This is a genomic window from Pseudomonas sp. CK-NBRI-02 (genome assembly GCF_008124495.1).
Classification (GTDB): Bacteria; Pseudomonadota; Gammaproteobacteria; order Pseudomonadales; family Pseudomonadaceae; genus Aquipseudomonas; species Aquipseudomonas guariconensis.
Genome location: NZ_VSJH01000033.1, coordinates 56,342 through 114,012, shown reverse-complemented (window position 1 = coordinate 114,012; position 57,671 = coordinate 56,342). Strand labels below are relative to the sequence as shown.

Annotated in this window: 50 protein-coding genes (2 of these 50 running past the window's edge); 22 read left to right on the top strand and 28 right to left on the bottom strand. The window is 63.9% G+C overall.

The features are described from left to right. Positions 1–2,440, bottom strand: the 5' portion of a protein-coding gene (locus DQ397_RS19615) for a response regulator (protein ID WP_043215068.1). The gene continues 1,016 nt to the left of window position 1, outside the view; the window shows 2,440 of its 3,456 coding nt (coding positions 1–2,440); its start codon is at positions 2,438–2,440; its stop codon lies beyond the left edge, outside the window. A gap of 230 nt (positions 2,441–2,670) precedes the next feature. On the opposite strand from DQ397_RS19615, the gene DQ397_RS19610 reads away from it, so the two are divergent. Beyond that, on the top strand, positions 2,671–3,021 hold the full coding sequence (locus DQ397_RS19610) for a response regulator (protein ID WP_043215070.1): 351 nt from the start codon (positions 2,671–2,673) through the stop codon (positions 3,019–3,021). A 14-nt stretch (positions 3,022–3,035) separates the two neighbouring features. Here DQ397_RS19610 and dgt read toward each other — a convergent pair whose 3' ends face one another. From dgt to DQ397_RS19595, 3 genes are read right to left on the bottom strand one after another with little or no spacing between them, the layout of a single operon-like run. Then, complete coding sequence (gene dgt, locus DQ397_RS19605) at positions 3,036–4,256, bottom strand: dGTP triphosphohydrolase (RefSeq protein ID WP_043215073.1); 1,221 nt, start codon at positions 4,254–4,256, stop codon at positions 3,036–3,038. A gap of 42 nt (positions 4,257–4,298) precedes the next feature. Next, positions 4,299–5,669 (bottom strand): radical SAM protein, encoded by a 1,371-nt coding sequence (locus tag DQ397_RS19600; protein ID WP_043215075.1) that lies wholly within the window; start codon positions 5,667–5,669, stop codon positions 4,299–4,301. Continuing rightward, positions 5,663–5,854, bottom strand: coding sequence for a hypothetical protein (locus DQ397_RS19595; RefSeq protein ID WP_043215077.1), 192 nt, complete (start codon positions 5,852–5,854; stop codon positions 5,663–5,665). The genes DQ397_RS19600 and DQ397_RS19595 overlap by 7 nt, the downstream gene beginning before the upstream one ends. Positions 5,855–6,096: 242 nt before the next feature. Here DQ397_RS19595 and DQ397_RS19590 point away from each other — a divergent pair, with 242 nt between their 5' ends. The 8 genes from DQ397_RS19590 (at position 6,097) to DQ397_RS19555 (ending at position 14,654) form a co-directional block, all read left to right on the top strand. Beyond that, the gene (locus DQ397_RS19590) at positions 6,097–6,576 is read left to right on the top strand and encodes a hypothetical protein (protein WP_043215096.1); all 480 of its coding nucleotides are present in this window, start codon (positions 6,097–6,099) and stop codon (positions 6,574–6,576) included. Positions 6,577–6,641: 65 nt separating this feature from the next. Then, entirely contained in the window at positions 6,642–8,216 is a 1,575-nt protein-coding gene (locus DQ397_RS19585) for a sensor domain-containing diguanylate cyclase (RefSeq protein ID WP_043215078.1), read from the top strand. Between the two features lie 81 nt (positions 8,217–8,297). Next, complete coding sequence (locus tag DQ397_RS19580) at positions 8,298–8,648, top strand: hypothetical protein (RefSeq protein WP_043215081.1); 351 nt, start codon at positions 8,298–8,300, stop codon at positions 8,646–8,648. A gap of 119 nt (positions 8,649–8,767) precedes the next feature. Further along, positions 8,768–9,541, top strand: a complete 774-nt coding sequence (locus tag DQ397_RS19575; RefSeq protein WP_043215089.1) for a ParA family protein — start codon at positions 8,768–8,770, stop codon at positions 9,539–9,541. A 78-nt stretch (positions 9,542–9,619) separates the two neighbouring features. Further along, on the top strand, positions 9,620–10,027 hold the full coding sequence (locus DQ397_RS19570) for a DUF2946 domain-containing protein (protein WP_043215091.1): 408 nt from the start codon (positions 9,620–9,622) through the stop codon (positions 10,025–10,027). Positions 10,028–10,095: 68 nt separating this feature from the next. Next, on the top strand, positions 10,096–12,246 hold the full coding sequence (locus tag DQ397_RS19565) for a TonB-dependent siderophore receptor (RefSeq protein ID WP_043215093.1): 2,151 nt from the start codon (positions 10,096–10,098) through the stop codon (positions 12,244–12,246). Positions 12,247–12,438: 192 nt separating this feature from the next. Beyond that, positions 12,439–13,146, top strand: a complete 708-nt coding sequence (locus DQ397_RS19560) for a hypothetical protein (RefSeq protein ID WP_145997246.1) — start codon at positions 12,439–12,441, stop codon at positions 13,144–13,146. A 179-nt stretch (positions 13,147–13,325) separates the two neighbouring features. Next, entirely contained in the window at positions 13,326–14,654 is a 1,329-nt protein-coding gene (locus DQ397_RS19555; protein WP_148921600.1) for an MFS transporter, read from the top strand. A gap of 31 nt (positions 14,655–14,685) precedes the next feature. On the opposite strand, the gene DQ397_RS19550 is transcribed toward DQ397_RS19555, so the two are convergent. The 3 genes from DQ397_RS19550 to DQ397_RS19540 are packed head-to-tail and all read right to left on the bottom strand — an operon-like array spanning position 14,686 to position 20,355. Further along, complete coding sequence (locus tag DQ397_RS19550; protein WP_043213665.1) at positions 14,686–17,826, bottom strand: efflux RND transporter permease subunit; 3,141 nt, start codon at positions 17,824–17,826, stop codon at positions 14,686–14,688. Positions 17,827–17,840: 14 nt separating this feature from the next. Beyond that, on the bottom strand, positions 17,841–19,055 hold the full coding sequence (locus tag DQ397_RS19545; protein WP_043213667.1) for an efflux RND transporter periplasmic adaptor subunit: 1,215 nt from the start codon (positions 19,053–19,055) through the stop codon (positions 17,841–17,843). A gap of 58 nt (positions 19,056–19,113) precedes the next feature. Continuing rightward, positions 19,114–20,355 carry a TolC family protein gene (locus DQ397_RS19540; RefSeq protein WP_043213668.1) on the bottom strand — a complete coding sequence of 414 codons (1,242 nt, stop codon included), beginning with the start codon at positions 20,353–20,355 and terminating at the stop codon, positions 19,114–19,116. A gap of 226 nt (positions 20,356–20,581) precedes the next feature. On the opposite strand from DQ397_RS19540, the gene aroQ reads away from it, so the two are divergent. After that, positions 20,582–21,031 carry a type II 3-dehydroquinate dehydratase gene (gene aroQ / locus DQ397_RS19535; RefSeq protein WP_043213671.1) on the top strand — a complete coding sequence of 150 codons (450 nt, stop codon included), beginning with the start codon at positions 20,582–20,584 and terminating at the stop codon, positions 21,029–21,031. Beyond that, a complete protein-coding gene (locus DQ397_RS19530) occupies positions 21,028–21,876 on the top strand; it encodes a shikimate dehydrogenase (RefSeq protein WP_043213673.1) in 849 nt (282 codons plus the stop codon). Before aroQ ends, DQ397_RS19530 begins: the two co-directional genes overlap by 4 nt. 51 nt (positions 21,877–21,927) lie before the next feature. On the opposite strand, the gene DQ397_RS19525 is transcribed toward DQ397_RS19530, so the two are convergent. Then, complete coding sequence (locus DQ397_RS19525) at positions 21,928–22,551, bottom strand: TetR/AcrR family transcriptional regulator (protein WP_043213676.1); 624 nt, start codon at positions 22,549–22,551, stop codon at positions 21,928–21,930. Between the two features lie 232 nt (positions 22,552–22,783). On the opposite strand from DQ397_RS19525, the gene DQ397_RS19520 reads away from it, so the two are divergent. Both DQ397_RS19520 and DQ397_RS19515 read left to right on the top strand, forming a co-directional pair. Next, positions 22,784–24,466: an amidohydrolase gene (locus DQ397_RS19520; protein ID WP_043213679.1), complete on the top strand. Its 1,683-nt coding sequence runs from the start codon at positions 22,784–22,786 to the stop codon at positions 24,464–24,466. Between the two features lie 107 nt (positions 24,467–24,573). Then, the gene (locus DQ397_RS19515) at positions 24,574–25,719 is read left to right on the top strand and encodes a hypothetical protein (protein WP_043213681.1); all 1,146 of its coding nucleotides are present in this window, start codon (positions 24,574–24,576) and stop codon (positions 25,717–25,719) included. Between the two features lie 31 nt (positions 25,720–25,750). Here DQ397_RS19515 and DQ397_RS19510 read toward each other — a convergent pair whose 3' ends face one another. Both DQ397_RS19510 and DQ397_RS19505 read right to left on the bottom strand, forming a co-directional pair. Then, positions 25,751–26,281: a thioredoxin family protein gene (locus DQ397_RS19510; protein WP_052352489.1), complete on the bottom strand. Its 531-nt coding sequence runs from the start codon at positions 26,279–26,281 to the stop codon at positions 25,751–25,753. Continuing rightward, on the bottom strand, positions 26,271–26,543 hold the full coding sequence (locus DQ397_RS19505) for a DUF2790 domain-containing protein (RefSeq protein WP_043213683.1): 273 nt from the start codon (positions 26,541–26,543) through the stop codon (positions 26,271–26,273). Before DQ397_RS19505 ends, DQ397_RS19510 begins: the two co-directional genes overlap by 11 nt. Positions 26,544–26,759: 216 nt before the next feature. Here DQ397_RS19505 and DQ397_RS19500 point away from each other — a divergent pair, with 216 nt between their 5' ends. The 3 genes from DQ397_RS19500 (at position 26,760) to DQ397_RS19490 (ending at position 29,449) form a co-directional block, all read left to right on the top strand. Beyond that, positions 26,760–27,500 (top strand): response regulator, encoded by a 741-nt coding sequence (locus tag DQ397_RS19500; RefSeq protein WP_043213685.1) that lies wholly within the window; start codon positions 26,760–26,762, stop codon positions 27,498–27,500. Further along, positions 27,497–28,783 (top strand): ATP-binding protein, encoded by a 1,287-nt coding sequence (locus tag DQ397_RS19495; protein WP_043213686.1) that lies wholly within the window; start codon positions 27,497–27,499, stop codon positions 28,781–28,783. The genes DQ397_RS19500 and DQ397_RS19495 overlap by 4 nt, the downstream gene beginning before the upstream one ends. 156 nt (positions 28,784–28,939) lie before the next feature. Then, on the top strand, positions 28,940–29,449 hold the full coding sequence (locus DQ397_RS19490) for a DoxX family protein (RefSeq protein WP_043213689.1): 510 nt from the start codon (positions 28,940–28,942) through the stop codon (positions 29,447–29,449). Here the strand turns inward: DQ397_RS19490 and pssA are convergent. Next, positions 29,433–30,803 (bottom strand): CDP-diacylglycerol--serine O-phosphatidyltransferase, encoded by a 1,371-nt coding sequence (pssA, locus tag DQ397_RS19485; RefSeq protein WP_052352490.1) that lies wholly within the window; start codon positions 30,801–30,803, stop codon positions 29,433–29,435. The two genes, DQ397_RS19490 and pssA, sit on opposite strands and share 17 nt — an antisense overlap. A 128-nt stretch (positions 30,804–30,931) precedes the next feature. Here pssA and DQ397_RS19480 point away from each other — a divergent pair, with 128 nt between their 5' ends. Further along, positions 30,932–31,930, top strand: a complete 999-nt coding sequence (locus DQ397_RS19480) for a GlxA family transcriptional regulator (protein ID WP_148921599.1) — start codon at positions 30,932–30,934, stop codon at positions 31,928–31,930. Between the two features lie 159 nt (positions 31,931–32,089). Here the strand turns inward: DQ397_RS19480 and DQ397_RS19475 are convergent, their stop codons facing one another. The 8 genes from DQ397_RS19475 to DQ397_RS19440 all read right to left on the bottom strand — a co-directional run bounded on the left by DQ397_RS19475 (position 32,090) and on the right by DQ397_RS19440 (position 42,274). Beyond that, entirely contained in the window at positions 32,090–33,418 is a 1,329-nt protein-coding gene (locus DQ397_RS19475) for an MFS transporter (RefSeq protein ID WP_148921598.1), read from the bottom strand. 152 nt (positions 33,419–33,570) lie between these two features. Continuing rightward, the gene (locus DQ397_RS19470) at positions 33,571–34,782 is read right to left on the bottom strand and encodes a M24 family metallopeptidase (RefSeq protein WP_043213695.1); all 1,212 of its coding nucleotides are present in this window, start codon (positions 34,780–34,782) and stop codon (positions 33,571–33,573) included. A gap of 250 nt (positions 34,783–35,032) precedes the next feature. Continuing rightward, a complete protein-coding gene (gene katG / locus DQ397_RS19465; RefSeq protein ID WP_043213697.1) occupies positions 35,033–37,285 on the bottom strand; it encodes a catalase/peroxidase HPI in 2,253 nt (750 codons plus the stop codon). 278 nt (positions 37,286–37,563) lie between these two features. Continuing rightward, positions 37,564–38,442 (bottom strand): DMT family transporter, encoded by an 879-nt coding sequence (locus DQ397_RS19460; protein ID WP_043213699.1) that lies wholly within the window; start codon positions 38,440–38,442, stop codon positions 37,564–37,566. 237 nt (positions 38,443–38,679) lie between these two features. Beyond that, entirely contained in the window at positions 38,680–40,776 is a 2,097-nt protein-coding gene (locus tag DQ397_RS19455) for an EAL domain-containing protein (protein WP_043213702.1), read from the bottom strand. Between the two features lie 125 nt (positions 40,777–40,901). Further along, a complete protein-coding gene (locus tag DQ397_RS19450) occupies positions 40,902–41,399 on the bottom strand; it encodes a GNAT family N-acetyltransferase (protein ID WP_043213704.1) in 498 nt (165 codons plus the stop codon). Between the two features lie 118 nt (positions 41,400–41,517). Beyond that, positions 41,518–41,730 carry a PLDc N-terminal domain-containing protein gene (locus DQ397_RS19445; protein ID WP_043213707.1) on the bottom strand — a complete coding sequence of 71 codons (213 nt, stop codon included), beginning with the start codon at positions 41,728–41,730 and terminating at the stop codon, positions 41,518–41,520. Between the two features lie 76 nt (positions 41,731–41,806). Beyond that, positions 41,807–42,274 carry a hypothetical protein gene (locus tag DQ397_RS19440; protein ID WP_043213709.1) on the bottom strand — a complete coding sequence of 156 codons (468 nt, stop codon included), beginning with the start codon at positions 42,272–42,274 and terminating at the stop codon, positions 41,807–41,809. A 127-nt stretch (positions 42,275–42,401) separates the two neighbouring features. Here DQ397_RS19440 and DQ397_RS19435 point away from each other — a divergent pair, with 127 nt between their 5' ends. Continuing rightward, positions 42,402–43,409 carry a GlxA family transcriptional regulator gene (locus DQ397_RS19435; RefSeq protein ID WP_043213714.1) on the top strand — a complete coding sequence of 336 codons (1,008 nt, stop codon included), beginning with the start codon at positions 42,402–42,404 and terminating at the stop codon, positions 43,407–43,409. Positions 43,410–43,445: 36 nt separating this feature from the next. Here the strand turns inward: DQ397_RS19435 and DQ397_RS19430 are convergent, their stop codons facing one another. Together DQ397_RS19430 and quiC are read right to left on the bottom strand one after the other, a co-directional pair. Further along, positions 43,446–44,117, bottom strand: a complete 672-nt coding sequence (locus DQ397_RS19430) for a TetR/AcrR family transcriptional regulator (RefSeq protein WP_043213716.1) — start codon at positions 44,115–44,117, stop codon at positions 43,446–43,448. 147 nt (positions 44,118–44,264) lie between these two features. Next, positions 44,265–46,172, bottom strand: a complete 1,908-nt coding sequence (gene quiC, locus DQ397_RS19425; protein ID WP_043213722.1) for a 3-dehydroshikimate dehydratase QuiC — start codon at positions 46,170–46,172, stop codon at positions 44,265–44,267. A gap of 416 nt (positions 46,173–46,588) precedes the next feature. Between quiC and DQ397_RS19420 the strand changes: the two genes are divergently transcribed. Beyond that, positions 46,589–47,962 carry an MFS transporter gene (locus DQ397_RS19420; protein ID WP_043213724.1) on the top strand — a complete coding sequence of 458 codons (1,374 nt, stop codon included), beginning with the start codon at positions 46,589–46,591 and terminating at the stop codon, positions 47,960–47,962. Positions 47,963–48,056: 94 nt separating this feature from the next. Here the strand turns inward: DQ397_RS19420 and DQ397_RS19415 are convergent, their stop codons facing one another. From DQ397_RS19415 to DQ397_RS19395, 5 genes are all read right to left on the bottom strand, one after another. Next, a complete protein-coding gene (locus DQ397_RS19415) occupies positions 48,057–49,469 on the bottom strand; it encodes a DOPA decarboxylase (protein ID WP_148921597.1) in 1,413 nt (470 codons plus the stop codon). A gap of 87 nt (positions 49,470–49,556) precedes the next feature. Beyond that, positions 49,557–50,501, bottom strand: coding sequence for a LysR family transcriptional regulator (locus DQ397_RS19410; RefSeq protein ID WP_043212743.1), 945 nt, complete (start codon positions 50,499–50,501; stop codon positions 49,557–49,559). A gap of 85 nt (positions 50,502–50,586) precedes the next feature. Next, on the bottom strand, positions 50,587–51,297 hold the full coding sequence (locus tag DQ397_RS19405) for a YebC/PmpR family DNA-binding transcriptional regulator (protein ID WP_043212740.1): 711 nt from the start codon (positions 51,295–51,297) through the stop codon (positions 50,587–50,589). 126 nt (positions 51,298–51,423) lie between these two features. Then, positions 51,424–52,815: an FAD-dependent oxidoreductase gene (locus DQ397_RS19400; protein WP_043212739.1), complete on the bottom strand. Its 1,392-nt coding sequence runs from the start codon at positions 52,813–52,815 to the stop codon at positions 51,424–51,426. A gap of 13 nt (positions 52,816–52,828) precedes the next feature. Next, positions 52,829–54,145: an MFS transporter gene (locus tag DQ397_RS19395; RefSeq protein ID WP_043212738.1), complete on the bottom strand. Its 1,317-nt coding sequence runs from the start codon at positions 54,143–54,145 to the stop codon at positions 52,829–52,831. Between the two features lie 262 nt (positions 54,146–54,407). Here DQ397_RS19395 and DQ397_RS19390 point away from each other — a divergent pair, with 262 nt between their 5' ends. Beyond that, positions 54,408–55,277: a LysR substrate-binding domain-containing protein gene (locus DQ397_RS19390; protein WP_043212735.1), complete on the top strand. Its 870-nt coding sequence runs from the start codon at positions 54,408–54,410 to the stop codon at positions 55,275–55,277. A gap of 126 nt (positions 55,278–55,403) precedes the next feature. Continuing rightward, entirely contained in the window at positions 55,404–55,775 is a 372-nt protein-coding gene (locus DQ397_RS19385; RefSeq protein ID WP_043212733.1) for a DUF2784 domain-containing protein, read from the top strand. Here DQ397_RS19385 and tam read toward each other — a convergent pair. After that, positions 55,765–56,541 (bottom strand): trans-aconitate 2-methyltransferase, encoded by a 777-nt coding sequence (tam, locus tag DQ397_RS19380; protein WP_043212731.1) that lies wholly within the window; start codon positions 56,539–56,541, stop codon positions 55,765–55,767. The genes DQ397_RS19385 and tam overlap by 11 nt on opposite strands. Positions 56,542–56,576: 35 nt before the next feature. Continuing rightward, the gene (locus tag DQ397_RS19375) at positions 56,577–57,119 is read right to left on the bottom strand and encodes an Rrf2 family transcriptional regulator (RefSeq protein WP_043212729.1); all 543 of its coding nucleotides are present in this window, start codon (positions 57,117–57,119) and stop codon (positions 56,577–56,579) included. A 269-nt stretch (positions 57,120–57,388) separates the two neighbouring features. Here DQ397_RS19375 and DQ397_RS19370 point away from each other — a divergent pair, with 269 nt between their 5' ends. After that, positions 57,389–57,671, top strand: the beginning of a protein-coding gene (locus DQ397_RS19370) for an NAD(P)/FAD-dependent oxidoreductase (protein ID WP_043212727.1). It continues 920 nt past the right edge of the window; 283 of the gene's 1,203 nt are visible here — the first part of the coding sequence; the start codon lies at positions 57,389–57,391; its stop codon lies beyond the right edge, outside the window.

Here is a 57,671-nt window from a genome sequence, read left to right as displayed (position 1 = left end):
CGGGCAGGCGCATGTCCAGCAAAATGGCATCCGGCGTGTACTGGGCGGCCAACGCGTAACCCTCGTCGGCCCCTTGGGCCACCAGGCAGCTGTACCCCAGTTCATGGGCAAGGTCATAGAGGATACGGGCGAAACTTGGCTCGTCCTCCACCACCAGGATGCAGCGGTTGGCGAATGGCGCCTGCTCGCGGTCATCGGCAAAAGCCGGTGCCTTGGCAGGTGGCGGCGCGGCAGGCAGCGTTGCCGGTGGCGTCGGCGCCGGCGCGCTCACCCGCGGCGCAGAGGGTTCTACCTCATCGGCTTCGAGCTGCTCGGGCAGGACAAGACTGAACGCGCTGCCCTGCCCTGGCACGCTCTCGACCTTGATCTGCCCGCCCAGCAACCGCGCCAGGTCACGAGAGATCGACAGCCCCAGACCGGTGCCGCCGTAACGGCGGTTACTGGTGCCATCGACCTGATGGAAGGCGTCGAAGATCGCCTGGTGCTGGTCGGTCGCGATGCCGATGCCGGTGTCACGGACTGTGAAGACGACACTACGGTCCTGCTGCTGGTCGATGGTCAGGCTGACCTTTCCGTGCTCGGTGAACTTGATGGCGTTGGACAGCAGGTTCTTCAGGATCTGCTCCAGGCGCTGACGGTCGGTGAGCAGCGTTGCCGGTACCCCCGGCTCGAGTCGTACGTCGAACGCCAAGCCTTTGTCCTGGGCAAGCGGCTGGAACAAGCTGCGCAAGCCATCGGCCAGGCTATCGACCTGGGTGGCCTGTGGCCGCACTTCGAGCTTGCCCGCCTCGACCTTGGCAATGTCGAGAATATCGTTGATCAGATTGAGCAAGTCGTTGCCCGCTGAATAGATGGATTCGGCGAACTTGACCTGTTCGCTGCTCAAATTGCCCTGCGCGTTCTCGGCCAGCAATTTGGCCAGGATCAAAGAGCTGTTGAGCGGCGTGCGCAGTTCGTGGGACATGTTGGCGAGAAACTCGGACTTGTAGCGATTGGTGCGCTGTAAATCCTCGGCTCGGGCCTGCAGCTCCAACTGCGCCTGATTGAGCTCGCCATTCTTGCGGCCCAGGGCATCGGTGCGCTCGGCCAACTGCTCGTTGGTCTGCTCAAGCTCCGCCTGTTGAATCTCCAGATGCGCCTGGGACTCCTTGAGTACGCGGGACTGCTCCTCAAGCTCCTCGTTGGCGGTCTTGAGCTCTTCCTGCTGCACTTGCAGCTCTTCGTTGAGCTGTTGCGTCTCGGCCAGTACCTGCTGCAGGCGATGTCGGTAGCGTGCGCTTTCTATGCTGATGCCCAGGCTGCCCGCCACTTGCTGCAGCAGCTCCACATCGCGCTCCTGCAAAGGCCGCAGGAACCCCAGCTCCAACACGCCATTGACCTGACCATCGTCGTGGGTCGGCAGCAGCAAGGCACTGCGTGGCAGACCGCTGCCCAGGCTCGAGCTCAGCCGCAGGTAGTCCTCAGGCAGGTTGTCCAGGCGCAACGGCGCCCGTTGACGGACCGCCTCGTCCAACAGGCCCCCCTGACCAGCGGTCAATGGCCCTTGGGCCTGTTCGGTGTCCAGGCCGTAGCTGGCCACACGCACCAGTTGCCCTTGTTCATCGCGTACATGGAAGGCCCCCACCACGCTGCCCAGGTAACTGGCGAAAAAGCGCAGGATATTGTCGCCGAGCATCGCCAGGGTCAGTTGGCCCAGGACCTCTTCGGCGAGCTGGGTCTGGCCGCTGCGCAGCCATGCCTGGTGCTCCAGGCGCTCGGTGGCGCGGCGCTGGGCCTGCAAGTTGTCCACGTAGCTGTTCGACAGCAGCAGCAGGTCGCGACGGCCAAGATACGCCAGCAAGGCACTGAGCGTGACGATGAACAACACAAAGGCCGTGATCGCCCAGACCGTGACACTGTTGACCTTCTCGTTGCGCGCCATGCGCAGTTGCTGCTCGGTGACAATGAAATCGTCGAACTCCTTGCGGATTTCATCGGTCAAGCGCTTTCCGCGGCCATTGCCTATGGAAGTCTGGTAATCGCCCTGGTTGCGCCGCGAGGCGATCATTTGGCTGCTGAAATCGTTCCAGGCCTGTTGCAGGGCCACCAGGCGGTCAATGCGCTCTGTCTGTTGCGGGTTGTCCTGCACCATCGCTCGCAAGGCCTTCAGGCTCGTGAAAATGCGAGGCTTGGCCACTTCGTAGGGGTCGAGGAAGCGCTCGTCCCCGGTGATCAGGAACCCGCGCATACCCGTTTCCATGTCGATCGACAGTTTGACGGTTTCGTTGGCATTGCCGATCACCCGATCGGTGTGCTCGACCCATTGCATGGCCGAGAGCAGGTAGTTGATCACCGCGACGAAAGCCACGGCGCCCAGCAGGCCTACCCCCAGGGGGAGCCCTACGTTGCGGCTCAACAGTTTGCGAAAGCTCTGTTGATCCATCGAGGCTGCTTGAATCATCTGAAAACGCCCGGGTAAAAAAGTCCATTGAAAGGATCGCGGCCACTACGCAAGGCGGACGCTATAGCGAGTCTAACCAGCTTTGCCCGCTCTGACAGGGCAGTTAGCCAGTATTTGAAGGTTGCTGGCGCCAATCGTTCCATCGATCGACAGGGGCCGTTATGCTGGGGAACTTCTGCAACGTACGCACCCACACAAGTAAGGACAACCCATCTGAACAGGACGCCCCCATGCAACTTCTGGTAGTCGAAGACGACGACATCGTTCGGATGTTGATGGTCGAAGTGCTCGACGAACTGGGCTACACCGCCATCGAAGCCGAGAACGCCACCGCGGCCTTGAAGATCCTCGAGGACGCCAACCAGCCATTGGCACTACTGATGACCGATGTAGGCCTGCCGGACATGCGCGGCGAGGAACTGGCAGCCAAGGCCCGAGCACTGCGTCCAGCGCTGCCCGTGCTGTTTGCCAGTGGTTTTGCCGAGAGCTTCGATGTACCGCAGGGCATGCACCTGATTGGCAAGCCCTTTGGTATCGATCAGTTGCGCGACAAGGTGATGGGGATACTGGGAACGCCTTGAGCGCAGGCGCCGCCCTAGGGTCGGCGCTCGCCGAAATAGTAGCGATCCAGACTGCCTCTGCCAAAATAGCGCTCGTATTCCTGGATGGCGTACAGGTCCATCATGCCTGCGATGTAGTCGATGATCAGCCTGTGCCTGTCCGCCTTGAGTGAGCGAAGCTCCGGCGGCAGCAACCTGTTTTTCTCGTTATAACGCTCATCGCTGTACACCTCGAACAGCCCCTTGATCACCTGCTCGCCTCGTTTTTCGTAGAGCTGTACGTCTTTCTTGCGCAGGATGGCCTTGAACAAGAGTTTCTTGAGGCCCTCCGCCAACTTGGCATAACGCGTGTAACCGAGTTTGCCATCCACCAGGCCGATGTCCGAACACAGCGTGTTGACGATCTTGGAGGTCAGCTCCTTCTTCAACACCATGGCGTACTCTTCCGACGACCCCAGTCGATGCGAGCACATCGCATCGTTCTGCACCGCCTGCGCCAGTTGCTCCATCATTGGATACGCCTCGGCGAAGGTGTCGCTGATCTTGAACTCGTGCAGGATCTCTCCCAGGCTGATCAGACCAAAACTCAAGGCGTCCTCCAGATCATGGGCGGCATAGGCGATTTCATCGGCAAGGTCCATGATCTGGGCGTCGATGCTTTTGCTGCCTTCGAAACCCTGCTTCGCCAGTTCGGCACAGAGGAACTGGTAGTCCTCGTCGTAGAGGAACTTCGCCGGATTGTCCTCCCGGCGATGAAAGTACTTGGTCACCGCCATCAGCGTACGGACATTGAGGTTGAGCCCGTCGTACAAATGATGCTTGCGCTCCAGGGTACGCAGAATACGAAAGGCCTGGGCATTGCCTTCATATCCGCCACAGTCGCCACACAGTTCGTTGAGCACTTTTTCTCCATGGTGCCCGAATGGCGGGTTGCCGATGTCATGGGCCAGCGCTGCAGTCTCGGCGACGACAGTGTCATTGAGCGCCAGGTCAATGGCTATCGAACGCGCGATCTGTGCGACCTCCAGGCTGTGGGTGAGGCGATTGCGGTTGAAGCGCCCGGCGTCGATACCCAGCAGTTGCATCTTGCCTTGCAAGCGCCGGAAGGAAGAGGAGTACAGGACCCTGGCATAGTCGCGCATGAGTTCCTGACGTCCATTGGATCGTCCATCGTCATGGACGAAGACTCGGTACTCCAATTTCGCAGCTTCGATTTCTTGTTCCTTGGCGTAGGCCTTTACATCGCTGTCGTACATGTCATCCCTTTCCTCGGTTGTACGTAAGTCTCGTCGTGGTCGCTATGGCCGAAACGGCAAGCAGGCCGCATCCGATGTCGCGACATCCGCCTCGAACGCCTGCTCACTGTAATCGCGTGGGTAATAGGAAAAGCGCTTCAGATCAAAGTAATCCTGCTTTGCCATGTAGCGCCTGGACAGCGCCAGGCTCGCGCGCTCCACCTGCTCAGCGTCCAGTTCAGGGCTCAGGTTCAGCTGCGTGATGCCACAGTCCTCGGCGCTTGCTGGGTCGACAGGTGTCGCGCCCCGTGCCCTTAGTGCCGTCAGAAACTCAGAACAATGGCTGGGCGGGCCATAGACCACCACTGGCCCGACCGACACGCCCTTGATGCAGTGGGCATGGGCATCGAGCCACTGTCGGGTCTGCTCAAGGGTGTGCGCCGTTTCACCGGCGTAAAGCATCACGTTTACCTTGACCCAAATGCCGTGACGGGCACAGGCCTGCAGTAATTTTGACGCCGCCCCTAGGTAGCGCGCAGGGTCCCGGGCCTTGTTCATCGCCAGGATCTGCTCGGGCGCCGCCGACTCAAGGCCAAGGTCGATGACTTTCATGCCCGCCGCAGCCAGGCTTGGGACTATCTCGGGTTTGATGCCATCGACCCGGCTCTCGCAGCGCCAGAGAATCCTGGCATCACAGCGCTGGACCTGTTCGGCCAGCGCCTGGGCCCATCGCGGGTTGGGCAGGAAGAAGGACGACTGGAAGTACGGATGGATGCCGTGGTCGCCATAGTCGCCTGCAAGCTGGCGCAGCTCGTCGGCGATCCGTTCAGGGGCTTTGAGCTTTTGCAGCGGGACGTCTCGCTCTTGGCAAAAAGTGCAGCCCTTGCCACATCCGCGCGAGGTCTCGATGCTGGGCTGATAACGATGATGCCCCTCGACCAGCAGATGGTTGAGCCCGCCGGCCCGCCCATCCCATGCACCCTGAAACCCCAGCAACGAAGGCAACAGGTCTTCACCCAAGCCTTGAACGATCCGATCGACCAGCGGCAGCTTGCCGTGCAGCCATTGCCGGTCAGGCCCTGTCACCCATCGCCCACCGAGTACGATACGCACCCGTGGCTCCATGCCCTTGACCGCCGAACAGAACACGCGCGCCCACTCCAGAGCATGGAAGCTGGTCATCGACAGCGTCAGCGGCGCATCGACCCGGAGCAACCCCTGCCGGTGAAGACGCTCGGCGAGCGCAACGGGAGCCTCGTGTTCGCCATGCACCAACAGGGTCTCGAGGCCGTTTCGCTGACACAGGGTCGCCAGACCTAACGCGCCGTAGTTCAGGTACAGCTGCCGACGGGCCAGGGCGTGATCCCGCTTCTTGGGGCGCAGCAGGCCGGCGGACACGAACAGCACCGGTACACGTCCCGCGCCGATCAGCATTCGCCGAGTTCTCGGGCACACCAGTCACACTCGCCGTCCTCGGACTCGCCCTGCACGAAGAGTATCTGGCCGGCTTCACCGGCTTTGCGGTCGTCTTCGATGCAGCCGTCACAAAGGGTGATCGTGGGGTATTGCTCTGCGGCGCGATCAGACATCAGATCGCCATACACTACGCATTTCTTCATGGTCGCATCCCAGGTGATGAGGGCCTTTCGTTAGCCGTTGGCATCCTTTGCCTCGGTCTGGACACCTTCAGCCAGGCCACTCCGACCTGTCAAAAACGCAGTGTTTAGACAACGCCTGGAAAGCCAAGCGCCTTCTTACAACGCACGACTGAACGACCGACACAGACCTTCTTGTCGATGGATCGAAAGCCTGTCGGTGTTCTGAAGTACACTTGCCGTCCAACCTGACCAAGGCTTACCTCATGGCTCGCTTCCCTCGCCTGCTGCTCCCCTTGCTGCTGCTCGCCACTCTCGCCGCCTGCGACCAGAAACCCACCCGCGAAGAAAAGATCCTGGCCAACCTGCCGCTGCAGGAAGCCTATGAGCACAACATCGAGAAGATCGCCACACTGCTCGCACCCAAGCATCCGCAGTTGTCCGAGCAACAGATCCAGGCCGTGCTGCGCAAGCACCTCACCGCCGAGGACCAGCGTCAGGACCTGTTCAAGCTCTACAGTGAACAGCACTTCAGCGATGCCGAATTCGACCTCATCGTCGCCGCCACACACGATCCGCAGAAAGCCAAGGCGCTGGAGAACAGCGACGAAGGCAAGCGCCTTAGCGAGAAGCTGACCGCCTTTATGCGCGAAAGCGCCAGCGACGAGCAGGTGCAGGCCCTGGCCGAGCAACGCATGCAGCAGGTCGAGGACGAACTGAGCGACCTGGAAACCTCCAAGGAGTGAAAACGGCTGCGACTGAGCCCTGTAACAGGTAAGGTTGTTTCTCTTCCCCGCCCAAGAGGTCAGGATTGCCACACACCAAGAAAGGCCTGCGCCTGGATCTGCGCACGCTGATTCTCGTACTTGCGGCACTCACCGCCACCGTGATGCTGCTGACCAGCTACTTCGCCAGCTACCGCGTGCAGCGCCAGCTGCTGATCGACCATGCGCTGGAAGCCAATCGGGTGTACGCCGCGAAACTGGCCTCGATCACCGAGATGTTCCTCGGTAACGCCCTGCAACAACTGGCCTTCAGTGCTTCGGTCCAGGGCCGCCAGCTCGACGATGCTTTGGCGATGCAGAACGAAACCCAACGGCTGCTGCGCCAGAGCAGCGCCTTCAACTCGACGTTCGTGGTCGATGCCCAAGGCGTCCTGCAGGCCATTTCACCGGCGCCGCTGCGAAAGATGATCGGTGCCCGCCTGCAGACCCCTGGCGCCACCCAGGCACTGCGCGAACGGCACGCGTTGGTGTCGACGCCGTTTCTTTCCACCGCCAGCAACCTGGTAGTGGTGCTATCGCAACCTATCTTCGACGCCAAGGGTGGCTACCTTGGTTATGTAGGCGGCACGCTGTACCTGCGCGAGCACAACATTCTCAAAAGCCTGCTAGGCGAGCATTTCTACAAGGATGGCTCCTACCTCTATGTTGTCGATCGCAACCGACGCCTGCTCTATCACCCGGATGCCGAGCGCGTGGGCACAGTGGTCCAAGGCAATGCGTTGATCGATGAACTGGAGGCCCTGGGCAATGGCACGCAGCAGGTGCGCAACAGCACCGGCGTGGATATGCTGGCGGGCTTCGCCACCGTGCCCAGCACGGGCTGGGGCATCGTTGCCCAGCAGCCGTTGGCGCAAACCGTCGCCCCACTCAAGCGCCTGATACTCGATGTGGTCGGCATTTCCGCGCCGCTGGCCCTGCTGGGCTGCCTGGTGCTCTGGTGGCTGACCGTGGCCATCACTCGACCATTGCAACAACTGGCCGCCAGTGCACGCGCCCTGGACCGTCCCGGAACGGCCGAGGGCTTGCAACGGGTCAAGGCCTGGTACTTCGAAGCCGCCGAGCTCAAGCGAGCGCTGCTGTTTGGCTTGAACCTGTTGCAGGAGCGCATCGGCCGGCTCAACCGGGCAGCCCAGACCGATCCGCTCACCGGCCTGGGCAACCGTCGCCACCTGGACTTCAGCCTGTCGCTGCTGGAGGCTGAAGCCTGTGACTTTTGCGTCGTGGCACTGGACATCGACCACTTCAAGCAGGTCAACGATGGCCATGGGCATGAGGTGGGCGACCAGGTGCTGCGTCGACTGACCGAACTGATGCGCCGCTGTTGCCGGGAAGGCGATGTGCTGTGCCGCACCGGCGGCGAAGAGTTCTTGATGCTACTGCCCGACGCCAGCCTGCAAGCCGCCCTCGCCGTGGCCGAGCGCTTGCGCAAGGGCGTGCAGGATACCCCCATCGAGCCGGTGGGTGCGGTGACGCTCTCGCTGGGCGTGGCGCGTTGGGAAGCAGACAGCAACGAGGCGCCCACCGAAGCCCTCAACCGCGCCGACCGGGCGCTCTACGCGGCCAAGCAGGCCGGGCGCAATCGCGTGATGACCAGTGACTGAGGGCACCGTCCGTCGCGGTTTCGGCACCCACCTTGGCATCGAGGGTTCCAATGCACGCAGACCTGATCCAGGAGACGTGCCATGAGACACCCACACCTGCTTTCATTGAGCCTTGCCCTGTGTCTGGGCGCCAGCGCGCCTTTGGCGCTGGCGGCCGGCACTGCCAATACCGTACGCACTCCCAGCGAGCAGACACCCGGCACCGGTACCATCGATCGCGACGGCGGTGCCATGGGCTCTGGCACTCCAGGTGACGCCACGGGCAGCGGCAACGGTGGCACCGATGCCAACGACACCGACAACACCGGCGGCGACGGCACCTCCCAAGGCAGCAAGGGCGACCAAGGCCCGGGCACCGGCAACAGCGGCGATGTCGATGACGCCGGCACCTCGGGCGGTTCGGACATCCACGATGATCGTGAAGCACCCTGAGGCCTGCACCTGCTCTAGTACAGGGCCTCTGCCCGACATGTAACAAGCCTTGTCTTAATACTGTCATCTTACGGTCATAGGATTGACCTCGATCTGCAACCTATCAGGGATGAAGTACCATGCGTCGTGTCGTGTTCAACCACAAAGGCGGTGTAGGCAAGTCCAGCATCGCCTGTAACCTCGCTGCCGCCAGCGCCGCCGAAGGTTATCGAACCTTGCTGGTCGATCTGGACCCGCAGGCCAACGCCACCTACTACTTGACCGGCCTTGCCCACGATGCAATCCCTGCCGGCATCACCGATTTCTTCCGCCAGACCTTGACCACCACGGCGGCCGGCAATAAGCACCGCGTGACGATCACCGAAACACGCTACGACAACCTGCACCTGGTCACCGCCAGCCAGGACCTCACCGACCTGCAGCACAAGCTCGAAAGCAAATTCAAAATCAACAAGCTACGCAAATTGCTCGTGCAGCTGTCGGATGATTACGAGCGCATCTACATCGATACGCCCCCAGCCCTGAACTTCTATACCTTCAGTGCCCTGGTGGCGGCCGAGCGGCTACTCATCCCGTTCGATTGCGACAGTTTTTCGCGCCAGGCGCTACGCAGTGTTCTGGTGGAAGTGGAGGAACTGCGCCAGGACCACAACGCCAACTTGGTGGTCGAAGGGGTGGTGGTCAATCAGTTCGCCGGGCGTACGGCCCTGCACCAAACCCTGGTCGATCAGTTGCGCGCCGAGGGGCTGCCGGTGCTGCCGGTGTACTTGAGCAGTTCGATCAAGATGCGCCAATCCCATGAAGCGGCGATGCCGCTTGTACACCTGGCGCCCCGACACCGCTTGTCCCAGGAGTTCGTCGATCTGCTGGATGTGCTGGAGCGGGCAGCCTGAACCGGCGCAGCATCTGGGCGCCATGCTGCGACAATCCACCACATCACGACCGTTCATCCGAATGGTAGATTCGCCGCCATGAAAACCTTGCGCCGGACACGTGTGTTGACCGCCTGGACGCTCTATGCCAGCGTCCTGTTCAGCCTATTGCTGTGCGGCCTGCACCATGGCCAGATGAGTGGCCTTCGCCTGTCCGGACTGGAAGGCGGGTTCTGTTCGCTGTCGAGTGACCACGGCCCGGCCGTCGACCTAGGCGACAGCGGCAGCGACTCGCACATGGCGCAGCTCGATTGCCCAGTGTGCTCTTCCTTCGCCCTGGCAGTACCGCTGACCAGCAGCGCCTGGACTTTCACCCAGGCCCAAGGCAATTCGCCCTCGCCGATCGTGGTGCGCAGCTGGGCGCAACCGCCACCGCGCTACCTGCGCCCTGCCCTCAACCCTCGCGCCTCCCCCTCCGATTTCCTCGCAGCAGCAACTTCAGCCTGACCTCGACCGGGTGCTTTCGCGTGCACGGTCGTGGCCAGCCATGACCTTTGCGTGGAATCCCTGACAACATGATCCGCAATACTTCCCTGGTGCTCCTGATGGGCACCTGCAGCTACGCCTGGGCGGGTGCCAACCCCGTCGAACTGACCGCCACCACGATCGATGGCGAACGCGAGGCACCCAGTGGCGTGCAACTGGACGAGCCGATCCAGACCGGCTCCCGATTGGGCCTGACTGCGCGGCAGACGCCAGCCTCGGTGAGCGTTTCGGACCGCCGCGTGATCGAGGAACGTGATGCCAAGGACACCCAGGACGTACTCAACACCATGACCGGCGTGAACGCGTCGGCCAATCCGGGCTACGGTGGGTTCGTGTCCTACCGGGGCTTTACCCAGAACCAGGTCACCCAGCTCTACAACGGCATCAACCTGGGCTACAGCAGCGCCACCCGCCCGGTGGACGCCTGGGTCGTCGACCGGGTCGAACTGATCGGCGGGCCGTCGTCGTTCCTGCATGGCACAGGCGCCGTGGGAGGCTCGATCAACACCATCACCAAGCTGGCCAGCCGTGATGAACAGACCTTCGACGGCCGGGTGCGCTATGGCAGCTACGACGATTCGGAAGTCGCCTTCGGCATCAACCAGGCCCTGGCCAGCAACCCGGCCGACGCCCGGCATTTCGCCCGACTGGACTTCAGCCGTGGCCATGGAAACGGATACGTGGACCGCAACGAACGCTGGACCGACAGCCTGGCCTTCTCCGTGCTCAGCGACCTTGCCCCCGACCTCACCCACACCCTGGCCCTGGAATACCAGCAAGACAAGGAAGACAGCCCCTACTGGGGCTCGCCCATCCTGCCCGGGCGCAGCACGATGAAGATCGACCGCAGCCGGCGCTTCGAGAACTACAACGTCGCCGATGGCCGCTATGAGCAGCGGGTTCGTTGGCTGCGTTCGATCCTCGATTACCAGATCAGCGACACGACGAGCGTGCAGAACACCCTGTACCACTACAACGCTCAGCGCGACTACCGCAACCTCGAAAGCTACGCCTACAACGACGCAGGTAACGTGGTGCGCTCGAGCCCCTACCTGCAACGCCACGAACAGCGTCTGCTGGGCGACCGCATCGAACTGCGCCACGATGATCAAGTGCTGGGCCTCGCCAGTCAGTGGTCCTTGGGCCTGGACTATTCGCGCATGCGCCAGACCCTCTACCCCACTTCGGGTAGTTGGCGTGATGTCGTCGATCCAGCGCATTTCGACCCGGGCAGCTTCGATGACATCCCCGGCGTGAACGCAGGCCTGACCAAGCAGCGTCACAACGAGGTGACCAACCGAGCCCTGTTCGCCGAGAACCGTCTGCAACTCACCGACCGCCTGGCCCTGCTCACCGGTCTGCGCTACGACTACCTGGACATGCAAGTGACCAACTATGGTCCTGTCTCGCCGACCAGCCCGGCCTTCTTCGAGCGCCGCTGGGAGCCGTTGAGCGGGCGCATCGGCCTGACTTACGAGCTGACACCTGTGGCGAGCGTTTACATGCAGTACAGCACCGCCGCCGACCTGCCCGCCGGCTCGCTGGCCGCAGCGACCTACTCCAACGTCGGCCTGTTCGACCTCTCCAAGGGCGAGCAGTGGGAGGCTGGCAGCAAGTTCGACTTCCTCGACGGAAGGGGTGCAGCGACGGTGGCGGTGTACCAGATCGTGCGCAAGGACTTTGCCGTGCGCGATTCCAACGACCCCAACGTGATGGTCCAGGCTGGCCAGCAGACTTCCCGCGGCATCGAGCTGTCGGGGCGGCTGCAGGTCACGCCCAAGCTGCTGGCCGAGGGCAACTACGCTTATGTCGATGCCCGATACGACGATTTCAACGAAGCGGCCGGCGGCCAGTCGGTCTCGCGCAAAGGCAACACCCCAGTCAACGTGCCAGCCAACGTCGCCAACCTGTGGCTGACCTATAGCTTCACCTCGGCTTGGTCGGCGGGCGTGGACGTGCGCTACGTCGACTCGGTGTACGCCAACAACGCCAACACCCTGCAAGCGCCGGCCTACACATTGCTGGGCAGCTTTGCCCGCTATCGGCTGGACGCGCACACCACCCTCACCGCTCGGGTGCGCAACCTCACCGATGAGCTGTATGCCAAACAGGCGTATGGCGGGCAGTACTACATGGGCGCGCCGCGTACCGTCGAGGTGGCGATAGACTTGCGCTTCTGAGTGGCGGACCGAAAGCTGGCGGAAAAATCTCAATACACATTGTATTTTTCCGCCATTGCTCAACCCCTTTAAGATCCCGCACGCCTCTCTCACTACGCCGGAGCATGAACGCTCCGGCTATCGACCAAGGATGTTCCCGTGCGACCCGCTTTCTTACACGCCTACCCGCTCCACTTGTGTTTATGGGCAAGCATGCTCTCGCTCGCAGCCTGCCAGGCATCGACCGTCACCCCAGCCGAGAAGCCCTTTATCGAGGCCATGCAGTCTGTCCTTGCCAACGACGTAACGACCGCAACCCAAGGTAAGCTTAGCGGGGCAGTCGATCTCAAGGTCACCCTCGATCGCCAGTCCCGCCCCGTCGCCTGTTCAACCCAGCCCGGCAAACCGGAGTACGCCGCCAAGCTGCCTGCTGAAGTGGTCCGTTCCGCCTATCCGGTTCTGGCCCGCGCAGTCGAACGGCAATGCTGGAAGACCATTTATCCCTTGGTGCCGAGCGAGCTGTATGGAGGCGAAGAGACCGTCCAGATCACTGCCCCCATCGTGATAGTCGCGCCTTGGCCGACATTGGCCAGCGATCACCCCTGGCGGATCCATGAAGCGCGCAAGGCATTTTTCTGGCAGCAACTGATGCGTGAGCAACCCGTCGACAGCGTTGGCCAGGCGGTCATCCGCTACCAGGCCGACGCCCAGGGCAAAGTCACCGGTTGCCTGGTTGATCTGGCCCCCGTACCGCAGCGAACCGATGCTTTTCGCCTGGATGGGCAATTGCAAGCCGACCTGAGCCGTCGCTGCATGCAACTCGACCTGCGTGACATGCCTAGTTTCATGCTGGAGGCGCAGGCGCCTGCAGAAAATCATGCGGTCGTTGAATACGCCCCCTGGAAAGTCGGCCGCCAATAGCCGCCTCGATTGCACAGAACGCCCTCCGGCGCCCTGCAGGCCAAAACAGGTATCCCGATGTCGCCCACGAAAAAGCGCGCCCTCCCGCCTGCCGTTCTACTGGTCTTCACAACAACGATGCCGTGGCCTGACCACGGCACTTGCGCCCAGGCTGCCTTTGAAGACCGGAGAACATCCCAATGTCCGTACCCCATGAGGTATCCCCCGCCACCTTGCGCCGGGTGATCGCCGCCTCGGCCATCGGCAATTTCGTCGAATGGTTCGATTTCGCCGTCTATGGCTTTCTCGCCACGCTGATCGCCAGCCTGTTCTTCACAGGCGAAGATGCCAGCGTCGCCTTGCTCAAGACCTTTGCCGTATTCGCCGTAGCGTTCGCCCTGCGACCGCTGGGCGGTATCGTGTTCGGCGCGCTGGGCGATCGGTTGGGTCGCAAGCGCATCCTGTCGCTGACCATCCTGTTGATGGCCGGCTCAACCACCCTGATCGGCCTGCTGCCGACCTACGCCAGCATCGGCCTGGCGGCGCCGCTGTTGCTCACCGTGGCGCGCTGCCTGCAAGGTTTTTCCGCAGGCGGCGAGTACGCCGGCGCCTGCGCCTATCTGATGGAACATGCACCGCAGGACAAACGGGCCTTCTACGGCAGCTTCGTGCCGGTCTCGACCTTTTCCGCCTTCGCCTGCGCGGCAGTGATTGCCTACACCCTGGAGGCGAGCCTGACCCCCGAGGCCATGAGCAGTTGGGGCTGGCGTGTTCCGTTCCTGATCGCCGCGCCTTTAGGCCTGGTCGGCCTCTACCTGCGCTGGCGGATGGAGGAAACCCCAGCCTTTCGCGAGGCCATGGCCGAGGGCAAGGAACACAGCCACTCGCCGCTCAAGCAAACCCTGCGCCACCACGGCAGGGCGATCCGCAACCTGGGCGCGTTCATTTCGCTGACCGCGCTGTCGTTCTACATGTTCACCACTTACTTCTCTACCTACCTGCAGATGGTCGGCAACCTGAGCCGCGCCCAGTCGCTGCTGGTGACCACCGTGGCGCTGCTGTTCGCCGCGGTCGGCTGCCCGCTGGCCGGCGCCTTCTCCGACCGGGTCGGGCGGCGCAAGACCATCGGCTTCACCTGCCTATGGGTGATGGTGGCGGTATTCCCGGCCTACTGGCTGGCCAGTTCCGGCTCGATGTCCGGCGCGTTGCTGGGGGTGATCCTGCTGGCCGTCGGTGCCTTGCTCAGTGGCGTGGTCACCGCGGCGTTGCTGTCGGAGACCTTCCCGACCCGCACCCGCTACACCGCCTCGGCGATCACCTACAACGTGGCCTACACCCTGTTCGGCGGCACCGCGCCTCTGGTGGCCACCTGGCTGATCAGCCAGACCGGCAGCAGCCTGGCGCCGGCCTTTTACCTGGTGGTGATCGCATTGGTGGCGCTGGTGGGCGGCTTGGCACTGCCGGAGACCTCGCAGATCTCTCTGCACGAGGACGCCGGCGAGCGCCAGCCTGCGCGCGCGATACCCTAGCGATTGAGCAAAGTGCGGCGTGTGGGGCGGCTCAAGCCGCCTCCTCACGCCGGTGCGCCCACTGGTACAACGCCGGCAGCACCAGCAAGGTCAAGGCGGTGGACGACAGGATGCCGCCAATCACCACGGTCGCCAGCGGTCGCTGCACCTCGGCGCCGGTCCCGGTGGCCAGGGCCATGGGGATGAACCCCAGCGAGGCCACCAGAGCGGTCATCAGTACCGGTCGCAGGCGAGTCAGTGCCCCTTCCTCGATCGCCGCATGCAGCGTGCGCCCTTCCTCACGCAGGTTGCGGATGAAGGCGATCATCACCAGTCCGTTGAGTACCGCGACCCCGGACAACGCGATGAACCCGACCCCGGCGGAAATCGACAGCGGGATGTCCCGTAGCCACAGCGCCAACACACCGCCGGTCAAGGCGAACGGGATGCCGGTGAACACCAGCAAGCCGTCCTTGAGGTTGTTGAACATCATCAGCAGCAACGCCATCACCAGCAGCAATGCAACCGGCACCACCACCTGCAGGCGCTCGGTCGCCGACTGCAACTGCTCGAACTGGCCACCCCAGCGGGTCCAGTAGCCCGCTGGAATCTGCACCTCGTCGATCAGCCGTTGCTCGGCCTGTTCGACGAACGAACCCAGGTCACGACCACGCACGTTCGCGCTGACCACCACCACCCGCTTGCCATCCTCACGGCTGACCTGGTTCGGCCCCAATTGCAAATTCAACGTGGCCACCTGCGACAGCGGGATGAACCCGATTTGCGCAGCTCCCGCGGCGCTGCTGGCCGGAACGGGGATCAGCAGGCCCGACAGCCCGTCGACATCGGTGCGCAATGTTTCGGACAGGCGCACCAGCATGTCGAAGCGTCGGTCGCCTTCGTACAGGGTACCGGCGGTACGGCCACCGACGGCGATGGCAATGGCGTCTTGCACATCCCCCACGTTCAGGCCGTAACGGGCGGCCTTGTCGCGATCGATGTCGATGGTCAGCACCGGCAGGCCGGTGGTCTGCTCCACCTTGACCTCGGAGGCGCCCGGCACTTGTTGCAAGCTAGCGGCGATCTGCGCGGCGATCCGGTTGAGCACGTCCATGTCATCGCCGAACACTTTCACCGCCACATCGCTGCGCACGCCGGAAATCAGCTCGTTGAATCGTAACTGGATCGGCTGGGACAACTCGTAGTTGCTGCCCGGCACACTGGCCGCGGCACGCTGTACTTCGGCGATCAGCGCTTCGCGCGGCTTGCCGGGATCGGCCCATTGCTCGCGCGGTTTGAGCATCACATAGGCATCGGAGATGTTCGGCGGCATCGGGTCAGAGGCGATCTCGGCAGTGCCAGTGCGGGCGAATACCCGCTCCACCTCCGGCACCTGGGCGATGATGATCTGTTCCAGGCGCTGCTGCATCTGCACCGACTGGCTCAGGCTCGTACCCGGTACCCGCAGGGCCTGGAGGGCGAAGTCGCCCTCGCTGAGGCTGGGGATGAACTCGCTGCCCATGCGGCTGGCCAATGCACCGGACAACACCACCAGCAAGGCGGCGCCGGCGAAGGCCAGCGTGCGCTGGCGCAGGACCCAGGCCAGGACAGGTGCATAGCGCTGGCGGGCGGTGCGCATCACAACGCCCTCTTCTTCCTTGACCTTGCCGGTGACGAACAGGGCAATGGCCGCAGGCACGAAGGTCACCGAAAGGATCATCGCCCCCAGCAAGGCCATCACCACGGTGAACGCCATGGGGTGGAACATCTTGCCCTCGACGCCGGTCAGGGCAAAGATCGGCAGGTACACCACCATGATGATCAGCTGGCCATAGATCAGCGGCCGGCGCGCTTCGCGGGCGGCAGCGAATACCTCATGGAAGCGCTCGGCGCGGGTCAGCATGCGGCCGTGGCGCTGCTGGGCGTGGGCCAGTCGGCGGATGGCGTTCTCGACGATCACCACCGCGCCGTCGACGATGATGCCAAAGTCCAAGGCCCCGAGGCTCATGAGGTTGGCGCTGACCTTGTTGTTGAACATGCCGGTGAAGGTGAACAGCATCGACAGCGGAATGACCATCGCGGTGATCAACGCCGCGCGGATATTGCCCAGGAACAGGAACAAGACCGCGATCACCAGGATCGCGCCCTCCACCAAGTTCTTCTTGACCGTGGCGATGGCCTTTTCCACGAGGTTGGTGCGGTCGTAGACCGTCACGGCCATCACCCCCTTGGGCAGCGTGCGGTTAATGTCGGCCAGCTTGCGCGCCACCGCCTGGGACACCGTGCGACTGTTCTCGCCGATCAACATGAACACCGTGCCCAACACCACTTCGCGGCCGTTCTCGGTGGCCGCACCGGAGCGCAGCTCCTGGCCCAGGCCTACTTGGGCGACATGGCTGACGCGGATCGGCGCGCCGTCGACACTGGAAATGACGATGTTCGCAATGTCCTCAGCCGAAGCCACCTGACCCGGGGCGCGGATCAGCAGTTGCTCGCCGTTGCGCTCGATGTAGCCGGCGCCGACGTTGGCGTTGTTGCGTTCCAAAGCGCCGATCAAATCGTTGAGCGTGAATTTGTAGGCCGCCAAACGTTTTGGGTCCGGAGCGATCAGGTATTGCTTGGCATGGCCGCCGATGGAATTGACCTCGGCCACGCCCGGCACGTTGCGCAGTTGTGGCTTGATGATCCAGTCCTGGATCACCCGCAGGTCAGTCGCCGTATAGGGCGTGCCGTCGTCCTTGAGCGCCCCTGGCTCGGCCTCGACGGTCCACAGGAAGATCTCACCCAGCCCGGTGGAGATCGGCCCCATGGCCGCTTCGATGCCGGCGGGCAGCTGCTCGCGGGCCACCTGCAGGCGCTCATTGACCAACTGGCGGGCGAAGAAGATGTCGGTGCTGTCTTCGAAGATCACCGTCACCTGGGACAGCCCCGAGCGCGACAGCGAGCGAGTCTGCTTGAGCCCCGGCAGGCCGGCCATGGCGGTCTCGATGGCAAAGGTGATGCGCTGCTCGGTCTCCAGCGGCGAGTAGCCGGGCGCGGCCGTGTTGATCTGCACCTGGACATTGGTGATATCCGGCACCGCATCGATCGGCAGCTTCTGGTAGCTGTTGATGCCGACGGCAGCCATCAGCACCACCGCGAGCATCACCACCAGGCGCTGCTCGATAGCAAATTGGATCAGGCGTTCGAACATGAAGAGGTCCCCAGTCAGTGGCTGTGCTCGGCCGAGCCCTTGCCGAGCTCAGACTTGAGAACGAAGCTGCCAGCGGCCGCCACCTGGGTGCCGGCCGCCAGGCCGTCGGTGATTTCCACCTGGCCTGCGTCGCGTCGGCCGGTTTTCACCGGGCGGGCCTGGAAACCCTCGTCGGTGCGGGCGAACACGACGGTCTGTTCCTCCCACGTTTGCAGCGCTGCCTCTGGTACCACCACGGCGGCATCGAAGCGCTCGACGTTCACCGCGATGTTGACGAACAGCCCCGGACGCCAGGCGCCGTTGGGATTGGCCAAGGTGGCACGGGCAGTGGCTGCGCGGCTTTGCTCGCCCAGCAGACTGCCCACATAGTTGACCTGGCCTTGGACCTGAGCCCCCAGATCCGGCGCGCTCACGGTGACCGTCCGCCCGGTCGTGACCCGGCTCAAGTCACGCGGGGTGACCGAAAAGGTGGCCCAGACCCGGCTCAGGTCCGAGAGGGTGAAGGCGTTGCTGGTCTCGTCGACCACTTCGCCGACGGTCAGGTGCTTCTCCACCACCACGGCGTCGAAGGGGGCGCGCAGCTCGTAGCGATTGCCTGCGCCGGCCGGAGCGACGGCGGCGACTTTCTGCTGGGCGTTGGTCAGCGCGATTTCGGCCTCCTGCAAGGCCTGGCGGGCTTGCAGGTAGTCCTGTTCGGCACTGATACGTTCCTGCCACAGCTGTTGTTCGCGCTTGAAGGTCAACCGCGCCAGTTCCACGCGGCGCTGGGCAGCCTGCTGCTCGCTGCGCAGATCGGAGATCTGCTGGCTGGCGATCACCGCCAGGACTTGTCCACGCTTGACTGGCTGGCCCAGGTCGGCGTGCACCGATTCCACCACCCCGGGCACACGGGGCACTACATGAGCGGTATGGTCCTCGTCGAAGCGGATCTCGCCAGGGAAGCTGATAGCGGTGCCCAAGGTCATCGGCGCGGCAGCGACCAACTGCACACCAGCGGCTTCGATCTGGGTGGCGGACAGGTGCAGGCTGCCCTCCTGTTCCTCATGTCCTTCATCGCCACCCTCGGCGTGAGCATGACCATCGTCTTGCTGCGGGCTGTCATGGGTAGGGTTGTTTTCGCCCTGGGTGTCTTGAGGAGCCTGGCCGATGGATTGGGTCCAGGCCAGGCCGCCCAGGCCGATCACGGCGATGGCAGCGGCCAGGATGGCGAGTTTGCGGGTGTTTTGCATGGTTGCTCCTAAAGGGATTGCCGATGGCATCGGTGCAGACGGGCGAGACAGGCCTCGGTCAATGGTCTGGGCCAAGGTCGCCGTAGATGCGCTCGACCTGAGCACGGGCATCGGTTGCCGAGGCCAGGGCCTCCAGGTACAGCCCACGTGCCTCGATCAGCGTGCGCTGGGCATCGAGGACATCGAGGAAGGCGAACTTGCCCATCTCGAAACCACGGGTGGCGGTGTCCACAGCCTGCTGCGCCGAAGGCAGGATGGTGCGGTCATAGGCCTGCACCTCCTGCATTGCCGACGCCCACTGGCTGACGGCGCTGCGGGTGTCGCTGTGCAGGCGCAACTGCACGGCGTTGCGCAGGTCACGGGCCTGGTCGGCGCGGCGCGCGGCAGCCAGCACATTGCCCTGGTTGCGGTCGAACAACGGCAGGGGCATGGACAGACCGACCACGTTGACCCGTTCACGCTCCTCACGGCTGTACTGGCTGCCCAGGCTCACGGTCAGGTCGGGGATGCGCTTGGCTTTTTCCGAGCCGAGGGACGCCTCCCCTCTCTGGATCTGCGCTTCTGCCAGGCGCCACTCGGCGGTTTGCGACACCTTGTCGAGCAAGGTCTGGGCGCGAGGTGCCGGGCCCGGCGACAGCTGGCTCGTATCCAGGCGAGCGAAGGCCGCCTGCGGGCTGCCGGTCAGCCGCGCCAAAGACTGATTGGCGACGACGCGCTGCGACTCGGCACGGCGCACCTGCGCCTGCGCCTGGGCCAGCTGAACCTGGGCGCGGGTGGCCTCGACCGGCGAGGACTGTCCCGCCTTCACCCGCCCTTGCACGACCCGCAGGCCGCGCTCGGTCAAGGCCTGGGATTGCTGCGCCAACTCCAGGGCGGTCTGGGCGCGCAAGGCGGCATGGAAGGCCTGCACCACATCGGCACGCAGGCCATTGCGCTGGCGCTCCCACTCCAGCTGGGCGACGCTCTGGCCGGCGGCGGCCACGTCGATGCGTGCGCCGCGCTTGCCGCCCAGTTCCAGGGCCTGGCTGAGGGTCACGGTGGTCGTTCGGGTATCGCGGCGGGTGTCCTCGGCTTCCCAGGACAACTCTGGATTGGGCAGTAGCCCCGCCTGGCGCCGCTCACCTTCGGCGATACCGATTTCGCGGCCGGCGGCAGCAAGGTCGGGGTTCTGGGCGAAGGCGGCCTCGATCGCCTGGGGCAGGCTCAGGCGCTGCTCAGCGCGCAGGCTGGGCGCAGCGAGGCCAGCCAGCAGTAGACAGAACAAGGCGGTACTGCGGGGGATGAACCGGTTGCGCGGCACGTTTGAAGTCCTCGTCGGCAAGCGTCGGAAAGCATGGCGAGGGACTGTAAAGAGCGCCGCCTATCGGCTCGGTGGCGGCAAAATTACAATTTTGAAAGGGAGGCCGAAGGACGACACTATCCGATAACCGCACACATTCGCTGCGGGGCAAACGAAGGAAATTGACGAAACTAACCAGGTGGTACATATATCGAGGCATCCAAGAACAACAAAGCGATGCCCCGCCATGACGCCCCGAATCCTCGTGCTCAACGGCCCCAACTTGAACCTGCTCGGCACCCGCGAGCCCGACCAGTATGGCCAGGAAACCCTCGCCGACCTGGCCCAAGGCTGTGCCGACTGCGCACACGCGCTCGGCCTGGAAATCGAATTTCGCCAGACCAACCATGAAGGCGAGCTGATCGACTGGACACACGCCGCACGCGGACGCTGTGCCGGCATTCTGATCAATCCCGGCGCCTGGACACACACGTCGGTAGCCATTCGCGATGCCTTGGCGGCGAGCGAGTTGCCAGTCATCGAGGTGCACCTTTCCAACGTGCACAAGCGCGAGCCGTTCCGTCACCTCTCCTTCGTGTCATCGATCGCCGTGGGCGTGATCTGTGGCCTTGGCAGCCACGGCTACCGCCTGGCCCTGACGCATTTCGCCCAACTGCTCAAGGAGCCACGCGGATGAACCCGAACACTGTCCTGGCCGGGCTGATCGGCCGTGGTATCCAAGCCTCGCGGACCCCAGCGCTGCACGAGCACGAGGGCGACGCCCAAGCCTTGCGCTACCTGTACCGGTTGATCGACGCCGACCAGCTGGGCCTGGATGACAGCGCTTTGCCCGGCCTGCTGGATGCGGCCCAGCGCACCGGGTTTACCGGCCTCAACATCACCTACCCGTTCAAGCAGGCGATCCTGCCGCTGCTCGATGAGCTGTCGCAAGAGGCTGAAGGCATCGGTGCGGTGAACACTGTCGTGCTCAAAGACGGCAAGCGGGTCGGCCACAACACCGACTGCCTGGGCTTTGCCGAAGGCCTGCGCCGGGGCCTGCCGGATGTGGCACGTGACCAGGTGGTACAGATGGGTGCCGGCGGCGCGGGCTCGGCGGTGGCTCATGCGCTGCTTGGTGAAGGCGTACGCCATTTGGTGCTGTTCGATGTGGACAGCACGCGCGCCCAGGCGCTGGTGGGTAACCTCAGCGCCCGCTTCGGCGAAGGCCGGGCGTCACTCGGCACGGACCTGGCTGCCGCCATGGCTACGGCGGACGGGCTGGTCAACACCACCCCGGTGGGCATGGCCAAGCTGCCCGGCACACCCCTGCCCGTGGCGCTGCTGCATGCCCGGCTGTGGGTGGCCGAAATCATTTATTTCCCGCTGGAAACCGAGCTGCTGCGCCATGCCCGGGCGCTGGGGTGTCGCACGCTCGATGGCAGCAGCATGGCGGTATTCCAGGCAGTCAAGGCATTCGAGCTGTTCACCGGCCGAATCGCCGATGCCGGGCGCATGCAAGCGCATTTCGCACGCCTGGGGTGAGGTACCTGCTCGCGGGTACATCGCCGTACCCGCGAAGCAGATTGCACGTCATCAGGCGGGCAGCATCCCACGCACCATGAACGCAGTCGATTCACGCACCTCGCGCCAGTACCGCTCCAAGTCCATGGGCTCGCTGCGGCACAGGCGCAGCAGTTGCAGGTGCCCATAGTCGTTGAGCATGAAGGCGGCATAGTCGACATCCAGATCGGCGCGTAACTTGCCCAGCCCGCGCAGCTCGTCCAGCAGCGCAGCGATCTCGCTCACCAACGCATCGTTGACCCGCTTGTAGGGCGCAGGCAACGCCGACTGATCAGGCCCAAGCAGCGCAATCACTTGGGGCAGGATCTCGCGCCACAACGCAGGCGACAGCACCTCGAAGGCGAACTCGGTCAGGCAACGCTCGAAATAGCAAATGGTGTCGATCGGGTCGTCCAGCTCGGGGATGCGCTGGCGCGCGGCGCTGATGGCGCGGTGATCCGCCTCGCGCAGTTTCTCCAGAAGGATCTCCTGCTTGCTGCCGAAATAGGCGAAGACCGTAGGCACCGAGACCGCCGCCGAACGGGCGATCTGCTCCATGGTGGTGGTCTGGAACCCTTGGCTCTCGAACAGGCTCAGGGCCGATTGACTGATGGCCTGGCGGCGCAGGGCCTTTTGTTGTTCGCGCAATCCGCTCATGGCTCTCCTGGCTGGCGTTGGCGGGTGGGCGCCCAGCATAACGGCAAACTCATTCGATTAAAAATTTTATTGACTAAAAGTTTTTATGGATTAAAAAATATTTCCACGTGATCGACTGACCACGCCGTACCGGCCGCACCCTGCCCGACAACAACAACCAGCGGGAGCCTTGCAATGCCTACCCTCGCCTGTCGTCCGCGGCCCTCCCTCGCCCAGCCCCACGAGTACCGCCATGACTGAACATGCCGACCTGATCATCCACCACGCCCGTATCTACACCGTCGATCCGCACCGCCCCTGGGCCAGCGCCGTGGCGGTGCGCGGCGAGCGTATCGTGCATGTCGGCGACGACCGTAGCGTGCTGGCTTTCAAGGGCCCTGCCACCCGCATGCTCGACGCCCAGGGCAAGTTGGTGCTGCCAGGTTTCGTCGAATCCCACTGGCACTTTTCCACCACCGCGTTCGCCCATCAGGCCTTCGTCAACCATGAAGACCCCCATCAGGTGCTGGCTGCGCTCAAGCGCTACGTGGACGAGAACCCCAACGAGAAGGCCATCACCGGCATGGGTTGGGTCCAGGCCTTGGTGCCTGGGGACATGCTGCGCCGCGAAACCCTGGACGCGATCTGTGCCGACAAGCCAGTGTGCCTGTTGTCCACCGACTACCATTCCATGTGGGTCAACTCCAAGGCCCTGGAGCTGGCAGGCATCGACCGTGACACGCCACCGGTGGAAGAAGGCGCCAGCTGGTTCGAGAAGGACCCGCACACCGGCGAACCCACCGGCCTGATCGTCGATGGCGCGGCCTATTCGCTACTGATGCAGCGCCTGAGCGACCTGGGTTATCTGCCCGTCGGCATCGATCTGTACCTGCGCTCGATCGCCTTGTGGCAGGAGAAACTGGTCGCCGCCGGCATCACCACCGTGTTCGACGCAGGCTTCCTCGACCCGAGCGGCGATCAGTCGCTGCTGTACCAGACCCTGATGCGCCTGGAAGACGAGCAACGCCTCAAGCTCCGGGTGGTCGGCAGCTACATCGACATGGGCACCGACCCGGACCCGGTGGCCAGTCTCAAGGCCCTGCGCGCTGAGTACGCAAGCCCTCTGGTCAAGGCCCAGGCGCTGAAACTGATGCTCGACGGCACCGAGATGAACCACACCGCCTACCTGCTCGAGCCCTACTGTGACAAGCCGCACAGCTGCGGCAGCACCACCATGCCGGAGGAAACCTTCGAGCGGCACGTGCGCGAGGCCGACCTCAACGGCATCGATGTGATGGTCCACGCCGTGGGCGATGGCGCCGTGCGCATGGCCTTGGATGTGTTCGAGCGTGTCAGCGCGAGCAACCCGCCACGTGACCGTCGCCATGTGATCACCCACGCGTTCCTCACCCACCCGGACGACATCCCGCGTTTTCGCCGCATCGGCGTAATGGCCAATACCCAGCTGCAGTGGGGTGTGGTCGACGCCTATACCCAGGCGATCCAGAAGTCCTATGGCCCGCAGCGCTGGGCCTCGATGTACAAGTTCCGCAGCTTCATCGAACAGGGCGTGACCGTGTCCATCGGCATGGACGGGCTGGCCTGCCAGTGCCGCTGCCAGCATCGACCGGTGGAGCACATCGAGTCCGGCCATACCCGGCAGTTGGCGGGCGAGCCCGATGCCCCGGTGATGCCGGACATCCACGAGAAGCTGAGCATCCCCCAGCTGATCGCCGCCTACACCATCAATGGCGCCTACCAGTTGGGCCTGGAGAAAGAGATCGGCTCGATCAGCGAAGGCAAGCGCGCGGATATCATCATTCTGGAACAGGACTTGTTCGAGCTGGACCGCTACCAGATCGGCAAGACCGAGGTTCTGCTGACCCTGATGAACGGCCAAGTCACCCATGACCAGCTGAGCCGCGCCCTGACCTGAGCCCAGGCCCTTCGTCCCAAGCCGCTTCGCAGTGTCGCGCCAACGCGCGGGCTGCGGGGCGCTCCACTGCGACACGCATCAGCCATTTCATTCATCGGGACCCCACAATGCACAACAACAATTCCCGGCTCCAGCGTGCTTCTCTGATCTTCATCGCCAGCACGGCCATCATCGTAATTGGCGTTCAACCCATGTTCATCGGCCTGCTGGCCGAACGCCTGGCCCTTTCCCTCAGCCAGCAAGGCCTGGTGATCGCCATGGAAATGGGTGGCCTGGTCCTGGGTACCCTGCTTAGCCCCTTGTTGGCTCGGCAAGGTAGCCAGCGCCGCGTCTATCTACTGGCCGCGCTGCTGGCGCTGGCCTGTAATCTGTTCACGGCGCAAAGCGCCAGCTTCACCCCGGTACTTGCCTGGCGCCTGCTCGCGGGGATTGGCGGGGGCCTGTTGTACGCCAATGCCCTCAACGACCTCGGCCGCCTGCCGGGACAGGACCGCTCCTTTGGCCTGGTGCTGTTCCTGCAGACAGGCATCTTCGCGTTCTCAGCCGCCACCCTGCCGCTGGTGGCCGAAGCGTTCGGCAGTTCGCTGGCAATCGCCTCGATGGCGGGCTGGTTCGGCCTGATCAGCGTCAGTTGCATCGCCTTACCGGTCTGCCACGCCGTCACCCGCGGCACCGTGCTGGCCGCCAGCGGTCAGGGATCGGCGCGCATCGGCCGCTATTCATTGCTGGGTATGTTGTTCCTGCAACTGGCGATCTACAGCGTCTGGGGCTTCCTCGATCAGCTGGGGCATGACCAAGGCCTGAGCGCCGTGGAGGTGGGTTGGGCATTCGGCATGGGCGTGCTGGGCGGCCTGCCTGGCTCGGGTCTGCCGAGCCTGTTGGGGGCACGGGTCAGCCGCGGGCCGATGATCGGCCTTGGCTCGTTGCTGGTGCTGTTGGCCATCGTCCTGCTCGCCGGGGGTACACCGAGCGCGATCAGCCTGTTCGTGACGCTGTTCATCCTGAACTTCGGCTGGGCCCTGGCGTTGAGCTACTACATGGGCGCCATCGCCACCAACGACCCCCAAGGCCAGTTCACCCCACTGGTGCCGATCACGCTGGCCAGTGCGGCTGCAGTTGCGCCAGCGTTCATCTCGATGCTGCTGCAGGTGACCGGAAAGCCTTCGATCTTCATCACCGCAGCCAGTGCGGTGACCATCGGTTTTCTGCTCAAGTGCATGGCAGGCATGCGCGAGCGGCAGAAGGCCCTATGAAAAGGGGCGCCAAGCGCCCCAAGATACGCGGTCACTCAGCCAGCAACGCCTGTATCACCTTCTCCTGACCGTCATAGCCGCCTTCGCCGTAATGCACATGGCGCACCTGTCCCTGACGGTCAATGAAGTAATGGGCTGGCCAGAACTGGTTGCCCCAGGCGTTCCAGATCCGGTAGTCGTTGTCCACCGCTACCGGATAACCGATGCCTAGACTGGCCACCTTCTGGCGCAGGGTGCCCAGATCATGCTCATAGTCGTATTCCGGCGTATGCACCCCGATCACCACCAGCCCTTGGTCGGCATAGCGCCGGGACCAGTCGTTGACATAGGGCAGGCTGCGCTGGCAGTTGACGCAATCCCAGGTCCAGAAATCCACCAGTACCACCTTGCCCTTGAGCGCCGGGGCATCCAGCGGCGCCGAGTTCAGCCACTGGCTGGCGCCGGCCAGCGAAGGCATGGCGCCCTGCCCGTCCCGCGCCGCCAGGTAACCGGCCAGGCCAAGCCCAACCAGTCCCATGCCCAACCCGCCGACCTTGATCAGCATGCGCCGGTCAATTTTCATGGCAGCCGCCGGTGGCGTAGGTACGGTACTCGACGCTCTGACGCTGGCCGTGGGAGTCCAGGTAATCCATGCGGGTGGTGACCACGCCACAGGCGTTGGCCTGGTCGTCCTGGGTAGAGAGTACTTTCTGGATATCCAGATGATCGCCATAGCGGTATTGCATCACGTTGTCCTGCATCGGTTGCGGGCTTGCCTGGGCACCGATGGCGCCCAAACTGGACAAGGCAAACAAGGCGGCGATGGCAAAAGTCTTGGTGGTCATGGCATCTCTCCTGCGAGTGTTTATGCGGTGGGGAGTCTTCCCCGGTCGAGAGCCATTTCACCGCTGGCGGGTATCCGGGCTGTGTCCGCAAAGGCCTCCTATTGCCTTGTGCTGTATCTGCACCGCCGACGGATACACTGCAATACAAAGCCCGGTCCGCAAGGGCCACAACGCTCGGTACACTGCGCCTATCCAACCCTGTACAGGAACCCTCCGATGGAACATGTCGATCACATCCTGATCGTCGACGACGATCGCGAAATCCGCGAGCTGGTCGGCAATTACTTGAAGAAGAACGGCCTGCGCACCAGCATCGTCGCCGATGGCCGGCAAATGCGCGCCTTCCTGGAGAACAACGCGGTCGACCTGATCGTGCTCGACATCATGATGCCCGGCGACGACGGCCTGTTGCTGTGCCGTGAACTGCGCGCCGGCAAGCACCGCAACACGCCTGTGTTGATGCTCACCGCACGCAACGATGAGACCGACCGCATCATTGGCCTTGAGATGGGGGCCGACGACTACCTCACCAAACCCTTCTCGGCGCGTGAACTGCTGGCGCGCATCAACGCCGTGCTGCGTCGCACGCGGATGCTGCCGCCCAACCTGACCATCAGCGAAAGCAGCCGGCTGATCGGCTTCGGCCAATGGCGGCTGGACACCACCGCCCGCCACCTGCTCGACACCGACGGCACCCTGGTGGCCCTGAGCGGCGCGGAGTATCGCCTGCTGCGGGTGTTTCTCGACCACCCCCAGCGGGTGCTCAGCCGCGAACAACTGCTCAACCTCACCCAGGGCCGCGAGGCGGATATCTTCGACCGCTCCATCGACTTGCTGGTCAGCCGCCTGCGCCAACGTCTGGGCGACGACGCCCGCGAACCCACCTGCATCAAAACCGTACGCAGCGAGGGCTATGTGTTCTCCCTGCCGGTGCAGTTGCTCGAGTCGCCGTTATGAGATGGCCCCGTACCCTTGCCTCGCGCCTGGCGCTGATCTTTCTCACCGGGCTGGTGCTGGCCTACGGGCTGTCGTTCGGCCTGCAGTTCTACGAGCGCTATGTCAGCAGCCGTTCGATGATGCTCAACAACCTGGAGCAAGACGTGGCAACCTCGGTGGCGATCCTCGAGCGCTTGCCAGCAAACGAGCGTGCTGCCTGGCTGCCACGCCTGCAACGGCAAAATTATCGCTATCAACTCAGTGAAGGCCTCAGTGGCCAGGCCATGGCCAGCGAGGACCCGCCCATGGCCGCCGAGTCGATCGTCAAGGCGATCGGCCAGGATTATCGCCTGACCTTCCAGGAGATCCCGGGCCCCATTGCGCATTTTCAGGCCCACTTGCGCCTGGCGGACGGCGCGCCGCTGACCATCGACGTCACGCCGGCCGGCGTGCCCTTGGCCAAATGGCTGCCGGTGGTGCTGTTGATCCAGCTGGCGGTGCTGCTGGGCTGCACCTGGCTGGCCGTGCGTCTGGCGATCCGTCCACTGACCCGGCTGGCCCGTGCGGTGGACGATCTGGACCCGGACAAACCCGGCCCCCAACTGGACGAAAGCGGCCCCCGAGAGGTGCGCTACGCGGCAGTCGCCTTCAACGCCCTGCAGGCGCGCATCGCGGCCTACCTCAAAGAGCGCATGCAACTGCTGGCGGCCATCTCCCATGACCTGCAAACCCCCATCACGCGCATGAAATTGCGGGTGGAGGTGATGGACGACGGCCTGGAGAAGGACAAACTCTGGAGCGACCTGAGCGCCATGGAACACTTGGTGCGCGAAGGCGTGGCGTACGCGCGCAGCATGGACAGCAGCACCGAGGCGCCATGCCGCATCAAGCTCGATGCCTTCCTCGACAGCCTGGTCTTCGATTACCAGGACAGCGGCGCCAAGGTCGAGCGCCTGGGTGCCACCGATGTCACCCTCCACACCCGCCCCCATGCCCTGCGCCGGGTGCTGGTGAACCTGGTGGACAATGCGCTGAAGTTCGCAGGTGCCGCGCAGCTTGAGGTGGAACACACCGGGAACGGCACGTTGATCCGTGTGCTCGACGAAGGGCCTGGCATTCCCGCCGATGAGCTGGCCGAAGTGCTCAAACCGTTCTACAGGGTGGAAGGTTCCCGCAACCGCAGCACCGGAGGTACCGGCCTGGGGCTGGCGATCGCTCAGCAACTGACCCAGGCCATGGGAGGGCAACTGACCTTGAGCAACCGCGCTGGCGGCGGGCTGTGCGCGCAGATCGAGCTCAAATGACGTGGGGGCCGCGTCCCGGCCCCGGCTTCGACTACACGCCGATACATAACGCCACTGCCCTGGACACACTGCAGATACCCTCGCCGCACACACTCCTTGTCACACCTCGAGCCCCAGGGCTCGAGTTCTCCAACCTGCTGACAAGAGAGCCTGACCATGAACGCATTGCCCCGCGCCTTTAACGCCCTGGATCGCCTCGGTACCTGGAGCGCCGACCTGCCCCTGCGCCTGTTCCTGGCCTGGGAGTTCTTCGAATCGGGTATCGAGAAATTCAACGGCGCCAACTGGTTCACTGATCTGCAAGCGAGTTTTCCCTTCCCGTTCAACCTATTGCCAGCCAATGTGAACTGGCAGCTCTCGCTGTGGGCTGAATTGATCTGCCCGCTGTTGCTGCTGCTCGGCCTGGGCACGCGCCTGGCCTCGGCCGTGCTGATGGTGGTGACAGTAGTGGCTATCGCCGCGGTGCACTGGCCGGCGCAGTGGTCGAGCCTGGCCGAGCTTGCCCAGGGCTATGCGATTACCAACCAGGGCTACGGCAACTTCAAGCTGCCGGTCATCTATCTGGTGGCCTTGCTGCCACTGTTGCTCAAAGGGGCCGGCCGCCTGAGCCTGGATCACTGGCTGCGCGGCCGGTTCCAGCCAATGAGAGTCAGAGCACCCGTCTGATCAATGGCTCGAGGCGGCTGTAGCGCAGCCGCCGCAGCAGCTTGAGCACCTCGCGCGGGTGTTCGCCGGCCTCGCCCAGCTCCTCGGCCGACGACAGCCGGGGGGCGTGCCGACGGATCCTTTCGAGTTCGGCCTCACGGGGGGCGAGCCACTGTCCCTGGGGGTCATCGATCAATAGGCCGTTCTCAAGGTCCAGATTGAACCCACGGGGATTGAGGTTGTTGCCGGTGAGCAAGCTGTAGCGTTCGTCGATCCACACGCCCTTGGCATGGAAGGTGTGCCCCGGATCGTTCCAGATCCGCACCTGCAGCTGGCCGCTGGCAATGGCGCCCTGGCGCCGATGGGCGAAGGCGCGCAGGTTGTCCTCGTACAGATAGGGCAAGGCGGCGCTGGCGGTGAAGGGTTGCCCGGGGGCGACGTAGAAATCGTTGGCGGTTCGGTGACCGATGATCATCTCCACCGTCACCCCACGGGCCAGCGCCCGGTCGATCTCGGCGATCAGTACACGGGGCGGGTTGAAGTACGGTGTGCTGAGCACGATCTGCGAACGCGCAGCCGCAAGCAGCGCGCACACGCTGCGGTTGAGCGGATTGCCTCGGCCGATGCCCAACAGAGGGATCACCCGCAGCCCTTCCCGGGCCGGAGCCACGGGCAGGTCGTAGGCCATGTGCCTCAAACGCGCCCGCAGCCGGCGAATCGCACCACGCAGGCGTTTGGTCGTCGGCGGTGCAGGCAAGTCCAGGCGCGGTGTCGCGGTACTTGCCAGTATCTGCCGCACCAGGCCGGCCATGGCGTCAGCCAACCCGGCATTGTGGAACAGGTGGTATCGATCCAGCCGGTAGCGGTCGAAGCGGTGTAGGTAGACGTTGTTCAGGCTCGCCCCGGTGTACAGCACCTGGTCATCGATGATGCTGCCTTTGAGGTGCAGCACGCCGAACAGCTCGCGGGTCTGTACCGGCACACCATGGATGACCACATCAAGGCCTCGGCGTTGACGCTGGGCCTGGTACCACGCCGCGTTGCCCGGTTGCCGGCCCGCCCCCAGCAAGCCGCGCCGGGCCCGGAACCAGTCGACGACGACGAGAACCTCCAGCGCTGGTCGCGCCGCCTTGGCCTGGTACAAGGCGTCGAGCACTTCTTGGCCGGCCTCGTCCTCTTGCAAGTACAGGGCGACGATGACAATACGTTGGGTGGCGCTGGCAATCAGCTCAAGCAAGCGAGTGCGGTAGCTCGCCGCATCGGGCAACACCTCGATGGCACCGGGGGCCAGGGCGAAGCCTTCCTGGGGTACCGGCACGGATTTACGGTTCAAGCGGTCGTCTCCTGTGCAAAAGGGGCTCCGGGTCGTGGGCATTCCGGCCCCTTGTCATCCGGGTGTACTATCGGGCCGGCCACGGCATAGAACAACAAGAATTCCTCAAGGCTGGTTTTTTCTTATAGCCCGGATACAACGACGCCTCAGCTTGCACAGGTAAATCGCACATGGTCCAGCCCTGCTCTGCGCAGCCTGCCTCCCCCCTCCCCCCACCCAGGACGTTCGGCTTTCTGGTACAACCCAACTTCACCACCATCGGCCTGGCCTCGGCGGTCGAGACCCTGCGCATGGCCAACCTGGCCGCCTGCCGCCCGTTGTTTCGCACCGTAGTCATCGCCGCCACGCCGGAACCTGTGACCGCCAGCAACGGCATGCGCGTGCTACCTGACCATGGCATCGCCGACGCACCCGCACTGGATGCCCTGTTCGTGGTAGGTGCCAACCCCATTGCCAACGACCGTGACAGCCGCCGGCTGATCGACTGGTTGCGACAACTCGCCCGCCAGCGGGTACCCCTGGGTGGAATTTGCACGGGCAGCTACCTGCTGGCACGGGCGCAGCTGCTCAAAGGCTACCGCTGCACCATCCACTGGGAAGACATCGAAGCGCTCAAGGAGCGTTTCCCCGGCATCGTCATCTCCAACCAACTGTACGAGCTCGATCGCGACCGCTACACCTGTTCCGGCGGCGTGGCCGCCATGGACATGATGTTGCAATTGGTCGCCCGCCTGCCCGATGGCCAAGCCATCGCCGCCAAGGCGGCCGAGCTGTTGCTGTGCGACCGGGTGCGTGGTGAGCGTGACCGCCAGCGGGTTCCGCTGCGCACCCGCCTCGGCAATGCGCAACCCAAGCTAAGCCAGGTGGTGGCGATCATGGAAGCCAACCTGGAAGAACCCCTGGGGCTGGAAGAGCTGGCAACCCTCAACGAGGTGACGGTGCGCCAACTGGAGCGGCTGTTTCACAAGTACCTGCAGCGCACCCCCAGCCAGTACTACCTGGAGCTACGTCTGTCACGGGCGCGGGAGATGCTGCTGCGCAGCGACGCCCAGGTGCGGGAAATCGCCCTGGCCTGTGGCTTTACCTCGCCTGCGCATTTTTCCAAGAGCTACAGCCGGTTCTTTGGCCTGTCACCGCTCGGAGAGCGGCGACAGGCGTCGTTGCACTGACGGGTTGCTAACGAAGGTAGGGTTCACCTCGAACAAGGTTTCCCGGCGGCACCTGGCACCGGCTCCGCCGATGTTCGCAGGTGAACCCCGCTCCCACAGGTTCTGGATTGCTCGCAAACACCCGTCCTACCGGTTGGGAGCGCTGGGCGCTCTGCGCAGTCAATCCTGCAACGCACGATGCGCCGTTTCCCGGCAGGCCAGCATAGCCACCAGTGCCACCACCGCAGCGACCAGCAGGTAGCCCGCCGGGGCCAGCTTGTTGCCAGTGACCTGGATCAGCCAGGTGGCAATGAACGGCGCGGTGCCACCGAACAGCGCGTTGGCGATGTTGAAGCTCAAGGCAAACCCGCTGAAACGCACACGTGTGGGAAAAATCTCCGCCAGCAAGCAGGGCAAGGTGCCGTCGTTCATCGCCAGCATCGCACCGAACAGGATCTGGATCGCCAGGATCACCAACAGCGGCTGATGATCGAGCAAACTGAACAGCGGCACCGTCAGCCCCAGAAACAGCAGCGAGGCGACCACCAGCATGGGCTTGCGACCAAAGCGGTCCGACAAGCGCCCCATCAGGAAGATCAACCCGATGTAAGTTGCCAGCGACACCGTCGAGGCAATGAACGAGTCGCGCTCGCTCATGCCCATTTCGTTGGACAGGTATGTGGGCATGTAGCTGAGCAGCAGGTAGAAGGCCACCGCATTCAGGCAGGTCACGCCAATGCCGATCAGCACACTGCGCCGGTGCAGGGTCAGCAATTCGCGCAGCGGTGTGGCGCCCGCGCAGCCCTTGCTTTCCAGGCGCTGCTCCATCTCCAGGAATTTCGGCGTGTCCTGCAGACTCATGCGGATATAGCGCCCCACCAAGCCGAACGGTGCAGCCAGCAAAAATGGCAGGCGCCACCCCCAGCTGTGCAAGGCCTCGGTGCTGAGCAGCGCGTGCAAGGCGGCGACGAACGCGGCGCCGAACAGCAACCCGGCGGCAGTGCTGGCCGGCACGATGCTGGTGTACAGCCCGCGACGGCCTGCTGGCGCGTATTCGGCCAGAAACGCCGAGGCCCCGGCATACTCGCCGGAGGCGGAAAAACCCTGTACCAGGCGAATCAGCAGCAAAAGGCACGGTGCCCACACGCCGATCTGCGCATGACTGGGCAATATGCCGATGCAGAACGTCGACGCCGACATGATCAGGATCGACCACGACAGCGCGTTGCGCCGCCCATGGCGGTCACCGAAATGTCCCCAGACCACCCCGCCCAACGGCCGGACGATGAAGGACAGGGCAAACACTGCAAAGGTGGCCAGCAGGCCAGTGGTCTTGTCGGCATCGGGGAAGAACGTGGCGGCAATGATGGTGGCCAGGTAGCCATAGGCGGCATAGTCGAACCATTCGACGAAGTTGCCCATGAAGCTGGCTCGCGCGGCCTTGCGCAGCGCCTGGCGTTCGGCGTCCTGTGCCGGGAGGTCAAGGTGACGGGCGCTCATGGTGATCATCGCGCACCTCCCAGGGCGGGCAGCAAACGAGATTTCGGCACAACGGAATGACGCTGGGACATGACGGATACCCTCTGTTCTTGTAATTGGCGGCAGGGTCGAGCGGTCACTGGCGGGAAGGTCGCGGGCAGGCCCGCGACCGTGCCCGAGGGTCACTTGCGGATGATGTTGTGCTCCGGCCCGTACGGGAAATGGGTAATGTTCTCGGCACCGTGCTCGTTGACGATCAGGATGTCGTGCTCACGGTAGCCACCCGCGCCGGGGTGCCCTTCGGGCAGCATGATCATCGGCTCGATCGACACCACCATGCCTGGCTCGAGGACGGTGTCGATGTCCTCGCGCAGCTCCAGCCCCGCTTCGCGCCCGTAGTAATGGCTCAGGGTGCCGAAGGAATGGCCGTAACCGAAGGTGCGGTACTGCAGCAGGTCATGACGAAGGAAAATCTCGTTCAGCTCGCGGGCGATGTCGCAGCAGCGGATTCCGGGACGCACCAGCTTCAGGCCCGCTTCGTGCACCTCGACGTTGGCTTGCCACAGGCGCAGGTACTCGTCCGGACAGTGGTCGAGGAACAAGGTGCGCTCAAGCGCGGTGTAGTAACCGGCGATCATCGGGAAGCAGTTGAGGCTGAGGATCTCGCCCTTACTCACCGTGCGGCTGGTGACCGGGTTGTGGGCACCATCGGTGTTGAGCCCGGACTGGAACCAGGTCCAGGTGTCCATCAGCTCGGCGTCAGGGAAGCTGCGGGCGATCTCGCGCACCATTGCCTGGGTGGCATGCAGCGCCACTTCGTACTCAGGCACCTGATCGCGCAGGGCCTCGACCACTGCCGCGCCACCGATATCGGCGATACGCGCGCCCTGACGGATCAACGCCTGCTCTGCGGCGGACTTGATCATGCGCATACGCATGCAAGGCGCGCCGATGTCGACCAACTCGGCCTTGGGATAGCAGGCAGCGAGCTTGGCATGATTCTGTAGGTTGAGATGGTCATGCTCCACGCCGATGCGCGAGGCCAGCGGCAGGGCCTGCTGGATGGCGACGAAGAAGTTGTCGCGCTGCCAGTCGGTGTAGACGATGTTGTCGGTGCCGACCGTCCGCCGCCAGGGTTGGCCGCCATCGATGTTGGCGCTGATCGAGACCACCTTGTCCTGGGTGACCACCAGCGCATAGGGGCGCCCGAACGAGCAGTAGAGGAAGTCGCTGTAGTAGTTGACGTTGTGGTACGAGGTGAAAATCGCCGCCTCGATGTCATGCTCGGCCATGTAGGCGCGCAGGCGGGCTTGGCGGGCAGCGTATTCCTGGGCGCAGAACGTGGGTTTGGCCTTCTCGCCATTGTGGATCTTCAGGGTCTTGGGCATTTGCATGGTGGGTTTCCTTGTCGTTATGGGCATGCTGTTCAGGCCGGTTGCCTGGGATGCATTGCAGCAGAACGATCAAGGGCGCTTTTGTATCTATCCGACCTGAAATTGGCGAAACGGCCACCGCCCCTTGGCGGCCTTTTTGCGGATCACCTAGACACAAGGCCGCCCCACAGGCACAGCGCAATGGCGTGCGCAGCACCTGTGGGGCGGCCATGTATCGCGATAGGGGGCGCACAGGCCCCTCAAGCCACGGTCACTTCAAGTCGAACCTATCGAGCTCCATCACCTTGACCCAGGCAGCGACGAAGTCCTTGACGAACTTGTCCTGGCCATCACTGCTGCCATAGACCTCCGACAAGGCCCGCAACTGGGCGTGGGAGCCAAACACCAAGTCGACGCGGGTACCGGTCCACTTCACCTGGCCAGTCTTGCGGTCGCGACCTTCGAAGGTTTCGTTGTCCGCCGAGGTCGGCTTCCACTCCACGCTCATGTCCAGCAGGTTGCGGAAGAAGTCGTTGGACAGCACACCGGGCTTGTCGGTAAAGACCCCGTGTCGGCTGCCACCGACATTGGCGCCCAGTACCCGCAGGCCGCCGATCAGCACGGTCATCTGCGGTGCGGTGAGGGTCAGCAACTGGGCTTTGTCCAGCAACAGTTTTTCGGCCTTGACGCTGTAGCGGGCTTTGGTGAAGTTGCGGAAACCGTCGGCCAAGGGCTCGAGCACACCGAACGACTCGACATCGGTCTGCTCCTGGGAGGCATCCATGCGTCCAGGCCTGAACGGCACATTGACTGTGTGCCCACCGTCCCTGGCAGCTTTTTCCACCGCGGCGCAGCCCGCCAGCACGATCAAATCGGCCAGGGAAACCTTCTTGCCCGAGGCGTTGAACTCACTCTGGATCTTCTCCAGCGCCTTGAGTACTTTGTCCAATTGTTCAGGCTGGTTGGCTGCCCAGAACTTCTGCGGCGCCAGGCGCAGGCGGCCGCCGTTGGCACCACCGCGCTTGTCCGAACCCCGGAAGGTCGAGGCCGAGGCCCAAGCGGTGGAGACCAGTTCGCCGACGCTCAGGCCCGAGGCCAACACCTTGGCTTTGAGGGCGGCGATGTCTTGATCGTCGATCAGCGGGTGGTCCACCGGCGGGATCGGGTCCTGCCAGAGCAGCACCTCCTGGGGCATTTCCGGGCCCAGGTAGCGTGACAGCGGGCCCATGTCCCGGTGGATCAGTTTGTACCAGGCACGGGCGAAGGCATCAGCCAACTGGTCGGGGTTGTCCTTGAAACGCCGGGCGATCGGTTCGTAGATCGGGTCGAAACGCAGGGCCAGGTCGGAGGTGAGCATGGCCGGCGCGTGACGCTTGGAAGGATCGTGGGCATCGGGGATCTGTCCTGCCCCGGCGCCGTTCTTCGGCCGCCACTGGTGGGCACCGGCCGGGCTCTTGGTCAGTTCCCAGTCGAAGTTGAACAAGTTCTCCAGATACTCGTTGCTCCACTTGGTCGGGGTAGACGTCCAGGTCACTTCCAGGCCACTGGTGATGGTGTCGCCGCCCTTGCCGGTACCAAACTTGTTCTGCCAGCCCAGACCTTGCAGCTCGAGGCCTGCGGCTTCTGGCTCAGGGCCTACGTTGTCGGCGGGGCCGGCGCCGTGGGTCTTGCCGAAGGCATGTCCGCCGGCGATCAGGGCCACGGTTTCCTCATCGTTCATGGCCATGCGCCCGAAGGTCTCGCGGATGTCCTTGCCCGAGGCCACAGGGTCGGGATTGGCGTCCGGGCCTTCCGGGTTCACGTAGATCAGCCCCATCTGCACGGCAGCCAGCGGGTTCTCCAGGTTACGTTCCCCTCCCAGGGTGCGGCTTTCTTCTTCACCGTGCTTCTGCGGCTCGGCCACCAGGTCGCCCTGGCCTGGGGCTTGGGCCTTGCCATAGCGCGTGTCGCCTCCCAACCAGACCTTCTCGGAGCCCCAGTAAACGTCTTCGTCCGGCTCCCATACGTCTGCGCGCCCGCCGGAGAAACCGAAGGTCTTGAAGCCCATGGATTCGAGGGCGACGTTGCCGGTGAGCACGATCAAGTCGGCCCAGGAGATCTTGTTGCCGTATTTTTGCTTGATGGGCCAGAGCAGGCGCCGGGCCTTGTCCAGGCTGACGTTATCCGGCCAGCTGTTGAGCGGCGCGAAACGTTGCTGGCCAGAGCCTGCGCCGCCGCGACCATCGCCGATGCGGTAGGTACCGGCACTGTGCCAGGCCATGCGGATGAACAGCGGGCCATAGTGGCCGAAGTCGGCGGGCCACCAGTCCTGGGAGTCAGTCATCAAGGCGTGCAGGTCCTGCTTGAGGGCCTGGAAGTCGAGGCTCTTGAACGCTTTGGCGTAGTCGAAACCGGGATCCATCGGGTCGGACTTGGCAGAATGCTGGTGGAGGATCTTCAGGTTCAGCTGGTCCGGCCACCAGTCACGGTTGCTGGTGCCACCACCCGCGGTTTGATGAAACGGGCATTTCGATTCGTTCGACATCTGCGTGTACCTTTGGGTCGGTTGTCCAGATTTCCCGGTCTAGGCCAGGTGTTCGATCGGTTGAGCACGCAAGCTCATGCGCCCCCTCATCAGGTCGCGTCGGCGAAAGCCCGACACAGGCTCGTCAACGGCGGAAAAAGCAGGCGCCCCGAGGGGTATCCCTGCCCACGCCCACCCGCCGTTGTCACGGGGCAGAATGAAGACTAGCCGAGCGGCGGCAGGTTTCTAATAGAGTGGCTATGTGGGGGTAATAGGCTGGGACTTTCGGGGGCCGAGGTTCACTTGCCGCGCTGCATCCAGGCTGCGCCCAACCCACTCAGGCAGATGATGGCGATGCCCACCAGGCTGCTGGTTTCAGGTACCTGGCTGAAAATCACCAGCCCCAACAGCCCTGCGAAAACGATCTGACAGTAGCTGAACGGCGCCAGCAAGGCTGGGGCGGCGAAGCGGAAGGCTTGGGTCAGCAGCAGATGGGCGGTCATGCCGCAGCCGCCCAAGGCCAGCATCAGCAAGGCGTGATTCCAGTGGGGCAGTTGCCAGAAGAACGGCACCAGGGCACTGAGCACCAGGGTGTTGCACAGCCCGGCGTAAAAGTTGCTGGTGGTCGGGGAGTCATAGGCGGACAGCTTGCGGGTCAGCAATTGATAGAAGCAAAAACCCAGTGCCGAGCCCAGGGGGAAGAGGATCGCCGGCGTGAACATCGCCCCGCCCGGATGCACAACCACCAGCACGCCGATAAAGCCCATCACCACCGCCACCCATTGGCCGAGGGAGACACGCTCCTTGAGCAGTGGTGCCGAGAGCGCAGTGACCAGCACCGGAGCCAGGAAGTTGACCGACGTCGCCTCGGCCAGCGGCAGATACTGCAAGCCTGCAGTGAACAGCAGGCTGGTGCTCAGCAGACTCAGGGCTCGCAGGGTCTGCAGCAGCGGCCGGCGGGTTCGCAGTACTGCCATGCCGGCTTTGGGCAGGAAGATCCCCGCCATCAGCAGGGTGTGCACCAGATAGCGCGCCCACACCACCATGACGATCGGGTACAAGCCACCGAGGAACTTCGACAGCGCATCGTGACTGGCGAACAGGAACGTTGCCACGACCACCAGGGCGATGCCGCGCAGCGGTTGGTTGACTCCGGACAGCGGGGTTCTGGAACTCATGGCGCTCTCGACGGCGCGCGTGGCAGGGCCGGCGCAGGTATGGGCGGATTCTAGAAGAGATGCACCGGGATGAGAAATCGGCGTGCACGGGTTTGTGTTCGCTGATCGACCGGATTTGCCAGTGTGGGTACCGCCTCCACCTGCTTCGGCCGGTGCTCCTATAGGTATGCGGTGCAATTGAGAGCGACACCGAACCTGTGGGGGCGAGTTCACTCGCCAAGCAAGCACCGCCGAGCTTCAGCCTTGCACGGGCACGACACTCCTGAGCCGCTGGCTCGCTGGCGCCGGCTTGCCATACAGGTATCCCTGGAAATGCGAGCACCCTTCCGCCGCCAGGCGGCGCATCTGTTCAGGCGATTCCACCCCTTCGGCCGTGGTCTTGATCATCAGGCTGTTGGACAGTTCGGTGATGGCGCGAATGATCGACATCGCTTCGCGGCTGTCGCACATGTCATGGACGAACGACTTGTCGATCTTGATCCGGTCGAACGGAAACGAGCGCAAGTACCCGAGCGATGAATATCCCGTGCCGAAATCGTCGAGGGAAATCGATACCCCCAGATCTTTGAGCGCCCGCAGGGTGCGTACGTTTTCCTCGCTGTTGCCCAATAAAACCGACTCGGTGATCTCAAGTTCCAGCCGCTGCGCCGCCAACCCTGAATCGGCCAGGGCCAGGGCTACGGTCTGTACCAGGTTGGCGCTCTTGAACTGCACGGCGGACAGGTTCACCGATACCGTCTGGGTGCCTTCCCACGTGGCGGCTTCCTGGCAGGCTAGATTCAGGGCGCGGGTGCCGATCTCGTGGATCAGCCCGGTTTCCTCGGCGATGGGGATGAAGTCCATGGGCATGACCATGCCACGGGTGGGGTGCTCCCAGCGCAGCAGGGCTTCGTAGCCGGTGACGCTGTTGGTTTGCTGGTCCACCACTGGCTGGTAGTGCAACTGCAACTGCCCCAGGTGCAAGGCAGTGCGCAGGTCGGTCTCCACCAGACGGCGCTGGCGGGCAGCGACATCCATCTCGACGCTGAAGCATTCGTAGCGGTTACGGCCGTTGCGCTTGGCCTCGTACAGGGCCATGTCGGCATAGCTGAGCAGTTGCTCGGCCTGGCCATGATCGTCCGGCGCAAGGGCGATGCCAATGCTCACGCCCACCGAAAACTGATGCCCTTCGATGCGAAACGGCGGGCTGATCGCCTCGATCAGGCGTTGGGCGGTATGGCAGGCGGCCTCGCGGGTATCCAGCCCGGCCAGGACCACGGCGAACTCATCGCCGCCAAGCCGGGCCAGGGTGTCGTGCTCGCGCAACTCGCGGCGCAGGCGCTTGCCCAGCGCGCGCAGCAGCTTGTCGCCGAAGGCGTGACCGAGGGAGTCGTTGATGTTCTTGAAATTATCCAGGTCAAGGCACAGGGTCGCGGTCAACTTGCCGCTGTCCTGGCCGCGGCCCAGCGCCTGCTTGAGCCGCTCGCTGAACAGGGTGCGATTGGGCAAGCCGGTCAACGCATCATGGTGCGCCATGTAGTGGATCTGGGCGTGGGCCGCCAGTTCCTCGGTGGCATCCTCGGCCACGAACAGCACGTAGTCAGCCTGCCCTTCGCGGTTCTGGCTGAGCAACGTCCTGCTGCGCAAGGTGCGCAGGCCGAGCGCTGTGGCCACGCGACTCTCATCGGCATAACCCTTGACACTGCGCGCGCCTCGGGCCAGCTGCTGGGTCAGGTACTGGGCAGCTTCAGGTGCCAGGCACTGCTCGGGCAACTGGCCGACCATGCATGTGCCCTGAGCGCCAAACAGCTGCTCGGCTTGCTGGTTGGCCAGCAGGATGCGCTGGCTGTCGAGGTCCTGGACGATGACACTGGCTGGGATGTTGGCGATCACCGAGTCGAGAAAACGCGACAGGTCGGCCATTTCCTGGCTGTACTGCTCGGCCAACTGCTTGGCCTGGCGCAGCTCGGCCTCCTGGCGCCGGTGCTCGGAGATGTCGCGGGTGGTCTTGGCGAACCCCACCAGTTGCCCTTGGTCGTCGTGCACCGCGTCGATCACCACATGGGCATGGAACGCCGATCCGTCCTTGCGCAGGCGCAGGCCGCTGGCCTCGAAGCGACCGGTGCGCCGGGCCTGCTCGAGGTTCTGCTGCGGCAGCCCCGCAGCACGTTCATCCTCGTGGTAGAACAGCGAGTAATGCTTGCCGACAATCTCCTCGCTCGAATACCCCTTGGCCCGCTGCGCTCCGGGATTCCAGTTGGCCACCCTGCCATCGGGGGTCAATAGGTAGATGGCGTAATCCGCCACACTTTGGATCAACAGCCGGTACATGAGGTCGGGGCTGACTGGCGTCATGATTTACCCTATGGCAGCACGGAACATGCCGGCCTGTCAGGGCCGGATCGAAGTCATCAAGTGCTGGCATTATGCCGTTAGCCGAAAGCGTTTTGTGAAGTGCGTCACAAAAATTTATGGTCAGCTCAGTGGACGGGCGAGACCAGAAAGTTGAGCAGCGGCGGCTCATCGTCCAGGGCGATAGCCCGCCAGGCACGGGGCAAGTCCGCCAGCACAGCGCGACAGAACGCCACCGCAGGCGGGTCTTGGGCGTAGCAGCGCAGCAGCCAGTCTCCTGTACCGCTGCATAGCAGTTGCTGGGCAATGGCTTTGCCGATGCCCTGGCGGCGATAGCGCTTGAGAATGAACAGGTCGGCGAGTTCCGTGGCCGCAAGCCCCGGCAGCTCACTGCGCTCGATCAGCACAAAGCCTGCGATGAAGCCATCGACCAAGATCACGCTGGCACTCCAGCCGGGCGATTGCCAATACCGGACCAGGTGTTCTTCGTGGATATAGAAGCGCCCGTCCACTTCGACGTCTTCGGCTTCCCAGTCGGAGGACTCGTAGGCGTAGAACTGGTAGAGGTTGCGGATCAGCTCGGCCTGGTCGGCGGAGGTCTGGAGCAGTTGGAGGGGGGCGTGCATGGTGTGGCTCGGCGAAAAAGAGGTGGGATTCTAGCGAAGTTCGCGGGGCGCGTTGCGCCCCGGATTCCCCCTGGGAACTGGCGACAGCCTGCGGCGCAAGGCGATGCGGCCCTGGCCATCATCGTTCTTCCAGCACCGCCCTGCCCTTGACCGCTCGCGGCCCTTTCCAGGCCCAGAAGATCAGCCCTGGCAAGGGCACATACACCACGAAGACGACCCATAACATCTTGCGTTCGGCACGCCGGTCGCTGCCGATGATGTGCCAGATGGCGACGATCTCCAGCAGGATGAGAATGGCCGCGACAATGATCCAGATCGTTCCGATTTCCATGAGCGTTCTCCCGTAAGCATGTACTGCATTGGGCGACGCTCAGGCGCAAGGGTTCAGTCGGATCCGTCAGGCTGGCTCAAGGCGTGGCCCGCTCCAGGGCGGCCTTGAGCGCCGTGGCATCGGTGTACACCCGCTGCCCGGCGAGCACCCGGTGATCCAGTTGCAGCCACAGCACCTGCCCCTCCCCGACGCCATAGCGGCTGGCCACCCGTCCCTCGCGGTCGAGCACCACGCGGTAGTTGTAATCGCGCATGGCGGGGATGGCGAACAGCTTGCCGATGATCGCGGGCATGCGCTGGATGTCAGCAAGGAACACAGCATGACGCGCTTGCAGATACCCCTTGGGTTGCTCGGCCAAGGCGGCCTTGACGAGCTTTGCGCCATCCATGTCGCGTGCCACCAGCAGGATGCGGGTGTCGGTATCGAGGCTGTAGGGCTGGTCGTATTGATCGAGCAGCGTCCAGGGTGCGAGCGTGTCGCCCGACTCCAGCGCCTGGGCCAGCAGTGGGAGCAGGCTCAGCAGCAATGCGGCGGCGTATTTCATCGGGGATTGTCCTCGAGGCGGTGGCTCAGCATAGCCCAGTGACCCTGCGCCCGCCATGCGTGCTCCGGTTGTCTTTCCCGCAGACTCCCAGCACACTCATCCGGCCAGCCAGGAAGCGGAGTCAGCAGTGTCCACGCCACGCCAGTTCAGCCAGAAAACCAGCACCAGCAACATGTTGAGGCTCAAGTCCACTGCCGGTAACGGTCAGATGCCCTATCGGGTCGACTTCGTCCTGCTCGAACACTTCTCCATGGCCAGCTTCACCGTGGCGATGGATGTGCTGGTGACGGCCAATCTGCTGCGCGCCGACAGCTTCCGTTTCACGCCGCTCTCGCCCAAGGGCGACCGGGTGCTGAGCGACCTGGGCCTAGAGCTGGTGGCCAGCGAACTGAACGCCGCCAGCCTCAAGGAGCTGGACCTGCTGGTGATCTGTGGCGGCTTGCGCACGCCGCTCAAGTACCCCGAACTCGACCGCATGCTCAGTGACTGCGCCGCCCATGGCATGGCGCTGGGCGGGCTGTGGAACGGCGCGTGGTTCCTCGGTCGCGCTGGCGTGCTCGACGACTACGGCTGCAGCATTCATCCAGAGCAGCGCGCCAGCCTTGCCGAGCGCAGCCCGCAAACCCGCCTGACACCGGCCAGCTTCACCCTCGACCGTGACCGCCTGACCGCCGCCAGCCCCAACGGCGCGATGGAATTGATGCTCGGCCTGGTCCGACGCCTGTATGGCGATGCGCTGGCCGAAGGGGTCGAGGAAATTCTCTCGTTCTCCGGCGCCCGCTATCGCCAGGTCGGGCCGGGGGCGAAGAAGTCCATGAGCCTGCATCTGCGCACCATCGTCGAACTGATGGAGAACAACCTTGAGGAAACCCTGAGCCTCGACCAGCTGGCCGCCTACAGCGGACGCTCGCGGCGCCAGATCGACCGCCTGTTCCAGGCGCAGCTCGGCACCTCGCCACGGCGCTACTACATGGAACTGCGCATCACCAAGAGCCGCCGCCTGCTGCAGTACTCCGACCTGTCAGTGATGGAAGTGGCGGTGGCCTGCGGCTTTGTCTCGGTGTCGCACTTCAGCAAGTGCTATGCGGCGTACTTCGGGTATCCACCCTCGCGCGAGCAACGGCTGGGCGAATGAGTTTCTGGGGCTGCTTTGCAGCCCCGAAGGCATGAATCAAGCGCGGATGTAGCGCAGCACCGCGTCACAGATCATCTGCTTGTGGCGCTGCTTGATCTGCTCGTCGGAGAGGTCGATCTGGAAGATCTCACTGAAGGTGTGGCGATTGGATACCCGGTAGAAACAGAACGAGCTCATCAGCATGTGCAGGTCGATCACCTCGATACCGGCGCGGAACACGCCCTCCTCCACGCCCCGGCGCAAGGTGCGGCCCAACGCCTCAAGCACCAGACTGCTCATCTCGCGGATGACCGGCGATTGCTTGACGTACTCGCCGTAGTGGATGTTCTCGGTGCAGACGATGCGCACGAAATCCACGTTATGGTCGTGGTGGTCGAAGGTGAACTCCACCAGCCGCTCGATGGCCTGCACGGCCGGTAGAGACTCCAGGTCCAGGCTGTGCTCGGTCTTGCGGATATCGCCGTAGAGTTTGACCAGGCACTCGACGTACAGCTGCTCCTTGCTGCCGAAGTAGTAGTAGATCATGCGCTTGGAGGTGGCGGTGCGCTCGGCGATGGCGTCGACCCGCGCCCCGGCCAGACCTTGCTGGACGAACTCGTGAATGGCGGCCTGGAGGATGTCCTCGCGGGTTTTTTCGGGGTTGTTCTTGCGCGACTTGCGCGGCCCTTCGATCTCAGGCTGGCCGAGATTGACTACCGAATCACTCATACCCACTCGCAGGCTGTTGTTTTCAATGGGGTGGGATTATCCGCGAGCGGGACGATGCAGGGAAGCGTGGTGTTGGTCGGGTAGTCAGGTTTGGTGGGCCCTACCTGGTCTGGTGGGCCCTGGTCGAAACACCGCAAACCCGAGTCGTCACAGGACCGGCTTGCGCCCTGCCCCGCTGCGCGCCTTGGCCAGCGCCGCCAGGCGCACCGCCACGTTGGCCGCGCCGTACCCTGCGTAATCTCCCTTGCGCTGCAGGATCTCGAAGAAGAACCGCCCCTCGAACGGCTCGGTGTACACGTGGAACAGCTCCCCGCCCTGGGCATCGCGGTCATAGAGCACGTTGTAGTACGCCAGTTCGCTCAAGAACTCATCGTCGAAGTCGAAGCGCGCCGCCAGGTCGTCGTAGTAGTTCAGCGGGATTTCCAGCAGCGGCACGCCGGCTTCCTTGGCCCGGGCAACCTCGGCAAAGATGTCCTCGCAGGCAAAGGCGATGTGGTGCACGCCCGAGCCACGGTAGCTCGAAAGCGCGTGGGCGATGGCGGTGTTGCGGTTTTCCGAGATGTTCAGCGGCAGCCGAAGCGTGGCGCAGGCGCTACGCAGGGCGCGGCTCTTGACCAGACCATAGGGGTCGGGCAACACCACCTCGTCGTCGGCGGCAAAATCGAACAGGCTCTTGTAAAACAGCACCCAGCTGTCCAGCGACTCGGCCGGCAGCGCCAGGGCCATGTGGTCGATGCGCTGCAGGCCGCCACTGGGAATGGCCTGCGGGTCGAGGCGAAAATCGCTGTCATAGATCGTCTGGCCCTCGCCCGCCTGCTCCACCAGATAGATCAGACTGCCGTCGGGGGCGCGCACAGCGGGGATCTCCCGCTCGTTGGGGCCGACCAATCCACGGAACGGTTGCCCTCGATAAGCGGTCGCCCGCCCCAGGGCGGCCTGGCCGTCGGTGACGCGCAGCGCCGTGGCACACAGCGATGGGCCATGGGCCTCGAAGAAGTTGTGGGCGAAGGAATAGGGTTCGGCATTGAGCACGATATTGATCTCGCCCTGGCGCAGCAGGCGCACGTCCTTGCTGCGGTGCTGTCCGCTTTCGGCAAAGCCCAGGCGCTTGAGCCATGCGCCCAACTGCGCTCCGGTGGCCTCGTCCACCGCGAACTCGAGAAACTCAACGCCCTCGTAGCCGCTGGCCGGCGGCGGGTCGAACAACACGCCCGGCTCCACGGTACAAGCTTGCTCAGCGAGCCGCACGCGGGTCTGCTCCTCCAGGTAAAGCAACGAGCGCAGGCCATCGGCGGCGTTCTGCCGGGGCGGGGCGGCGCGGAAACCGTCGTTGAAGATCTCCAGCGACAGTGGGCCGCGGTACCCCGTAGCCAGAATCGGGGCGAGAAAACCCGCCAGATCCATCTCACCCTGGCCAGGGAAGCAGCGGAAATGCCGGCTCCACTCCAGCACATCCATGGCCAGGATCGGGGCATCGGCCATCTGCACGAAGAAGATCTTCTCGCCAGGGATCTGGTGGATGCCACTCGGATCGCCCTTGAGCGACAGGGTGTGGAAGCTGTCGAGGATCACCCCCAGGGCCGGATGATCGGCCTGGCGCACCAAGTTCCATACCTGCTGGTAGGTATTGACGTGACGCCCCCACGCCAACGCTTCATAGCCAATGCGCAGCCCGCGCTGGCCGGCACGCTCGGCGAGCAGGCGCAGATCGTCCACCAGCAGCTGCTCATCGCCCAGGGCGTCGGCCTGGACGTTGCTGCACACCAGCACCAGGTCGGTGCCCAACTCCTGCATCAGGTCGAACTTGCGCTCGGCGCGGTCGAGGTTTTTCTGCAGGCGCTCGCGTCGGCAGCCCTCGAAGTCGCGAAACGGTTGGAACAGCGTGATCGCCAGGCCCAGATCGCGGCACAACTGACGGACTTCACGGGGGCTGCCGGCGTAATACAGAAGATCGTTCTCGAAGATCTCGACGCCGTCGAAGCCGGCAGCGGCAATGGCTTCGAGCTTTTCCGGCAATGTACCGCTCAAGGACACGGTGGCAATCGAACGCTGCATGGGGGAGTTCCTTGTTATTGGCGCGCCCCCCGAAGGTTGCGCGGGCTGACGGTCACAGGCCCGTGGGAGCCTGGCACGATCGATTATTCGCAGGTAAAGTCAGCCCCGCAATGCGTTTTGTACGAAACAGTTAGTTTTTGTTCGATTACCGAACAAAAGCGGTTTTGGCGAATTGATTCAGGTCTGCCCCTGGACAACCATGAATCCCCAGCAACGGCCCCTGCCCCCACGTTCAGCAGGTGTCGTGCTGACAGGCCCAGCGTCACGGCATAATAAATTCAATAACCGGGTACCGACCTATGCACACTTCCCTCGCCCTGCGACCCGCACCTGCTTGTTCGTCCCATCGGCATCAGTCATCGACTGATCACTCCTGAACAGCCTCCCGCTGACCTACAAGAACACCGGAGAAAACGATGGCCCACTCCAACTCCCAAGCCAAGAAAGCGACCGCCAGCGGGTGGATCGGCTCGGCACTCGAGTACTACGACTTCTTCATTTATGCCCAGGCTGCGGCACTGATCTTTCCGCAGATCTTCTTCCCCTCCACCGACCCGAAAATGGCCATCATCGCCTCGCTGGCGACCTACGGGGTCGGCTACCTGGCCCGCCCGCTGGGCGCCTTCGTACTCGGCCATTGGGGCGATACCCGCGGTCGCAAGAACGTCTTGTTGCTGTGCATGTTCCTGATGGGGCTGTCGACCATGGCCGTCGGCCTGCTGCCGACCTACCACGACATCGGCCTGCTGGCCCCGGCCCTTTTGGTGGTGCTGCGCCTGGTCCAAGGCTTCGCGGTGGCCGGCGAGATCTCCGGCGCCAGCTCGATGATCATGGAGCACGCCCCGTTCGGGCGGCGTGGCTACTACGCCAGTTACACCCTGCAAGGCGTGCAGGCCGGCCAGGTGATGGCAGCGGCGGTGTTCCTGCCGCTGGCTTATTTCATGCCTAGCGAGGCCTTCAATGAATGGGGCTGGCGTATCCCGTTCCTGATGAGCGCGCTGGTGCTGGTGGCCGGCTATTTCATCCGCAAGGAAGTCCACGAGACCCCGGCCTTCGTGCAGGAAGAACAGCAGGACAAAGTCGCCAAGTCGCCGATCAGTGAAGCCTTCCGACACAGCTGGAAATGCATGGTGCTGGTGGCCTTCATGGCGTTGATGAACGTGATTCCGGTGGTGGCAACCATCTTCGGCGCAGCCTACGCGGTACAACCGGCCTATGGCATCGGCTTCGACAAGAGCGTGTACCTGTGGATCCCGGTGGTGGGCAATTTCGTCGCGGTGCTGGTGATCCCGTTCGTCGGCAACCTGTCGGACAAGATTGGCCGTCGCCCGACCATGATCGCCGGCTGCCTGGGCTCGGGCCTGCTGGCCTTCGTCTACCTCTATGCGATCAGCATCCAGAACGTGCCGCTGGCCTTTGGCGTGTCGATCCTGATGTGGGGCATGGTCTACCAGGGGTACAACGCGGTATTCCCAAGCTTCTACCCGGAGCTGTTCCAGACCCGCTATCGCGTCTCGGCCATGGCCATTGCGCAAAACATCGGCACCATGCTCACCGCCATGTTGCCCGCGCTGTTCGCCACCGTCGCCCCGCCCGGCTCGGACAACATTCCGCTGGTGGTCGGTAGCCTGGCGTTCTTCATCACCTGCCTGTGCGCCCTCGCCGCCTACATCGCGCCGGAAACCCACCGTCTGGCCATGGAAGACCTGGGCAACCCACAGGCCAGGCCCATGGACAAAGGCGCCTATGAAGCCAGCCGCAAAAGCAGTTTCCAGGCGGTGAGCCGCTGACACACACCCTGTGAGAGCGGCCTGAGCCGCGCAAAAAGCCCGCTCCCGCAGGGCCCAGCTGACCTTGTGGGAACGGGGTTCATAGAGGCTGCTGTCAGCCGTTGACGATGGTCTGAAGCCTCGCCCACAACTGCTCCACATGCGCCCGCTCGGTCGGTAGCGCCCCCACCGACACCCGCACCATCCAGCGCCCCTCCAGGGTCGCCGGGGTCACGTAGGCATCGCCGGAGCCATTGAGCCGATCCGCCCAGGCCCGGGTATGGGCATCCAACGCCTCCCCCTCCAGCCCCGGCGGGCAGTGACGAATGCACAACGTCTGCAACTGCACCGGCGCCAACAACTGCCAGTGCGGTGCGGCCTCGATCTGCTCGGCCAGCCAGCGGGCGTTGTCCAGGTCCCGGCGCAGGCGCTGCTGCAGGGCCTCGACGCCTTCGCTGCGCAACATGAACCACAGCTTCAGCGCACGGAAACGCCGGCCCAGGGGGATACCCCAGTCGCGCAGGTTTTTCACTTGGCCATCGACTGCCGATTGCAGGTAGCTGGGGTTGGTGCTCATCACCCGGATCAGGTGTTGTGGATCACGCACGTAGTAGATCGAACAGTCGAACGCCACACCCAACCACTTGTGGGCATTGACCACCACCGAGTCGGCCAGCTCGATGCCATCCCACATCCAGCGGCACTCGGGCAGGATCATCGCCGAACCAGCCATGGCCGAGTCCACGTGCAGCCACAGCTTGTGCGCCTGAGTGATGGCGCCGATCGCCGCCAGCGGGTCGAGGGCCGTGGTGGCCGTTGTGCCGGTGGTGGCGACCACCGCGCAAGGCTGGTTGCCGGCTGCCAGGTCCTGCTCGATGGCAGCCTGCAACGCCTCGGGGCGCATGGCGAAGTGTTCGTCGGTGGGGATCAGGCGGATGTTCTGGCGGCCAAAGCCGGCCAGCAGCGCAGCCTTGTCCACCGAGCTGTGGGCGTGGGCGCTGACATACACCACCAACGGTTTGGCCTGGGCCTGCAGGCCGCCGCGCACCAGGGCGTAGTCGGTGGCACGCTCGCGGGCGCAGATCAATGCCACCAGGGTGCTGGTCGAGGCGGTGTCCTGGATTACCCCGCTCCACTGTGCTGACAGCCCGAGCAGCTGGCGCAGCCAGTCCAGGGTGGTTTCCTCCAGTTCGCTCAGGGCCGGGCTCGATTGCCAGGACAGCCCCAGCACGCCCAGCCCGGTGCTGAGAAAATCACCCAGCACCGACGACAAGGTGCCGTTCGACGGGAAGTAGCCAAAGAAGTTGGGGTGTTGCCAGTGGGACAGACCCGGCATCAGCAGCTTGTCGACATCGGCGAGGATGGCTTCGAACGGCTCACCTTGTTGTGGCGCCTCGCTGGGCAAGGCGGCCTTGAGGTAGCCAGGCTCGACCTGGGCCATGACCGGTCGCTCGGCGACGCTTTGGCGGTAGTCGGCGATCAGGTCGATCAATTGGTGGCCGTATTGGCGAAAGTCTTCCGGGTTCACGCGCAATCTCCTTGGGCTGCTGACGCTATGGACGACAGAGTCTAGGTGCGCCAGGCACTGCGAAGAACCCCGTTTCGCGCATAGTTGCTATGGCGAAGACGCATGCCCGCCCTGCACCCCAAACTGCGACTGCCGCCACAACTCGAAGACCCGGTTGCGCAGCCAGCGGTGTTCCGCCGAGGCCTGCAAACGCTGGTGCCAGACCACCCAATAGCGCTGGGTATGTTCGATGAAACCCAGGGGCCGCCAGGCCAGACGGTGCAGACGACACAGCTGGCGGGCGATGTGCTCGGGCACGGTCGCCAGCGCCTGGCCATTACCGATCACCTGCACCGTGGCAGAGAAGAACGGCACCTCCAGGCTGATCCGCCGCTGCAACCCCTGGGCACGCAAATGACGGTCGATGAAGCTGTCCTTGTCGCCGCCGCCGGAAATGCGCACATGCTTGAAGGCCAGGTAATCCTCCTGGTTCAAGCTCTGCTGGGCGGTCAGTGGGTGATCGTCGCGCATCAGGCACACCGCGCGGTCTTCCCCCAGCAGCCGGCCGTGCAGGTTGGGCGGAGACTCGTCGAACAAGGTAGTGGCCAGGTCGATCTCGCCGCTGGCCAACAAGGCGTACTGGCCGGCCTGCCAGGTGCGGTACTCCAAGGATACGCCCGGCGCCTCACGCTCCAAGGCGCTGACCAGCAGCGGCAGCATGTGTTCGGCCACGTAGTCCGAGGCGGCAATACAGAAGCGCCGCTCACAGCGCGCCGGATCGAAGGCGGCGGGTTGGCGCAGGGCGGCCAGCTCCTCCAACACCTGGCGCAGCGGCTCGACCAGCGACTCGGCATGCTCGCTGAGCACATAGCCGCGTCCTTGGCGGACCAGCAACGGGTCATCGAAGGCGTCACGCAGATGCGCCAGTTGCCGGCTCAAGGCCGACTGGCTGGTACCGAGACGTTCGGCGGCGTGGCTGAGGTTCTTCAACTGCAGGAGGCAGTCGAGGGTACGCAGGTGAGCGAGGCTCAGGGAAGCGAAGGTGGGATGCATCGATGGGTGACTCCGGCGAGGGCCGTGCCCTCGGTCGCCGGACACCTCGGGAGGCCGAAGTGTCCGGCGATGGGGGCCCCGCTGATCAGTCAGTCAGGCCGACGTAGACGTTCTGCACGTCATCGTGGTTGTCGATCGCTTCCAGGAACGCCTCGACTTCGGCCAGGGCTTCTGCGCTCAGGCTGGCTGCGCTGACTGGGTTTTTCGGGGTATAGCCGATCTTGGCGGAGGTCACGGTGAAACCATGTTCTGGCAGGGCCTTCTGCACCGCATCCAGGTCGGTGGTGTCGGTGATGAACAGGGTCGAGCCCTCTTCCTCGCCTTCCTCGAAGTCCTGGGCGCCGGATTCGATGGCGGCCAGCTCAGGGTCGGCATCGCCGTTGGGAGTGGCTTCGATCAGGCCGACGTGGTTGAAGTCCCAGGCGACCGAACCACTGGAGCCGAGCTGGCCCTTGCGGAAGGCGACGCGGATTTCAGCGACGGTACGGTTGATGTTGTCGGTCAGGCACTCGACGATCAGCGGGACCTGGTGCGGGGCGAACCCTTCGTAGGTCACCGCGTGGTACTGCACGGCATCGCCGTCCAGGCCTGCGCCCTTGCGGATCGCGCGTTCCAGGGTCTCACGGGTCATCGAAGCCTTCTTGGCCTGCTCCACTGCCAGGCGCAGGCGCGGGTTCATGTCCGGATCGGCACCGGATTTGGCGGCGATCTGAATTTCCTTGGCCAGCTTGCCCATGATCTTGCCTTTGGCGTTGGCTGCGGCTTCTTTATGCTTGGCTTTCCACTGTGCGCCCATGTCGACTCTCTTTGTTTCAGCGGCCGGTTCAGGAAGCGACCGGCCAAAAGTGGGAGCAGTTTATACGCCCTCGCCTGCTTGATCGACAAGAAATCGCACAGCAACCGCAGAGCGGCTCCCCTGGCATCAAGCCTTGTCGGCCTTGCCCGCCGCCGCCGCGAACTTGGCCAGACGCACATCGAACTGCCGTGGCCGCACGCCGCGGTCCTCGGCGCGTTCCTTGCGGCGAATGGCATTGCGCACCATCAGCGAGCCCAGGTAACGGATCGGCTCCGGTGGGAAGTAACCGAGCGGCCCCTTGACCAACGGCGAGCGTGTCCACGGGTTGTCCAGGCCCAAGGCCAGCGAGGACAGAATCTGCCCGCCCATGTGGCACGGCCCGACACCGCTGCCCGAGTAGCCAAAGCCGTAGAACACGTTGCCCTGCCCGTCCAGCCGGCCAAAGAACGGCAAGCCGGTCACCGAGCGATCCGACGGCCCGTTCCAGCTGGCCGCCAAGGGCACGTTGGCCAACGCCGGGAAGAAATCGCCCAGGCTTTCACGCAGCAGGGGCTGGTAAGGCGAAGGCTGGTCGAACACTGGTAGCATGCGCCCGCCATAGGCGAACGTGTTGCCGCCCTTGCCCAGCATCAGTCGGCCATCGCTGGTGTTGTGGTAGTAGTGGACGAAAATCCGCGAGTCCAGGACGCTGACGCCACTGACCAGGCCGATCTCGCGCAGCAGCTCTGGACACGGCTCGGTGATGATCATGTCGCTGGAAACGATCGCCACACTGCGCTCGAACTGCGGGAAGGCCCGGGCCATCCAGGCATTGAGGCCCAGCACTACGCGATCTGCACGAATGGTCCCACGCGCCGTGCGCACCTGGGCCGGCGCACCATGCTCCAGCCCCGTCATGGCGGTGCCTTCGTGAATCCGCACACCCCGTTGTAGCGCGACCCGGCGCAGGCCACGCACCAGGCGGCCGGGCTGCACCGTGGCGGCGGCCGGTGAGTACCAGCCTTCCAGATGACGCTCAGAGCCTGCCAGACGTTGTACCTGTTCCAACGGCAGGCGCTGGAACGAATTGATCCCTTTTTGCTCCAGGGCCGCGATCACCGCATCGGTGCCTCCGGCTTGGGCCTGGTTGGTCGCGGTGTACAAGGTGCCATCTAGGCGATAGTCGCACTGGATGCCGTTGGCCGCGCAAAACTCACCGATGGCGCTGATGCTGCGCTCCGACTCGCGCACCAGGCGCACTGCCTCCTGCACCCCGAACAGGCGTTCGAGGGTGAAGTATTTAGCCGACCACGACAGCGCGCATCCCCCGTTCCGGCCGCTTGCCCCGGCACCGCAGATGTCCGCCTCGATCAGCATCACATCCAGTTCGGGCGCCTGCTCCTTGAGCATCAGCGCCGTCCACAAGCCGGTGTAGCCTCCGCCGACGATGCACACGTCGCATCGCGCATCGCCGATCAGCGGCGGACACACCGCCTGATCTTCCGTGTCCAGGGCCTGTTGCAGCCAGAAGGGTCTCATGGGTCGCTTTCCTTTAGGTGCGCGCCGGCTTGATTGCCATTGCGGTGTTGGGTGCCACGTCATTGGCCGCAGCGACGCTGGCCGGGCGGCTGTTCCAGTGCGGCAGCAGGACCAGGGCCGAGAACAGCGCGGTGCCGGCGAAGATGATGAACACCGTGACGCTGTCGAAGTAGCCCGGCAGCAGGCCACCGAGCACTGCGCCCACCGAGCCGCAGCCGTTGACGAAACCGGCGGCGGTTGCGCCGGATTTGGCGGTACCGAAGTCGATGGCTGCCGCGCCGCTGATCATCGAGTCCGGCCCGTACAGGGTCAGGCCCATCACGAACAGCAAGCCGACCACCAACACCACGCTGCCGGTGTGCATGGCGCCCATGAACGCCGCCAGGGCGACCGTCAGCAGCACCAGGCTGATCACGCAGGCCGGCATGCGGCGCGCGCCGAACAGCTTGTCCGAGGCCAGGCCGATAAGGATCGGCCCCAGCAGGCCGGCCAGCTCGAAGGCCGTCGGGATGATGGCCGCGCCGACCTTGCCCACCGAGGGCATCTGCTCGAAGACGATCACTGGCCCCCACAGCAAGATCGCGTAACGGGCAGGTTTGAGCATGAAGTAGGCCAAGCCCAGGGTCAGCACAGTACGGTTGCGCAGGATTTCCTTCAAAGGCTCCCACACGCTGCCCAGGCTCGCGCCAGGGGCCATGCTCTGCGGCTCCGGCTCCACCGCCGGCAGCCCCACATCCTCAGGCTTGTTGCGCTGGAAGATGAAGAACAGAACGGCCACGCCCGCCACCACCGCGGCGCTGGAGAAGAACGCCGCGTGCCAGCTGCCGATCAGGGTGTAGGCCCACCACCCGGCGAACGGCGAAGCTACCAGGCCGCCGAAGGCATAGCAGGAACTCCACAGGCCCAGGACACGCCCACGCTGCACGGCCGGGAAGAAACTACCGATGTTCTTGCACAACCCCGCCCACCCGGTGGACTGCGCCAGGCCTTGGATCAACATGCAGGTGGCAAAGATCGGGAACGTGGCATAACTGCCCATCACCACGGCAGCGGCTGCGGAAATCAGCAAGCCGCCGAGCACCACCACGCGTGGCCCGAAGCGGTCGGCGAGCATGCCCCAGGTGAACTGGCCCACGGCATAGGCGGCCAGGTAGATACCGTCGAGGTTGGCCATGGCGGCCTTGTCGAGCATGAACGTCGGGTCCTCGCCGATGCCAAGCTTGGCCACCGAGAAGGCTTTGCGAGTGAAGTAGAAGGCGGCGTATGCCAGCCAGGTGATTGCGAAGATCTGGACGCGCCAGCGCTTCATGGCCGCTAGGGATTGATTCATTTGACTCTGACCTCTTGCTCAAGTGTGCCGGCAGAATGTGAAAAAACGCCTGTTTTGTTGTTGTGTTGCGCACTGCATGACGAGGAGGACCGTCACTGGTCAGATGGCACCGCAGATCGGGATGACCGGCTGATTACCATGGCCCCCGGTGATTGCTTGCAAAGCACCGTCGGACTGTCGGACATGGAACCAGTTGGTGACTGATAAATAAAATCGATTTATCGTATTTCACACATAAGCTCAGCTTGTAACGGAGTACGTCATGTCGGTCTCCCACGCTCAACTGAAGGCCTTTCACGCTGTCGCCCAGCACGGCAGCTTTACCCGCGCCGCCGAAAAACTCTTTCTGACCCAGCCGGCGGTCTCCGATCAGGTCCGCAAACTGGAGGAGCGTTATGGCGTGTTGCTGTTTCACCGCAACAAGCGCTCGGTCCAACTGACCGACCTGGGCGAGCGTCTGCTGGGCATCACCCAGCGCCTGTTTGCCTGCGAGACCGAGGCGGTGGAACTGCTGCAGGATTCCCGCGCCCTGCACACCGGCAGCTTGGTACTGGCCGTGGATGCCCCGGTACACGTGCTGCCGCAGATCGCCCGGTTCTGCCAGCGCTACCCGGGCATCCAGGTGAAGATCGAAACGGGCAACACTGACGAGTCTCTGGCCCGGCTGTTCAGCTACCAAGCCGACCTTGCCCTGCTCGGCCGCGATGTGGATGACGAGCGGTTGTTCTGCGTGCCCATGCGCCGCGACCCGATGGTCGCGTTCGTCTCCCACAACCACCCTTGGGCCAGCCGCGGCGCGATCCACCTGGCCGACCTGGACGACACGCCACTGGTGCTGCGTGAGCCCGGCTCGGTGACCCGCCAAACCCTCGAAGAAGAAATGCAGCGCGCCGGCCTGCGCATACGCTCGGCGATCCAGGTGGAGGGCCGTGAGGCAGCCCGCGAGGCAGTGGTGGTGGGGATCGGCGTGGGCGTGGTCTCAGCGGCCGAATTCGGTGCCGATGCACGGGTATGCGCCTTACCGATCCTTGATTGCCAACGGCACCTGACCGAGACGCTGGTCTGCCTGAGCGAGCAGCGCACTCGGCGGGTGGTGGCGACTTTCCTGCAGATGGTGCAGGAAGAACACTGACAATCGCGTTGGCCTGTTCCCAGGTAAGCCTGCGAACAGGTCGGGACAGGCAATAGCAGACGTTTAGCCGGCGGCAACGGCAATGGCATATGCTCAAGGCACCGTTGTTGCGCAGGGATTCACCGCATGCTGTATCGCCTTGCCGCCGACGCCTTGGTTCTGGTGCACCTGGCGTTCATCCTGCTGGTACTGTTCGGCGGCCTGCTGGTCGTCAAATGGCGCGCGGCCCTGTTCATTCACCTACCCGCCCTGGCCTGGGGGCTGGCGGTGGAGGGCCTGCACCTGGCCTGCCCGTTGACCGGCTGGGAGAACCGCATGCGCGCCGCGGCCGGTGGGGCCGGCTACCAGGGTGGCTTCGTCGAGCACTACATCTGGCCGCTGATCTACCCCGCTGGATTGACGCCCCAGATCCAGACGCTGTTGGGGTTGTTCGTGCTGTTGCAGAACCTCGTCGTGTACAGCTACGTGATCCGGCGCTGGCGCCGATCTAGCGGGTAGCGACCACGAACAACCGTGGAAACGCCAACAGCACCTTGCCATCGGTCGAGGGCGGGTAGTCGCGCTGCATCGCTTGCAAGTACAACTGCAAAAAATCTACCTGCTGCTGCGCGTCCAGGCGCGCCAAGTAGGGACGCAAGGCCGACCCTTTGAACCACTCGACCACAGCCTCTGCCCCGCCCACGAGCGGGTGGTGGTAGGTGGTGCGCCACACATCCACGCGGCTGCACAGCGGGCTGAGCAAGTCGTAGTAGAACGCCGCGTTGTGCCGGGGCGGCAGTGAGAAGTCGGCGAACAGGTCGGCCCAGGGGCCTTGGCTGGCGATCTCACGCAACTGGCGATGGGCAGGCTCGTCCAGGTTGTCGGGGGTCTGCACCGCCAGAGTACCGCCCTCGGTGAGCTGGCGAATCAGGTGCGGATAAAGGGTGCCATGGTCGGGCACCCATTGCAGCGAGGCATTGGCGAGAATCAGGTCTTGCGGCTCGGCGGCCGACCAGCTGGCGATATCGCCGACTTCACAGCGTACCTGCGGCACGCACAGGCGACGACGCTGGCGTGCCTTGTCGATCATGTCCGGGTCACTGTCCAACGCTACCACCATCGCATCGGGGTGCTGGCCGCGCAGCACTTCGGTGGAATTGCCCGGTCCGCAGCCCAAGTCGGTGGCATGGCGTACCGGCCGGGGGGGCACCGCGGCGAGCAGGTCACGCACGGCGCGGGTGCGCTCATCTTCGAACAGGGAATACTGCGTAGCGGACCAGGCCATGACGGGGCTCCTGCAAAAGGCTCAATGCCAAGAGCCTAGACTTCGGTCAGCGGGATGTCACCGGCACTGCCCTTGCCTTCGCGTCGCTCGCTCATCCAGTCATTGATTTGCTGACCGAACTGCGCCGGCGCCTTGCGCCCGAAACGCCGGGCCAGATCGAGGATGGTCTGCTGGGCCAGGGCCTCCTCCATGCGCTTCTGCGCTCCCATCATCACCGCATGGATCGCGCAGACACCCTCGGTGGCCCAGCCCGGCGGCGCGCCCTCGAACAGGACGCAGCGCTCGCGGATCTCGCGGCAATCGAAAATCTTCTTCGGTCCATCGATGGCGTGGACGATATCCAGCACGGTGATCTCATCGGACGGCCGCGCCAGTCGAAAACCGCCACGCACGCCTTCTGTAGCGGCCACAAGCCCTGCACGGGCGAGTTTGGTGAATACCTTGGCCAGGTACTCCTGGGGCACGCCTTGCAACTCGGCCAGGTCACGGACGCTGGACTCGCGGCTTTCACCACGCTCATCCACCAGAAACAGCAGGCAATGGATGCCGTATTCGACCCCGGCACTGTAAAGGGACATGTCAATCTCCGACCAATATTGTCGCAAATAGTACGCCTATGTGAATCGGCGAGCAAAATTTCGCGATGCCGTCCGTCTTGCTCATGAGCCTTGCAGCCCCTTTAAACCGAAGGTCCTAGCCAAACGGCAGAACGCACTCGCAGCGCCGTGCGCAAAAAAACCTTGCCGTTTTAAACTACGACCAATAAAGTCGTAGTTACTCGGCGACAGTGCAGACCCTCGCCGAAGGCTCGTTCACTTACCCTTGCGAACCTTGTTGGAGCACCTTCATGAACCCACATATCCTGATCATCGGTGCCGGCTTTGCCGGTGTCTGGAGCGCTTTGAGCGCCGCCCGCCTGCTCGACCAGGCCCAGCGCGGCGATGTCAGCATCAGTGTGCTGGCTCCCCAGGCCGAACTGCGCATCCGCCCGCGCTTCTACGAAAGCGACGTGCACAGCATGAAGGCGCCGCTGGGCGCCCTGTTCGAGACCGTAGGAGTCACCTTCATCAAGGGGCACGCCCAGACCATCGATGTGGAAGGTCGCACCGTCGGCTACACCGACGCCGACG

Coding starts and splice junctions, on each gene's coding strand:
- DQ397_RS19530 (WP_043213673.1), top strand. CDS start 21,028: ATGAACCCGAACACTGTCCTGGCCGGGCTGATCGGCCGTGGTATCCAA.
- DQ397_RS19560 (WP_145997246.1), top strand. CDS start 12,439: ATGCTCTCGCTCGCAGCCTGCCAGGCATCGACCGTCACCCCAGCCGAG.
- DQ397_RS19590 (WP_043215096.1), top strand. CDS start 6,097: ATGGCTCGCTTCCCTCGCCTGCTGCTCCCCTTGCTGCTGCTCGCCACT.
- DQ397_RS19440 (WP_043213709.1), bottom strand. CDS start 42,274: ATGAAATACGCCGCCGCATTGCTGCTGAGCCTGCTCCCACTGCTGGCC.
- DQ397_RS19420 (WP_043213724.1), top strand. CDS start 46,589: ATGGCCCACTCCAACTCCCAAGCCAAGAAAGCGACCGCCAGCGGGTGG.
- DQ397_RS19410 (WP_043212743.1), bottom strand. CDS start 50,501: ATGCATCCCACCTTCGCTTCCCTGAGCCTCGCTCACCTGCGTACCCTC.
- DQ397_RS19445 (WP_043213707.1), bottom strand. CDS start 41,730: ATGGAAATCGGAACGATCTGGATCATTGTCGCGGCCATTCTCATCCTG.
- quiC (WP_043213722.1), bottom strand. CDS start 46,172: ATGCAGCGTTCGATTGCCACCGTGTCCTTGAGCGGTACATTGCCGGAA.
- DQ397_RS19405 (WP_043212740.1), bottom strand. CDS start 51,297: ATGGGCGCACAGTGGAAAGCCAAGCATAAAGAAGCCGCAGCCAACGCC.
- DQ397_RS19400 (WP_043212739.1), bottom strand. CDS start 52,815: ATGAGACCCTTCTGGCTGCAACAGGCCCTGGACACGGAAGATCAGGCG.
- DQ397_RS19495 (WP_043213686.1), top strand. CDS start 27,497: ATGAGATGGCCCCGTACCCTTGCCTCGCGCCTGGCGCTGATCTTTCTC.
- DQ397_RS19385 (WP_043212733.1), top strand. CDS start 55,404: ATGCTGTATCGCCTTGCCGCCGACGCCTTGGTTCTGGTGCACCTGGCG.
- DQ397_RS19610 (WP_043215070.1), top strand. CDS start 2,671: ATGCAACTTCTGGTAGTCGAAGACGACGACATCGTTCGGATGTTGATG.
- DQ397_RS19545 (WP_043213667.1), bottom strand. CDS start 19,055: ATGCAAAACACCCGCAAACTCGCCATCCTGGCCGCTGCCATCGCCGTG.
- tam (WP_043212731.1), bottom strand. CDS start 56,541: ATGGCCTGGTCCGCTACGCAGTATTCCCTGTTCGAAGATGAGCGCACC.
- DQ397_RS19580 (WP_043215081.1), top strand. CDS start 8,298: ATGAGACACCCACACCTGCTTTCATTGAGCCTTGCCCTGTGTCTGGGC.
- DQ397_RS19550 (WP_043213665.1), bottom strand. CDS start 17,826: ATGTTCGAACGCCTGATCCAATTTGCTATCGAGCAGCGCCTGGTGGTG.
- DQ397_RS19480 (WP_148921599.1), top strand. CDS start 30,932: ATGGTCCAGCCCTGCTCTGCGCAGCCTGCCTCCCCCCTCCCCCCACCC.
- aroQ (WP_043213671.1), top strand. CDS start 20,582: ATGACGCCCCGAATCCTCGTGCTCAACGGCCCCAACTTGAACCTGCTC.
- DQ397_RS19455 (WP_043213702.1), bottom strand. CDS start 40,776: ATGACGCCAGTCAGCCCCGACCTCATGTACCGGCTGTTGATCCAAAGT.
- DQ397_RS19450 (WP_043213704.1), bottom strand. CDS start 41,399: ATGCACGCCCCCCTCCAACTGCTCCAGACCTCCGCCGACCAGGCCGAG.
- DQ397_RS19510 (WP_052352489.1), bottom strand. CDS start 26,281: ATGAAAATTGACCGGCGCATGCTGATCAAGGTCGGCGGGTTGGGCATG.
- DQ397_RS19600 (WP_043215075.1), bottom strand. CDS start 5,669: ATGCTGATCGGCGCGGGACGTGTACCGGTGCTGTTCGTGTCCGCCGGC.
- DQ397_RS19390 (WP_043212735.1), top strand. CDS start 54,408: ATGTCGGTCTCCCACGCTCAACTGAAGGCCTTTCACGCTGTCGCCCAG.
- DQ397_RS19525 (WP_043213676.1), bottom strand. CDS start 22,551: ATGAGCGGATTGCGCGAACAACAAAAGGCCCTGCGCCGCCAGGCCATC.
- DQ397_RS19460 (WP_043213699.1), bottom strand. CDS start 38,442: ATGAGTTCCAGAACCCCGCTGTCCGGAGTCAACCAACCGCTGCGCGGC.
- dgt (WP_043215073.1), bottom strand. CDS start 4,256: ATGTACGACAGCGATGTAAAGGCCTACGCCAAGGAACAAGAAATCGAA.
- DQ397_RS19570 (WP_043215091.1), top strand. CDS start 9,620: ATGAAAACCTTGCGCCGGACACGTGTGTTGACCGCCTGGACGCTCTAT.
- DQ397_RS19515 (WP_043213681.1), top strand. CDS start 24,574: ATGCACAACAACAATTCCCGGCTCCAGCGTGCTTCTCTGATCTTCATC.
- DQ397_RS19430 (WP_043213716.1), bottom strand. CDS start 44,117: ATGAGTGATTCGGTAGTCAATCTCGGCCAGCCTGAGATCGAAGGGCCG.
- DQ397_RS19520 (WP_043213679.1), top strand. CDS start 22,784: ATGACTGAACATGCCGACCTGATCATCCACCACGCCCGTATCTACACC.
- DQ397_RS19565 (WP_043215093.1), top strand. CDS start 10,096: ATGATCCGCAATACTTCCCTGGTGCTCCTGATGGGCACCTGCAGCTAC.
- pssA (WP_052352490.1), bottom strand. CDS start 30,803: ATGCCCACGACCCGGAGCCCCTTTTGCACAGGAGACGACCGCTTGAAC.
- DQ397_RS19395 (WP_043212738.1), bottom strand. CDS start 54,145: ATGAATCAATCCCTAGCGGCCATGAAGCGCTGGCGCGTCCAGATCTTC.
- DQ397_RS19555 (WP_148921600.1), top strand. CDS start 13,326: ATGTCCGTACCCCATGAGGTATCCCCCGCCACCTTGCGCCGGGTGATC.
- DQ397_RS19575 (WP_043215089.1), top strand. CDS start 8,768: ATGCGTCGTGTCGTGTTCAACCACAAAGGCGGTGTAGGCAAGTCCAGC.
- DQ397_RS19505 (WP_043213683.1), bottom strand. CDS start 26,543: ATGACCACCAAGACTTTTGCCATCGCCGCCTTGTTTGCCTTGTCCAGT.
- DQ397_RS19490 (WP_043213689.1), top strand. CDS start 28,940: ATGAACGCATTGCCCCGCGCCTTTAACGCCCTGGATCGCCTCGGTACC.
- DQ397_RS19470 (WP_043213695.1), bottom strand. CDS start 34,782: ATGCAAATGCCCAAGACCCTGAAGATCCACAATGGCGAGAAGGCCAAA.
- DQ397_RS19375 (WP_043212729.1), bottom strand. CDS start 57,119: ATGTCCCTTTACAGTGCCGGGGTCGAATACGGCATCCATTGCCTGCTG.
- DQ397_RS19595 (WP_043215077.1), bottom strand. CDS start 5,854: ATGAAGAAATGCGTAGTGTATGGCGATCTGATGTCTGATCGCGCCGCA.
- DQ397_RS19500 (WP_043213685.1), top strand. CDS start 26,760: ATGGAACATGTCGATCACATCCTGATCGTCGACGACGATCGCGAAATC.
- katG (WP_043213697.1), bottom strand. CDS start 37,285: ATGTCGAACGAATCGAAATGCCCGTTTCATCAAACCGCGGGTGGTGGC.
- DQ397_RS19475 (WP_148921598.1), bottom strand. CDS start 33,418: ATGATCACCATGAGCGCCCGTCACCTTGACCTCCCGGCACAGGACGCC.